Genomic DNA, 57,671 nt, shown 5'->3' with positions numbered 1-57,671 from the left:
CTGGGGCCTTTGCAGGCAGGTATTTTCTATCATTACCTGTCAGCCGGTGAGGATGACCCTTATCGCCTGCAAGCGCGCTTTGCGTTTGCCGACCGCTCACGGCTGGATGCATTTTGCCAGGCGCTGCAGCAGGTCATCGCGCGTAACGACGTGCTGCGTACTTCGCTGTGCTGGGAAGGCCTGGAAACACCTGTGCAAGTGGTATGGCGTCATGCCGACCTGCCGGTGATCGAATTGCCGCTGGCGGCACTGTCCGCTCCCGAACCGCTGGACCTTGTCCGTGCACCGCTGCTGCGTCTGGTGCACGCCGACGACCCGGACAACCAGCGTATCGTCGCGGTATTGCTGTTCCATCACCTGATCATGGACCACGTAGCCCTCGACCTGCTGAGCCGGGAATTGCAGGCAGTACTGCTGGATCAGCAGGCGCAACTGCCCGCGCCAGTGCCTTACCGCAATTACATCGCGCAGACCTTGCTGTGGGCGGGTGAGCAAGCGCATGAAACGTTCTTCCGCGAGCAATTGGGTGACCTGGACGAACCCACCCTGGCGTATGGCCAGACTTCGCTGCCGGGGCCGGATGTTCCGAGTGTCGCCAGGCTGCGCCTGGATGCGGCGCTGAGCCAGCGGCTGCGCGATCAAGTACGGCAACTGGGAGTCAGCCCTGCCAGCCTGATGCATCTGGCCTGGGCTCAGGTATTGGGCCGGTTGTGCGGACGTGACAAAGTGGTGTTCGGCACCGTACTGCTCGGTCGCCTGAACGGCACCGAGGGGGCAGAGCGCACGCTCGGGGTGTTCATCAACACCTTGCCGCTGCGGATTGACCTCTCCGGTCAGACTGCACGCGACGCGGTTTTGCAGACCCACCTGAGTCTGACCGGATTGCTTGCCCATGAGCATGCCTCGCTGGCAATTGCCCAGCGTTGCAGCGCCTTGCCTGCGGGCGCGCCGTTGTTCAGCGCGTTGTTGAACTACCGCCACAGCACTGCGCCCGGAGAGCACGACGAGGCTGCCGAAAAAGCCTGGCATGGGATCGAACTGTTACAGGCTGGTGAGCGCAGCAGCTACCCGTTGACGCTCAGCGTCGATGACCTGGGCGAGGCGTTCGACCTGTCGGCGCTGACCACGACGGGCATCGATGCCCGGCGCGTCTGCGCGTACCTTTCCTGCGCCGTAGAGAACCTGGTCATTGCCCTTGAGCAAAAACTTACCGCGCCGGTTCAGTCGCTGAACATTCTGCCGGGCGCTGAACGAAACGAACTGTTCGATGGCTTCAATGCCCAAGCGCTCAGCCCAGAGAACCCGCTGACCATTCATCAACGTATTGAGCAACAGGCGCTTGATCAGCCGAACGCTGTGGCTGCTCAGGCAGGTGACCAGCGCTTGAGCTATGCAGAGCTCAATGGTCGTGCCAACACACTGGCCCATCACCTTATCGGCTTGGGCGTACGCCCGGATGACCGTGTGGCGGTAGTGGCGCGGCGCGGGCTTGAAACACTCACCGGCTTGCTGGCGGTATTGAAAGCCGGGGCGAGCTATGTGCCGGTCGATCCGGCACATCCGGACGAGCGAATCGGCTACCTGCTCGAAGACAGCGCGCCTGTGGTGGTGCTGGCTCAGTCCGGCCTGCTGGCGCGTCTGCCCAGTCTGGCTGTACCGGTGGTTGTTCTAGATCGCCCGGACAGGTCGCAACGCACCGACAACCCGCATGTTCCGGATATGACCACGCGTCACCTGGCTTACGTGATTTACACCTCGGGGTCCACCGGGCTGCCCAAAGGTGTGATGGTCGAGCATCGAACGCTGAACAATCTGGTGGACTGGCACTGTCAGGCATTCGATCTGCGTGCGGGCAGTCATACCGCCAGCGTGGCCGGGTTTGGTTTCGACGCCATGGCCTGGGAAGTATGGCCTGCGTTGTGTGCCGGTGCAGTGTTGCATCTGCCGCCTGCGGAGATTGGCAACGAACAGCTTGATGTGTTGCTCGACTGGTGGCTGGCGCGGCCTCTGCAAGTCGCGTTTCTGCCGACACCGGTAGCCGAATATGCGTTCAGCCGCGAGCTGCGTCACCCGACCCTTAAAACCTTGTTGATTGGTGGCGACCGTTTGCGTCACTTCAATCGGAACCCTGGTTTCGCGGTGGTCAACAACTACGGCCCGACTGAAACTACGGTGGTTGCCAGCTCCGGCCTGATGGAGCCGGGCAAGGTCTTGCACATCGGCAAGCCTGTTTCTCATGCGCGGCTTTATGTATTGGATTCGCAGGGCGAGCCAGTGCCGCTCGGGGTGCCCGGCGAGTTGTATATCGGCGGCAAAGGCGTAGCACGTGGCTATCTGAACCGCCCGGACCTGACCGCCGAGCGCTTCCTTGATGATCCTTTCAGCGACAGCAGCGAGGCCAGAATGTACCGCTCCGGCGACCTGGTGCGCTGGCTGGCTGACGGGACCCTTGAATACCTGGGCCGCAACGACGATCAGGTCAAAATCCGTGGGGTGCGCATCGAGCTGGGCGAGATCGAACAGCACCTTGCGCAATGCCCGGGCGTTGGCGAAGCCGTTGTGACTACGCAACATCTGGAAAGTGGCTCGTTGCGCCTGGTGGGCTACTTCACTCGTCGCGACGCTGCGCTCGACAGTGCTGCATTGAGAGCGCACCTGTTAGGGCAATTGCCGGAATACATGGTGCCTGCGGTCTTTGTCGGTCTGGATGCACTGCCGTTGACCCAGAATGGCAAGGTCGACCGCAAGGCCTTGCCAGCCCCGGACATGGCCGTGCTGGCGAACCTTGCTTATCAAGCGCCGACCACGGCATTGGAGGAGCGCCTGGCGCTGCTGTGGGCCGACGTTCTGGAAGTGGGCCGGATCGGCAGACACGACAGTTTCTTTGAGCTGGGTGGCCATTCGCTGTCGGCGATCCGTCTGGTCAGCCTGCTACAAAAAGCAGGCTTGTCACTGTCCCTGGCCGAGTTGTTCCAGCATCCGAGCATCGCAGCGCTGGCCGGATTGCTCGACCAGCGTCCAGCACCCTCGGTCGAAGCTCAGGAGGTCGTCACGGTACGGGCAGGTGGCAGCGAACCGCCTCTGTTCCTGATTCATGACTTCACCGGTCTGGACGCTTACTTTCCGGTCCTCGGACAACACCTGCAGGGCGACTTCCCGATCTATGGCTTGCCGGGGGTTGGCCTGGGCCAGCAGCAATTGCGCACCATGGAATGCCTGGCAGCGCGGCTGGTGGAACGTATTCGGCAGGTCCAGCCACGCGGTCCTTACCGGCTGGCAGGCTGGTCGTTTGGCGGGGTTCTGGCCTATGAAGTGGCAACTCAACTGCTCGGTATGGACGAGCCCGTTGCATTCCTTGGCCTGATCGACAGCTACGTGCCGCGCCTGACTGATCAGGGCAAGGCGCGTTGGCAAGGACCTGACCTGCTTGAGCGGCAATTGCTGTCGCACTGCATCGCGCACTGGAAAACTCAGGGCGGGGCGGGTGCTGCTGCATTGGCGCGCCTGACCTCGTTGAGTGGACAGGCGACCCTGCCGGACTTTGAAACCCTAGTGAAACTTTGCCGCGACGAGGAGCTGCTGTACGAGGAACTGGCGCAGGCCAGCGATCAACAATTGCATCACTACCTGGACCGGGAAGTGGCGCACGGTCACGCCCTGGCGCATTACCAGCTGGAACCGCTCGGTTTGCCAATCCACCTGTTCTGCGCAGAGCAGCGTCCAATGGCACCGACAGGCACCAGTCCTACACTGGGCTGGGGCGAAGTCCTGCCAAAAGGCCAGTTGCGTTGTGTCAGCGTGCCTGGGGATCACATGACAATGATGCAGGCGCCTCACGTGGACACACTCGGTCGGAGTATCAGTGCGGCGTTGCATGGAGTACCCGATACACCGCCGTCGACACAGGCTTATCAATCGCTGCTGGCCATCCAGAGCGGGCGGGATGGGCATGCGCCAATGTTCTGCGTGCCGGGTGCCGGTGACAGCGTCACCAGTTTCATCGGGCTGGCCGAAGCGCTGGGGCCGGACAGGCCTATCTACGGCCTGCAGCCGCGCGGTCTTGATGGTCGCAGTGCTCCGCACAGCAGGGTGGAAGCGGCAGCGCAGAGCCATGTGCAAGCTATCGAAGCAATGTATCCATACGGCCCATTGCATCTGGTCGGGCATTCCTTTGGTGGCTGGGCGGCGCATGCCATGGCCGTCAAGCTTCAGGCCCGTGGTCGTGAGGTTGTCTCACTCACCCTGATCGACAGCGAAGCGCCTGGTGGTGACGGCCTGCGTTGCAAGCCCTATACCGCCACGGCAGTGTTGGAGAGGCTGATCGAAGCGTTGCAGTTGTCCGCTGGCAGAAGCCTGGAAATCGACCCTCAAGTGTTCGCCGACAGCGATGGAGACACTCAACTGCACCTGCTGCAACAGGCCATGGTGCGCGTCGGGTTGTTGCCACCGCGCCTGGCAGCACAGGCACTGCGAGGAATTGTTCGTACGTTTGCCCGCGCCATAAGGATTGTCTATCGGCCAGAGCCCGGAGGCTACAGTGGCAGGGCCAGCCTGGTACTGGTGGATGATCCGCAGCTGGATGCTCTGGACAATCAACTTGAGCAGGCGTCATCTGCAACAGGGTGGCAACACCTGATGCCGCAGCTGACGCTATGGCAGGGACCGGGTAATCACTTCAGCGTCCTCAAGGCACCAGACGTATACAGTCTGGCGGCCTGGTGGTACGACGGATTGGCAATTGGCGTGGGAGAAACGCAATGAACCGTTTGACAGGGCGCAAGCGTCCGGCAGGCGACAAGCCAGGCCAGCGTTACCGGCAATAAGACGCATGGGCGGGGTGATCGATATCACCCCTTCCTATGGCATTGGCTACCTATTCTGTCTGTTACTCAAACAGTCCTCTTGAACGGCGTTCAACAGGCTGAACAAGCGCTTTCCGATGAGCCATACATCCAGCGCATCAGCGAGTGCCGACCGCTGATGCCCAGTTTGATGGCGGCGCGGCGCTGGTAACTGCCTACCGTATTGACCTTGAGCGCAAGCCGTTCGGCCTGCTCGATTGCGGTATGACCGGCGAGCAGACCTATGCACACCTGCATTTCCCGCTCGGACAATGTCATACCTGTTTCGCGCAAACGGTCATGAAAGCGCTCTTCGACGCTTTCGGTTTTTTTCGGTTTGACAGTGATCATTGTCATTTGCAAGGCATTGACATGCCTTTCGAGTATCGAGAACAAAAGCGGTGAGATAGTGCTTAGCTGACGACGTTCATTGTCCGAAAACTCATGCGCTGGCAGCGCCCTGAAGACGGTTATCTTGCAGCTGAAGTTTTCCGAGGCCTGCGCAGGATAAAGATGGATCGAGTCGCTGAGCAGCAAGGTGCCGCGTGAGGACGTCACCGTTTCGTTGAAGACTGTGGGTGCCGACGCGGGCAGCGTTTGCCAGGGCTGTGGCAGTGAGGAAAAGTGGGTGGCATCCACGGCAAGCTGAGTATCAATAAGCTTGTGGAACATGCTGGAAAAATGGCCGCTGCCGATGCTGGCTATGGCCCTGCCTATGTGGGGTAGTAATGTGTGTGGCATTGAGTCATCCATGATTTCAGAAATGCTGACACTAGCTTAGACGTCAAACGCAAACAGCGGTCACATCAACTTGGCCGTGAGTGATGTGCCCGCTAGATGCCTGCGTTAGATGCCTTTTAAAACACGGCTAGTTGAAGTGAGCAAAGAATAACGCTCTGATGTTACATAAATACTGGATCATCACAAACAGTGATTATCATTGGCTGCTTGGAAGGCAGGGCAGGGGCTATATCGTGGCGGGGCGACATCCTGTCACCTGACGCAGTTGCTCGGCAAACGTCTATTTGCCGAGCATGATGCGGGTTACAAGGCGTGTCAGCCGTCCATAAGGTGCCGAGACCTTGTCAGACATGTTGAAGCGGCTCAACTTGAGAACACCGCGAGCATGGGACAGACGAACGAAGCCCTCATAGCCGTGATAGGCCCCGGTCCCACTCTGCCCGACGCCGCCAAACGGCAGATCATCCTGAGTGGCGTGCAGCATGGTGCCATTGATGGTCACACCGCCGGATTGCGTCCGGTTCAGCACCTGGTCCACGGACGTCTGGTCGTTGGAAAAACAGTAAAGGGCCAGAGGCGCGGGGCGATCATTGATAAAGCTTATGGCTTCATCCAGGGAGTCATATGCAAGTATCGGCAGCAGCGGACCAAAAATCTCTTCCTGCATCAGGTCGGCGTCAAGCGGTACATCCGTGAGCACCATGGGCGCAATTTTACGTTCGTGGGTCGACACCGGCGCACCGTGTTGCCATGCCTTCGCCCCTTTTGAGATGGCCTGGTTGGCCATGCTCACGAGCCGGTCGTGGTGGCGCTGGGAGATGATCGAGGTGTAGTCCGGATTACCTTCGAGTGTCGGGTAAAGTTTTTTCGCAGCCGCCAGCCACTCGCCGGCAAAACTGATTACATGTTCGCGCGGGACCATTACGTAGTCGGGTGCCACGCAGGTCTGCCCGGCGTTGAACAGTTTGCCGATAGCAAGCATCCGTGCCGCTTTTTTAATCGAATAGTCGTCGCAGATCACTACCGGCGATTTGCCGCCCAGCTCCAGTGTCACCGGCGTCAGGTTACGCGCTGCCGCCGCCATGACATGGCGACCTACGTGGGTCGACCCGGTGAATACCAGGTGGTCAAAGGGCAACTCACTGAACCGGCTTGCCAGCAGTGCATCTCCCGTGACCACTGTGACCTGCTCGGCAGAGAACGTTTCACCCAGCAATTGCTGGAGCAGCTCAGAGGTTCTGGGGGTCAATTCCGAAGGTTTGATCATCACCCGGTTGCCCGCTGCCAGTGCCTCTATCAAGGGCACCAGTGTCAGCGTCAGCGGATAATTCCAGGGCGCGAGAATACCGACTACGCCCAGCGGCTGATAAATGACCCTGGCAGTGGCAGGCTTGAAAACAATACCCACCTTGCGTCTGGAGGGGCGCATCCACGCCTTGAGATGCGAGCGAATGTGCTTGATGCCGTTGATGACAGGCATCAGCTCGCCGAGCCTGGTTTCAGCGAACGAGCGGTTGCCGAAGTCTGCGCTGACCGCTTCAAGCAACCTGTCCTGATTGTCGCTGACCACTCGCAGAATGGCGTTGAGGTCGGCGACTCGTTGAGCGTAGGAGGGCACCCCTTGCGCGCGAACTGCAGCTTTCTGCGCCTCGAACAGCTCGGTTAGCCCCGGAGCGGGAGACGGCGTAGTGGGCGTGATCCTTGCGGGCTGATTCATGAAGCTGCTCCTGTGGCTGCGTGTTTTTATAAGATAGATGCAGTGTTGCGATTACGTTCTGGCTCACGTAACCGTATAGAACCATCGCCAACCGATGAAGGGGCGATCCGGCCGGTTCAAGTGGCCGAAACGGTCAACCTGTTCTCGCGTATTCATTTGTCAGGTGCAGGTTCGGGATCAAGGCGATCCAGATGGCTGACGATCATTGCCGCTACCATGGCACAGGTCTTTGCCGGGTCGAGAGGCTCATCGAACAGCAATTCGATGGTGGCGTGAATCATCTCGACCGCCACACGGGCAACCATAGCTATCTGCTTGGGATCAGCCTTGGGAATAGCGCTGGCAATGATCGCGGCCTGGGCCTTGGACACCCTGCGGTGAGAGTCGAGCCGCACATGCTCCAGTGCAGGAACTGCCCTTAACGCTTTCAGCGTCCACATGCCGCCCAGCGTGGCGTCGGTAACCCGGTAAGTATCCAGAATCAGTTCGGCAAGCGCCTGCTCCAGTGCCTGCGGCGTACCTGCGATCATCTCGGGAGTGATCCAGTGATCAATCCGCTCGTTCTGCTTCTCCAGCAGACGCTCACCAAGAACCGTCAACAGCGCGTATTTATTGGGGAAATAGCGGTACAGCGCCGGCGGTGTAAGGCCTGCCCGTTCACACACGAGATTGGTCGACAAGCGCTCTATGCCGACCTCGCACAAGGTGTTTGCCGTGGCGACCAGAATGCGTTCGTAGGTTTCAGTGGCGCGTTGCTGCGCAGGCAGCTTCTTGCGCTCGACGGTTTTGCCTGCGACCTGCGCAGGAGAGGGTTCAGTTTTCAGCCTGGCCATAAGTACCTGTCAAAAAGAGTGGGGCGCCAGCAGGGCGGTCGAAAAAAATAGTTGTTTCACGATAAAATGATAGCTATAACTATCGTGTAGCGATGACTATCATAACTGAAGCGTCGTTAGTGTGATGATTTGTTAAAACAAAAAATAAAAAAAGGTGACGCTATGAACGCACGGCAATGTCTTTTCCTCTCTTCTCTTCTGATGTGCTCCACCGGTATTCACGCTGCTGCGGGTCCGCTGGAGGCAAAGGGCCTTTGGTTGACGGCGGAAAAAGACGCCGTGGTCAAGCTTGATGACTGCGCAGACAAGGCAGGCGCCATCTGCGGGCAGGTTGTCTGGGTCAAGGATGTTGCCTCGACGTCGAGTGACTGCGGTGTACAGATTCTACAACTGACCCGCTATGACCAGGATGCCTGGCGCGATGGCTGGGTATATGACCCCCGTGATCAGAAAAAATATAAGGGCGCCGTCCGGGTCAAGGACGGACGCCTGAATGTAAGGGCTTTTGTCGGCACCGAAATTCTCGGCAAGACAGAGCAATTCGAGCGTATCGCAACACTGCCTCCTGCCCCGGTTTGCAAATTGTAAATCCGGCCCTTCAGCGTGGGAGAGAATCATGCGCACTTATACAACTCGCTATGTAATGGCTGCAGCATTGTGCTCCGCAGTAGGCAGCACCCTGGCTATCGCCGATGAAATGTCGAGCTACGCGGTGGATATCACCGCCAAGGCCAGCTCGGACATTCGCACCCGCGGCATTTCCGACTCCCTGAATCGCCCAGGGGCCAAAGTAACCTTTCAGGTTGCTCATGAAACAGGCCTGGTAGCGCTTGCCGAATTTTCTACAGTCAGCAAGAAGCAGTTCCTCGACGGTAATGGTCTGGGAGTGCTGCTCGCAGGGGGTTATCGCTTTGGCGATCCCGATGCCTGGCACTATGGTATAGGGCTGGCGGCGGAGATGTTTCCGGGGGCTCGGTTCAAAGCGCCCAATCGCTTCGACTTCGAGACCTTCACGCCGGGCGATGAGCATACGACCAATTACAACAGTCAGTTTGCCGTGCTGGAAATCGGTTATGGCGCACTTGAAGGCCGAATTGCCCGGGTGCTGTCAAAGAACTACCGGGGCGCCAACAGCGGTGGCGTGTGCGGGGCGCAATTGCAGTTCCGTGAAGACCCGACCAAAGGCCTGGAATGCTATGCCAAGGGTGACCAGAACTCCCGAGGCAGCATGTTGTATGACCTGGATTATAAGTACGCGCTGGGCATCAATACCCACCTCAAACTGCACGCCGGTTATCAGCAGATCGCCAACTTTTCGGAAGCGAACTTCGCTGACTACGGCGTAGGTCTGGTCCATCACTGGTGGGGCTTTGACTGGGGACTCGACTGGGTGACAACCAAGACCCGGGCGCGTGAGCTGTATATGGCCGAAGACGACGGACATGTGCGAACCACGGATGGCAATCGCTGGGTGGCGTCGATTTCCCGCACATTCTGAGTAGACCTTTATGACTTCGCTTTTCATTTCCCGGACGCCTGAGGCGGTTACCGGCCTGGAGCAACTCGTCCTCGCGATTGACCTGGGAACGTCCGGCTGCAAGTGCGCACTGGTCTCCATTGAGGGAGACATCCGTGCCTGGGCGTTTCACGGTGTGCCGTTGCATGTCAGTGGCCTGAGTGCAGAGCAGGAGCCGGAGGACTGGTGGAATGCTTTCATGCTTGGCGCCAACGAGCTGCTGGGAGCCGACCCGCTCAGGCGTCGTCAGGTCGTGGCCATCTGTTGCTCCACGCAAAGCGAAGGCACGGTCTGTGTCGACCGCAATGGGGCCGCGATTGGCCGGGCACTGCTGTGGCTGGACAAGCGCGGCGCCGACTCCATCAAACAGCGAATGGGCGGAGGCTGGTGCAATCTTGGCGGCTACGGGCCACTCAAGCTCTGGCGTTCGTTGCGACTGACAGGCGGGGTGGCGTCTCTGTCCGGGATGGACTCGGCCGGGCACATGGCCTACATCCTTGATCATGACCCTGCACGGTATGAAAAGACCCACAAGTTTCTGAATGTGCTCGACTACATGAACATGCGGTTGTCGGGTCGTTACTGTGCGACAGGCGACTCGATGCTGACCGCCTGGATTACCGACAATCGGGACCCTCATCGCATTCGCTACGATGACGGGCTGATAAAGGCGCTGGGCATCGACGCCGGCAGACTGCCCGAGCTGGTGGGCTCGACCGAAGTCATCGGCACATTGAAACCCGAGCTGGCAGATGTATTGGGGCTACCTCGATCCACGCCCGTGGTTGCAGGTGCCGTAGACACTTCGGCAGTGGCTGTTGGTGCCACGGTGCGGGACTTTGCTCCGCACCTTTACCTGGGCACCTCGTCCTGGGTCGGCGCGCACGTACCGTTCAAGAAATCCAGTGTCCGCCACCATATTGCTGCGGTTCCCAGTGCGGTCAAGGGCCGTTATCTGGCAATGGCCATGCAATCGGCTGCAGGTGCCAACCTGTCGTTTCTGCGTGACAAAGTGCTTTACCACCCGGACGAGCTGTTGAGCGATGAGCAACAGCCGGATGTATATGCCTTGCTTGACCGTATCGCAGCGCGCGTGCCGCCGGGTTCGCGCGGGCTGATCTACACGCCATGGCTGTGTGGCGAACGCTCCCCGGTTGGTGATCCGAGCCTGCGTGCCGGCTTGATCAACCTGAAACTCGAACATTCCAGGGAAGACATTATCCGGGCCTTCATGGAAGGCGTTGCCCATAACACACGCTGGATGCTGGCGCCGTTCTCGCGGTTTATCGGCCAGTCGAGCGGAGTCATCGTCGCCACCGGAGGCGGAGCGCAATCGGATGTGTGGTGCCAGATCATGGCCGATGTCTGCGGGCGTGTCATTCAGCAACCGCACAACCCCATTCAGACCAACGCCCGCGGCGCGGCATTCATCGCTGCGGTAGCGCTCGGGAAGTTGCAGTTCAACGATCTTCCGACACTGCAAAGGCCGCATCGACTGTACGAGCCATCCCGGTCAACCCGAAACCTGTATGACGACCGCTTCGCCACGTTCAAGGAAGTCCGCAAACGCCTGGCACCGCTGTATCGCAGGTTGAACCAACCCCAGGAGACGACACCATGAACAACGTCCAACAACAGATCGTCGACCTGTCGCGGCATCTCTCACGCCGCGGCTTCTTCGCCGCCACCGGCGGCAACCTTGCGCTGCGTATCGACGCGCTGCACATCGCGGTCACGCCGTCGGCCACCGACTATTTCAGCATGCGACCGGAGGATGTCTGCGTCCTGCGGCTCAAGGATCTGCAGCAACTGTCGGGTGAGCGTTCGCCTTCGGTGGAAAGCGAGTTGCACGCCAAAGTCCTGCGCAGTCGCCCGGATGTCAATTGCAGTATCCACACCCACCAACCCCTGGCCAGCGCCTGCACATTGTTCGGCAAAGCGCTGGACGTGCCTTACCCACCGCTATGGAAATCGCTGGGCAAACGCATTCAATTGGTGGGTTACGCGCCGTCCGGCTCCGGCTGGCTGGCCGGCAAGCTCGGCAGGGCCATCCGGCCGGATCACAACGTTTACCTGATGCGCAATCACGGCGTTCTGTGTTGCGGTCCGGATATCGAGACCACCCTGACGCGCCTGGAGGACCTGGAAACATTCTGTCGTGATCATCTTATCAACCAGATCAAAGTCAATACCCGTGGAAAACCTGAGTCACGCGCTGCAATAGCCCGCCTGATCGACGCCCTGACCAGTTCCAGCTCGCACGCACTCAGCCCTCAGACTTTTTCAGAGACTCAATCATGAACGAACATCTTGACCCTGCCAGCATGCCTGCAATTCCCGAATCGGCCGTATCGCAATGGCCGGACGTCGATTCCCTCTATCGCCGGTTCGACGAACTGGTGAAACAGCCCATTCGCCCGATCAAACGTGAAGCAATGAGCAAGGTCATGGGCTATTTCGATGAGCGCTGTCAGGGCTCGAAGCGTCTTTCCGAGGCAGCCAAAAAAGTCATACCGGGAGGTGTGCAACACAACCTCGCGTTCAACTATCCGTTTCCGCTGGCCTTCGCCCAGGCCAAAGGTGCGCACCTGACGGATGTCGACGGCAATCGCTACACCGATTTTCTACAGGCAGGTGGCCCCACATTGTTGGGTTCGAATCACCCGGCCATTCGCGAGCAGGTCAACCGTGTTCTCGATGAATGCGGGCCGGTGACCGGCTTGCTGCATGAATACGAGGTCAAGCTGGCCGAACTGGTCTGTGAAGTGATGCCCGGTGTCGACATGCTGCGCTTGCTGGGCTCGGGCACTGAAGCGGTGATGGCAGCGGTACGCCTGGCACGCGCCTACACCAGCAAGAAGTGGGTGATCAAAATCGGCGGCGCCTATCACGGCTGGAGCGACCAACTGGTCTACGGCATGCGCCTGCCGGGCACCGGACGCATGGAGGCGGTGGGTATTCCGCGAGGCGCTACGGCAAACACGCAGGAGAGCCCGCCCAATAATCTGGATGCATTACGCCGCAGGCTGCAGATCAATCGCCTTCGTGGCGGCACTGCAGCGATTATGGTCGAACCCTTCGGCCCGGAAAGTGGCACACGCCCGGTACACGCGGACTTCAACCGACAGTTGCGTGCGCTGTGCAACGAATTTGGCGCACTGCTTATTTTCGACGAGGTGGTCACCGGGTTTCGTGCGGGCCTGGGCGGCGCGCAAGCTTATTTCAATGTCATGCCGGACATCACGGTACTGGGTAAATGCCTGACGGGAGGCTACCCGATGGCGGGTGCCATTGGCGGACGCAGAGACGTGATGCAACTGCTGGCCGGTGGCATTGGTACATCTTCCCGAAGGGCGTTCGTGGGCGGGACGCTGTCGGCTAACCCGCTGTCGTGCGTCGCCGGTTATTACGCGCTGCTGGAAGCGCGCCGCCTGAACGCGCCGGCGCTGGCGGGCAGGGCGGGCGACCGCATGCGCGCAGGACTTGATGAAATCATCAATCGACGTGGCTTGCCTTATGTTGCCTACAACATGGGCTCTATCGTGCATCTGCAGACTTCCGGTGTGCTGCTGCTTGACACCAGTAATCCGCTCAAGCTGCTCAGGGCACGCAATGAAGCCAAGACCCGCAAGCACATGATGGAGGAGATGGGGGCCGCGTATACCGCTCACGGCCTGATCACCCTCGCGGGCAGCCGTATCTACACCAGCCTGGCAGACACCGACGACGTCATTGATGACGCGCTCGAGCGGTTCGACGCCGTTTTTCAACTGGTGTGAGGTGAGCACCATGCGCGATTTACTTCGAAAGCAGTGGTTTGAGCTGCGCGAACGGATGATGGGTCAGGTGGACTCACACAGCAGTATTTCATTGCGCTTGCCAGGCGAGCAGGGCATGTGGCTAGGGAAACTCGACGACCTGGCACCGCAGGCTGTCGCGTTTTCCTATTCCGCAGAGGATGAGCGCCAGACCCACGCAGCTATCTACAGGGTTCGTGCCGATGTCGGCGCAATCCTGATCGGCGGTGGGGCCTTTGCAAAAAGCCTTGTCGATTTTGGCGGTGTCCTGCCGATTCTATTTGATGAGCAGGCACGTCACATAGGCCACATGGGTTCGCCCGCCAGTGCTGATAGGCCCCTGGCACATGCATTGACGCGTGGCGGGAATGCCGCGGTTATCGATGGAATTCCGGCTGTGATGGGCACCACAGGCCCTCGAATGGTGCTCAACGCAGAATTGTTCGAAAAGTGCGCCAAGGCCTACACCCTGGCCAAGGCGTGCGGTACGCACCTCACGCTATTGCCCTGGTGGGTGGTGCTGGTCGCCAACGGAAGACTGATGAAAGACGAGAAGCGGGCGGCGCAGTGTTTTGCCGAAGGCAAGATCCCACCAGAAACCCGCGGTTACTAAAACTTCTCAAGAGGCGCATGCCATGCAAACGTCGTCCGCTGTAACTCGCAGGCATTTGAGTGCCGCATTGGCACTGGGCTCTGTCGCGGTATTGATGGTGGGACTGCAGCCGCTGCTGTTGGGCGAATTGCTCGCGCAAAACCATGTGTCGCTTGAGGGCGTAGGGCTGGTCGCCATGGGCGAAATCGTGGCGCTGGGGCTGGGCGTGGTACTGGGTGACTTGCTGCGGTCAATGCTCAACCTGCGCCTGCTTACGGTCATCGCCATTCTGTGCGCAGCCGGAATGGACCTGGTTACGGCCAACGTCACTGGCGACGGACCGTTAACGGCGGCCCGCTCGCTGGCGGGACTGGCCGAGGGGCTACTGTTATGGGGGGCCGTGAGCCTGATCGTTCAGGGGCCTGCGCCGGATCGGGTGGCAGGTGTGTTCATGGTGGTTCAGACACTGGCTCAGGCACTGATAGCCGCAGCACTTGCGTATCTGATACTGCCTGATCAAAGTGTCTACGCAGGCTTTGTGTTTCTGGGAATTCTGACAGCAGGCTCCGTGCTGTTCGTTGCCTGGCTACCCAAACGCCTGCCGCAACAGCCTGACAAACAACCGGAAGTATCAGGCTTCAAATGGAACCTGAAGCAGGTGCTGCTATTGATGTTGGTGTTCATGCAGCTCTCGGCGGTAGGCGGGCTTTGGGCGTACCTGGAACCGCTGGGCATTCACGCAGGGCTGGATGCGCACTCGGCTCAATTGCTTGTCTCGGCGATGCTGTTCATGCAGGTCCTGGGCGGCTGTCTGGGCATTTTGCTGGTGCGCCGGGTGCCTGACTATTCCATGCTGGCCGCCGCCGCACTGCTCCTGGCGAGCATTGCGCTGGGCATTTACATAACGGCTGATCAGGGCGTAAATGTATTTCTGGGACTGTGCGGTCTTTTTGCCCTGATCTACCTGATGTTGACGCCGTTTCAGGTGCGCATCGCGCTTCAAATCGACCCCTCGGGACGCATCGCCGGGCTCATTCCGGGCATGCAACTGCTGGGCTGCGCATTCGGACCGCTATTGGCGTCGCAGTGGGTATCAGGCGACAACGCTCAACCGGTGCTGCTGGTCAGTGTCTGGCTGTCGGTCACGGCGCTGTTTCTGGTTGCGCCGTTGCACCGACGGGCAGTCAGTCGAAGGGTTGGCGTTGCACGCAGAGCTTGAACCGTGCGCGAGCAGCAGCGGCGGCATTGAAGTTGAAAGGCACGCCGCCTTCGGAGTTGTTTTGAAACTGGTGGTGTCTGGATCGTTCAGGTGATGCTGCTGACATGCAGACTGCCGCGACGCATTTGGGCACTTGCCGAAAGCGCTATGCCTCTCCAGCGTGTGACATCGAGCGCAGATCCACCGCAGGCGTGAGATGGCACCTCATGATCCGTAATCCACATACCGCGCCATAAGGTTAGGGCGGCTAAACGTATCGATCGCATAAACCCGCTGCCACATGGCATCAACCTCGGCCTTGAACGTGGCGTCATCCATGTCGATCCAGTAGCGAGGGTCGCGACCGCGCTTCTGATCGTAGCTGGCAGTGACCGGGTCCAGGTGCCGGTACGGTTCAAACAACGGGATGTCCGGAATCGGGCCGCTGGTGTCCATGTAGTTTTGCAGGAAGTCCCAGAGTGCGCAGGGGCGTTGCTGGAAATCGTCGGCGTTCATCAGCATATGAAAATTGATCTTACGGTCTTCATAGCGGTGCTGAAGCAATAGCCCGTATGTAGGGCCGTGGCGATTATTGGTGGTGGTCATGTAGGCGTCGAACTCATAAAAAGGCGCAACGAATTCGTCGATCACACCTTCTTTTCGATGGCGTTTATAGTCGAATATCGTGACCAGACCGGTTCTACGATTAAGCTCCCAGTCTGGTCCCTTTGGTGCACGAAACCAAACGCGAGGGAAGTGGTAAATGACGACATGGCTGATGAGCCAGAGGAGTAATGGGATACCTACGAATACAGGATAGACGCTTAGCAAAAGCTCAATGGTTACATTCTGCCAAGATAGATGAGATGCATCGATGGCTACCAGATGCGTGATAAGCAATGGTAGAAAAAGTACGATTAAACTTCCTTTTGAAAATTGCAGCATGATCAGCCAGAACTGTGATGTAGACGGAAGTGGCGCGAATCTGAAACGTTCATTGTCGCACTTACTGTGTAGATTAACGCCTTCAAAGATAGCGGGTACATAGGTACCGTTTGCTTGCTTTTCCTCCTTTTCTTTTGCGACTTTCTCCCAGAATCTCATGCTTTCCGGGGTAGAGTCCTCAAAGAGTTTCATTGACGCTGTCTGTTGTGTGCAGCCCCAAGGCATGCGTATAGAACATACTGAGGAGGAGTTCGCTCGCAACGTTGATATCTGTTCAGGAATAGTGTCAGGCCGGAAGGTCTGCGACCCGTAATAGGCGCTCTTGTTTGAGTCAGTCATTGAAAGAGGTCTTATGAGCTTCTTCATCAGCCCAGAATGGTTGGTTGATTTTGTTGAAATTGGGCGTTGCCCAATCTCGACTGTATTGAGTCGGGTCTTTGACCGGAGGGGCAGGGAAATAGAGTTTTTTTCCTCCGCTGTCCACGATAAACTGTGCCCTCACGGCCCATTGGTAATAGTGTCTGCTGCTGCCTGTAGATGATACTTGATTAGCGGGCGTGGCAAAAAATAGCTCCAATGCGTCCACGTGAAGACGCTGTGCCTTAGGGGTTTCAAGTCTGTCAGCGATTTCAATTTCTGCACGATAAGGTACGCCTTGGATATTCGCTCTTTCGGTAACGCGGCATAACTTGCAGCCCGCCTGAATGCTCAGGCTGCCGAGACTGCCGATAAGCCCTGGCAAGCGACTCTGCAAGCGAATTATCGTGTCTGCGCTGCGTACGGCATGCGGGATGTCTGCATGAGTATCAAATTTGGCGTTCTGTTCGTAAGCCGGATTTTTTTGTATTGAGATACTGATGCCGGCAAGCAGGCTGGTCAGTCGGTAAAAGGACTCCGAAGGGTCCTGTAAATAATGGTCAATCGAACGGCTCTCGCCAAATGGGCCGTTGGCCAACCATGATTCCAGCGCCGTTGAACTCAGCAAGATGACCAGGCCTACGCCCACTCCGACCAACAGTAATGCGGCCCAACCCAAAGCGGTGAGATTAAGAAGAGTTACAGCCGCCCCGAACAAGGTTCCCAGCGAACCTGCTAGACCACCTAGAGATATCAGCAAATATCCGTACAGCGCTTTATCGTTCCATTGCCATGCTTGCCACGCATCTATTGCATTCACTGCGGATAGAGTTACTCCGGAAACAAAAATACCTATTATCCGACCCGTCACTGAATGAATGAGTTTTTTGGCTAGCAACTCACCAAAGAAAATCGCTGTCTTTTTTGAATTGATGTTGAATAAAGTTTTCCGTCCTAAAGAAAATAATATTTTTTGACTGCCCAGCTTGACCGCCAAGGCCTCGGCCGCAATTGCTAAATCCAATAAGGCTCCTCCCAATCCCGCGCCGGCTCTCAGAAATCCTTTTTCGCGTATTGACTGCGCAAATGCCTCACTCTCCGAACTCACATTCCAAACCTCCAGCATCAACACCGCCAGACAAAACGGTGTCGATCCCAGCACCCGATAAGCCGCCTTGTTCTTCTCCGAATCCAGCCCCTCAATGGCCTCACTCAAACCGCTCTTCGCCCGAATATGACCCCGTTCAGCATCACTCACCGCACCGGCCGCTTCACGGGCTTTTTTAAGCGTTCGGTTCATGTCGCCGACCACCTGCGCGGTTTTGTGGCCGCGTGGAATCACCAGCACCAGATGGTCGCCCTTGGGCAGGCGGGTAGAAAAGGGATGCGGAGGGGCGATGTCGCCGAAGGGCGTTCCGTCGGGTCTCAGATATTCGCCATAGCGTGTTTTTGGCAATGACTCCCGGCCGGGCAGGTCTTCCAGACCGAATACATAGTGTTGTGGAGTGACCTGATTACGGCGGATCAGGAAGGCCGCACCGAAATGCTCGGGCATCATGCTGCGCAGTTGTTGTACGCCTCGGCCCTGGCGGTTGACGTTTATCTTGTGGGCGTTGGTGCCGAGGCGTTCTTGTATCTGGGCCAGTCGGTCGTTTGCCGAGCGGACGTTGGCATTGGCGCTGTTTGCATTACCTTTGGCTGACGCAAGAGTCTGGCTGGCTTTGGCGACGGCGTTCGCAGCGCCATCTGCGGCGCTTTGCAGGTTTTCAAAGATCCCGACCAGCGCAGCTGTTGTAGCTTTGCCGTTGTTGATCAGGAAGAAGTTCTGCAGGCTGTCGCCCGCCAGCAGGTTAGCGAGGGTGGTGGCGTCCAGTGTGACTTGGGCGATGGGGTCAGGCGCTGGCTGAGTCTCGAAACGGGCCAGTTCGGTGGCGCGAAAACGGCCGTCGCCTTTGTTCTCGTCATCTGTAACCGGCACGACATAAGGCGCGCAAGCGGTCTGTAGATCGCACTCGGGCCAGAGCATGAGGTGCAGGGGCGATGTGTCATCGCTGGCCGTCTGGTTCAAAAACTTCTGCCCAAGGCTCACGGCCTGATCCCATAGCCCAACACCCGTGACCGCATCCACCATGTCGCCACCGGGTGCCATCGGATCGACGTTGGATGGCAGCAGCGCGAGAGTCGCCAGCGTCCGACTCAACTCATACATCGCCGCCACGTAGTCGAAACCTTCAAGGCTCAGGTGATCCGCCAGCATTTGCTCCGTGGCGCTTTGTTTAAGGCTGGCAACCAGCGCGTCCTGAGCACTGAGCATGTGCCGCCAGACCAACGCGCGCTGGACCGTGGCAGTGCATTGGTTGATCGCTCGTTTGCCCGGCTCATGCAGCTTGGCCATCGCCGCATGCAGCGGGTTTTCCTGACCGCGAATACTGCGCGGCACCACCAGTTGTTGCACCAGCAACGCGCTGGCATGGTGTGGGTGAAGAACGGCGTGTCGGGCGCACAGTGCGAACAGTTGCTGGCACGTATCGACACGTTGCCGCAGATGACGCAGTCGATAACAGGCATCGTCCAGCAGCACGCCGCAGACCTGCCGCTGCCGCGCTTTGTCCAACACATCGACGACACCGGCCTGCGCTTCCCAGAGCACCCCCGCATCGACGGGCTCGGCATCCGCTTCGATCGGCAAACTGGCGAGCAGCGCGTCGGCCATCGCTGTCAGCTCCAGGAGCCTGACATCCTGCACAGCAACACCTCTGCCAGCCTGAGCGAGAAATGCCTTGGCTTCTCTGAAGGACTCGATCGGAAACTGCCCTGACAGATCACACAGATACCGCGCCGGATGATCAAGCAGCCGTTCATAACCGGGCTGGCGGGCGCGCTGCGGTGCAGCCAGGCTGACCGGAAACGCGTTGTATTGCAGATTCAGCCGGGTCGCCTTGATCGGGGCGATGAGTGCCTGGGCGACAGGGTTTTTGGCATCAAAGCCGGAAAACGCATTGAGCATCACCTTGCCATCGGGTTTGCCCTTGTACAGGTCCGTGAAGCGCATTTTCGACCCGCTCAGGTCAGGTCTGTTGCAGCGCTGATCTCTTGAAGCCGCGTCTTTTTCCAGACGCTCAAGGCGTGCCGCGCTGAGCTGTATTTCCGAGAAACACAACTGTAGCGTCTGCACGTGCCGGTTGTTCCAGAGTGCTGGCAGCCAGATGTCCTCAAGCGCCTGGCCAGTGGCCTTGCGCTCGCCCGCTAGAAACCCGCTTTGCTGACGATATCGGGCCACGTCGATGTCGTGATACGTGTTGCCGGTTTCGCTGACGTGGATCTCCAGCTCGCGCCACAGCTTCTCCTGATAAAACACATACACATAACCCGCGCGAGCCAGCACCGGTGTGCCCATGTCGTCCACTGTCTTGGAACCGGGCAAGGCAACGAATGGCAGCACCGGAACGATCTGGTTGAACTGCGCATCGGCCTGTCGCGGCGTGACTTTCGTGCCGCTGAGCAACGGCAGGCGAATCGGCTCGCCTTCAAGGGTCGCGATCTGCAGATGAAGGTGCGTGCCCTCGATGTGATCCCAGACCTTCAGGGTGCTGCTGAACAGCTCCCTTTCCAGCACTTCCGATTTGGGTGAATAGATACGGGTTCCATCAGAACCGAGCAGCAAAACCTGCTGCTGGTCCGAATGCTTCTTGCCCACGATCTGGACGATCAGTTTGTCCATTTCGCAGGATGGTCCAGCGCTAAGGCTGCCGTTGGTCATTGTGTGAATTCCCTGTTCTGGCGTTGGTGATCGATACCGTCGAGGCCCAGACAGAAACGGACAGTTGGGCTAGTTGAATGCCGTGAGAGCTAACAAGAACAGTGCCAAATATTTTTTATTCATATAAATCAAAAGGTTAATTTTAAATGTGATTCGAGAGTGATTTCTCAGTCGAAAATCCAATAAAACCTGCGCGAGATTCTGCGTGCGATTACAAGATGTTGCGCAACGCCGTCAAAGCGCCGCGAGGCGAGGCTCGCAAGCGCCTAACCGATCTAAAACGAGCGCTGATTGCGCAATCTATTGCGCATCACTTCCCAAACTGACAGCTCTCGCCATGGCAATCAAAATAAGCGGTTCAGCCTGGGCTGCGACGCCCCCGGCCAGTCTGATGCCTGCCCTGCAACTGCTGGGCTGCGCATTCGGAACGCTATTGGCGTCGCAGTGGGTGTCTGGCGACAACGCTCAACCGGTGCTGCTGGTCAGTGTCTGGCTGTCGGTCACGGCGCTGTTTCTGGTTGCGCTGTTGCACCGGCGTGCGGTTAATAGAAGGATTGGGTTTGTGGATGGGGTTTGATTGGTCGCTTGGTCCGGTTACAGAGTGAACAAGCCACGGGCCTTACTCAATAGGGGCTTAACCAGGCGACCTGATTTCCCGTCTTCCATGCCAACGCACTTACGACGAGGAGCCCCAGTAACACGGAATACACCCAGTAAGCGCCGACCCAATCGTACGACCAACCTGCCAAAATAACGCCTATCAGCCCTGCAAAACGACTCGTGAAGTCAATGGCGCCGTACCAACTTCCAATGATTTCCTTGGGTAACGTTAGCTGAATGGCGCTAGCCGTACTACGAAAATATACGGTGGTGCCAAACTGGAATAGAAACATACCGACAGCCACCCATAAGAAACTTCCTTGGGAGCAGAGGGTGATTGCGATACCGGTGAACATTAACGCGCGGGCGGACAGTAGGGTGGTTATTAGGCTTCTGTCCTGGAAAGACGACATCGTAAATCCTCCCAGCACTGCGCCAGTGGTTCCGAGCGCATAAAGATAACCTGTTTGCTCGGGAGAAAACGCATGGAAATCTCGGAGAAAAGGAATCCATAAGAGCGCCAGTACGCTTATCACCAGAACGCAGGTAGAGTAAGAAGCAAGGAAATTACGCCACTGCGAGGACTTTAGAAGGCTCACGGTCGCCATCGAAGCGCCGGTCACGCTTTCCTGGAAACGCGCTTTGAATGATGAAGTATCGACATCCTGGCGGGTAACACTCTTGCCTGCGGCCGCTGACCACAGACTGAGCGCAAGAAACAAGGCGCCCATCATGAAGACGATTGAGGCAGTAAGAGCCATGGACAAGCCGACCTGGAAAATCACCAGCGCACCAATGGCAGGCCCTACCGCTCTGGCGACGCCGTTGATGATTGCAAGAAAGCCATTGACCCGTATTATCTCCTCCCTTGAAAAGAGGAAAGGAATAAAGGAAAACATGATAAGCCGGACGTACTGATGTACGAGGTCAACCAGGAAAGCAAATAACCATACCTGTTCGACAGAACTGCCTGGCGTCGAAAGGGTCGTAACAGCCACCGTAAAAATAATGATATTTATGATCTGGGTGGCGATGAACAGCTTCCATTTATCAAATCGATCAATAAACCCCGCCCCCAGCAGGGTGACCAGTATTTCAGCGCTGTAACCTATTGCATAGGTCGTCATGACGGACAGGGTTGAGCCCGTCAATGTGTAGGCCAGGTTGGCAAATGCCAAGTCGTATACCGCTTCGGAGAGCGCAATCAGTACGCCCACCGAAGCAAATATGTACAGTATCTTTTTGTTTGAAAGGGAAGGGCGTACACCGTATGCGTCCATTTTTGATAATCATCCTGTTAATGCGCAATTGTTACGCCCGGCCTCCACTTTCCTGCCGACTGATCTTCTTGATAATCGTCACTCCTCGCGCACTGCGTCAATCGTTTTCGTTTATCTTTTTAACGGCTGGTGCTGCTCTATTTTTGTGCCGGACCGTCCAATGTGGTGCGTGTTGGCTTCATCGAGAATTAGCTCATCTATTTAAATAGCGAGGCAGTGGTTTCTTGAGCTTTAGCGCGCGCGCCTAAATAGGGTGCGTTCAAATTGAATACGCAAACAGCGAGTCATCAAGTACCGTTGTTTTTAGCTGGCGGCCACGTATGAAGGGGCATTCTCAAACTCGGCGCAGCCTGAAAATCTAACGGGTCGGTGGCTGCGATTAGGCCGCAGCGAGCTGCCTGGTTATCGGCCGTAGTCCGACTTTTCGTCACAAAGGTTACAAACAGGACACGCAGGGTGCTTTTTCAGCGCTCATTTATCATCCGGGCGAATCTTCCCGATGCAGCGCAGATCAACGCGTTGCGGGCGAATGACCCCGATTTTACGCAGCGGCGGCGGGCTTTTTGAAAAAAAGAGCGTGGACTCGGGATATAACACTAATTAGAATCAGTCTCATTTGGCGCACCCATCGCTCAAGGCTTTTGACATGACTGAAGCAGCGACGCTATCACAGCAGACCTTGCATTCCCTTTACCGCGATCATCATGGCTGGCTGGAAAGCTGGTTGCGCAGACGCATGGGGAATGCCTGGGATGCTGCGGACCTGAGTCAGGATACGTTCCTGCGTGTACTGTCCAGCTCTCAGCAGATCGCCGATATGCAGGAGCCACGCGCGTACCTGCTGACCGTGGGCAAGCGCCTGCTCAGTAATTTCTATACTCGCCGCAGCCTGGAACAGGCTTACCTCGAAGCGCTGGCGCAGTTGCCTGAAGACAGCGTGCCGTCCCCCGAACAGCGCTGGCTGCTGCTCGAAACCCTGCAGGCACTGGACGAGTTACTCGATGGCCTGTCGGCAGTGGTGCGTCGCGCGTTTCTCTGGAGCCAGCTCGAGGGGCTGGGGTATCGGGAAATCGCAGAGCGCCTGGATGTTTCCGAACGCACCGTCAAACGTTATATGGCGCAAGCCTACGAACACTGCCTGCTGGTGGATTGGTGATTCGCTCAGCACCTTCTAACGAAGAACGCGAGGTAGTACGCAGGGCGGCGCAGTGGCTGGCGCTTCTCGAGTCCGGCGGTGCCAGCGAAGAAGATCACGCCATGCTGCAGCACTGGCGCGATAGCTCTGCCAGTCATGAGCGCGCCTGGCAGAAGGCGCAACAGCTGCGGCAGCGTTTTTTCGGCCTGCCTGCCAATCTGGCCATGGCTACTCTGGATCGTCCCGACAAGGCAAGACGCGCGGCGCTCAAACGGGCGCTGGGCGCTGTCGCACTGGTCCCTACCGCCTGGCTGGTGGGCCGTCAGCTGCCGCTGGATGTCTGGCGTGCCGACCTGCAAACCTCCGTTGGCGAGCACAAGCGTCTGTCCCTGGCCGATGGCAGCACCTTGCAACTGAACACCGACAGCGCGGTGAATGTCGATCTGGGTGCACGTCGAGTCACCCTTGTGCGTGGCGAGATAGCACTCAAGGTGCCGGGCAGGGCAGCACTGACCATCGAGGGCCCCTACGGGCGCGTCGTGGTCAGTCAGAGTGAAGTCTGTGTACGTCTCAACGAGAGCGATTGCCGTGTATCGGTGGTCAGCGGCTCGGTGCAACTCTATCCGCTGCAGGGGCCGGTGCTGGCATTGCATGCGCAACAACAGGTCAGCCTCAAACACGGTGGTGCCGGGCCTGTCAGCGCCTTCGATGCGTTGCTGCCCGGATGGCGCGACGATGTACTGACCGCGCAGAACCAGTCGCTGGGTGATTTTCTGCGCGAGCTGGGTCGCTACCGTCCGGGCCTGCTGCGCTGGGAGCCGGCGCTGGAAAACCTTCGGGTGACCGGCAGTTTCAGGCTCGACAATACCGACCGCGTGCTTTCGTTACTGGCTGCCAGCCTGCCGGTGGACGTGCAGATGCGGACCCGTTACTGGGTCACGCTGGTGCCTCGAAAAAATATCTCGACAAAAAATAATGCGTGAAGCTGTCCCTTTTTTTTGTCTCACTGGTCATTTCAGGTAAGTGCACAAAAAATACGAGAGTCTCCCTCTATGTCCGCAGTGTCTTCCTACCGTTTGCGTCCGCTTTTGCATTTCAGCCTGTTGCTGACGTTGAGTTCCAGTCCGTTGTTTGCCTCGACCAGTTGGGCCGACACCTCGGGCAAACGTGCCTATGAGGTGCCGGCCGGCAGTCTGAGTGCCGCGCTTACCCGCTTTGCCGGTCAGGCCGGGGTCAACCTCTCGGTAGACCCTGCGCTGGTGAACGGTCGAAACAGCTCCGGTCTGTCCGGCGAATTCGCGGTCGAGGAAGGCTTTGCGCGCTTGCTGCAAGGCTCTGGCCTGCAGCTGATGCCCGTCGGGGAGCAGGCTTACACGTTGATCCCGGCACCTGACAGCGCGAGCGCAGGCCTGCAACTCGCACCCACCTCGATTGTCGGTGACAGCGGCTCTACCGATGGCCAGGAATACGCAGGCGGCCAAGTGGCACGCAAAGGCTCGCAAGGCATGCTGGGCTCGCGGGACTTCATGGAAACGCCGTTCAGCATGACCACCTATACCAAGGACGCGGTGAAAAACCAGCAGGCCCGTACCCTTGGCGACCTGATTGCCAGCGACCCGTCGGTGCGTGCCACCAACCCGGCAGGCGGGCGTTACGAACAGTTCACCATTCGCGGCTTCAGCCTGTTCAACAGCGACGTCTCATACAACGGGTTGTACGGCATTCTGCCCACATACACCATCGACATGGAAATGGCCGAGCGGGTAGACATACTCAAGGGCCCAAGCCAGCTGATTAATGGCATTTCGCCGCGTGGCAGTGTCGGTGGGGGGATCAACGTGGTCCCCAAGCGCGCAACGGATAAACCCATCACCGAGCTGACCACCAGCTATGCGTCCAAGGGGCAGGCAGGCGCGGCGGTGGATGTGGCCCGTCGCTTTGGCGAGGACGACAAGTTCGGTATCCGCTTCAATGGCGTGAAGCAATCTGGTGACACCGAATGGGATCATCAAAGCGTTGATCGCGATATGGCCGTGCTGGGCCTGGATTTCCGCGGCGACCGTCTGCGCCTGTCGACGGATATCGGGCACACCGAGCGCGATACCGATGCCCCGCAGGAGCGCGTACAGGTGGGTGCCAATGCGAAGGTACCCAACGCCAACGATGTTCGCGACAACTATGCGCAGTCCTGGAGCAAGGCGCGCACCAAGGATACCTTCGGCGCAGTGAATGCCGAATATGACCTCAGCGACTCGGTGATGCTGTACGGCGGTGTCGGCGCGCGCAAAAGTAACCATGACTTCCTGCGCCATGCGGTATCGGTCACCAACGACGCAGGTGACTTCAGCGTTCAGCCGCGCGACTTCACCCGCGACGAAAATGTTCGCACAGCCACTGCCGGCGCACGCAGCTGGTTCAATACCGGACCGGTCAGCCACGAGGTCAATCTGGCTGCCAGCTATTTCTATATGGACTTTGAAAACGGTGGTGCACGCTACGCGGCCGCGCCGAGCAATCTCTACAATCCGGTCGACACGCCGACACCCTCCAACCCTACGCGAGCCGACTCCAAGGTTTACACCGAGAACCGTTTCAGCGGTGTGGCCCTGACCGACACACTGGGCTTTTTCGATGACCGCCTGTTGCTGACACTCGGTGCCCGCTGGCAACGAGTCAAGGTTGATGACTGGACCGACGACGTCAAGGGCGACACCTCCTATGACGAGGAAAAGGTCTCACCTTCAGGCGGCATTCTGTACAAAGTGACCGACGACTTCTCGGTGTATGCCAACTACATGGAGGGCTTGAGTCAGGGCAAGATCGCGCCGTCGACGTCGGTGAACGAAGACCAGATCTTCCCGCCTTTCGTGAGCCGCCAGATCGAGGTCGGGGCCAAATATGACCTGGGGTCATACGCATTCACTGCCAGCGTATTCCGTATCAAGCAACCGGCCTATGAGACCAACACAACCTCGCGCGTCTTCGGCCCGAACGGCAAGCGCCGCAACGACGGCGTCGAGCTGACCATGTTCGGCGAACCGCTCAAGGGCTTCCGCCTGCTGGGCGGGGTCATGTACATCGACAGCGAGCTGACCAATACCGTCAACGGCACGTTTGATGGCAATCGCGCACCTGCCACCCCCGAGTACAACGTCAATCTGGGCGCAGAATGGGACGTGCCGAGCGTCAAGGGCCTGACTCTGACCGGGCGGGGCATCTACACCAGCTCGCAGTACCTGGACCAGGCCAACGGCAAAAGCATCGATTCTTCCGAGCGCTTCGACGTGGGCGCGCGGTATGCGTTCAAGGTCGATCAGAAGGACATCACACTGCGGGCCAATGTCGAGAACGTCATGAACAAGTATTACTGGAGTTCGGCCGGAGCGTCGGATGACAGCGAGCCGGGCCTGACCCTGTCGACACCTCGGACCTATCTGCTGTCAGCGACTATCGGGTTCTGAGTCGACCGCGCAGCCCAGGGAAGGGCTCACCCGCGTAGTGAACAAACTGGCAGTCCTCATCGAGGAATAACCTGTGCGGCTATTAAATAATTAACCTGAGTATGACCATAGAAGAGTCTGTTATATAAGACTCTCTTTCGGTGTTTTACATAAATAACAAGCGCCCCTCTGAGTGATGGCACTTTGAATGATTCCGACGTGCAGGGCGGCGTATTCGCGTGCCTTGCAACTTTTTAAGTAAGCAATAACGTTCATTTAAATTTCATCTTGTTTTTTTGAAACAACGGGTTGCACTTTTAAGGAAATGATAATAGTTTGCATCCAGCATTTAGCGAGGACTAACCGATGTTGAATAATGGCTTATTGCAGTCTACTACGCCGCAGAAAACCAATGCCAACTATCTGGACAGGCAGAGCAAATTTGAATCCAATGTAAGAAGTTACCCGCGAAAGTTGCCATTGGCCATCGCCAAGGCACACGGCGTATGGGTCACAGATGTTGAAGGCACCACGTATCTGGACTGCCTGGCCGGTGCCGGAACACTGGCTCTGGGTCACAATCACGAAGCCATCATGGCCAGCCTCGACAGCTTCCTGACGTCCGGAATGCCCATGCACACCCTTGACCTGACCACCGCGGTCAAGGATGCCTTCAGCGAGACGCTGCTGAGCCTGCTGCCGGGCCAGGGACGCGATTACTGCCTGCAGTTCTGCGGGCCGTCCGGTGCCGATGCTGTCGAAGCCGCGATCAAGCTGGCCAAGACTGCCACCGGCCGGCACAACATCATCAGCTTTTCCGGCGCTTACCACGGCATGACTCACGGTGCTCTGGCATTGACCGGCAACACCGCGCCGAAAAATGCCGTCACCAACCTGATGCCCGGCGTGCAATTCCTGCCGTACCCTCATGAATACCGGTGCCCGTTGGGTATTGGCGGTGAAGCCGGCACCGAGGCGCTGAGTTACTACTTCACCCAGTTCATCGAAGACGTGGAAAGTGGCGTGTCGCTCCCGGCCGCCGTGATTCTGGAGGCGGTACAGGGCGAAGGGGGTGTCAATCCAGCGCCCGCTGCATGGCTGCGGCAGATTCGCGAAGTGACCCGCAAGCACGGCATTCTGCTGATTCTGGATGAAGTACAGGCTGGCTTTGGCCGTACCGGCAAGATGTTCGCCTTCGAACACGCCGAAATCGAGCCCGACGTCATCGTCATGTCCAAAGCCGTCGGTGGCGGCCTGCCGTTGGCCGTGCTCGGCTTCAAGCGCGAGTTCGACGCCTGGGCTCCGGGCAATCACGCGGGTACTTTCCGCGGCAATCAGATGGCGATGGCCACCGGCCTCGCGACCCTTGAAGTGCTGCAACGGCAAAACCTGGCTGCCCAGGCCGCAAAACGCGGCGACTGGCTCAAGGCACAGCTTGGCCTTTTGCAGCAACGTTATCCGATGATGGGTCAGGTGCGCGGACGCGGGCTGATGCTGGGCATCGAGATTGTCGATGAACGCAAGCCGGCGGACCGCCTCGGTAGCCTGCCAATGGACCCGGAACTGGCAGTTGCCATTCAGCAGCACTGTTTCAAACAGGGGCTGTTACTTGAGCGCGGCGGCCGAAATGGCAACGTGATTCGTTTGCTGCCGCCGCTGATCATTACCGAAGAACAATGCCAACTGGTCATCCAGCGATTCGAGGACGCCCTCAAGGCTGCATTGGCTCAGTTGCGCAAGTAAGCAGCCTGTAAACAGCGCGTAAGCAGTAATAGCAATGACGTTATCACCGCGCTTGAAACAGAACACGCACACAACGTTTGACTGAGCGAACCCATTGCACGTCGTGCAGAGATTATCAATTGGCTTGTTGCAGACAATAAGCCACACCGACAGTTAAGCCGTTGTGCCACAAGCGATAGATCAACGCTTGTTGCGACGTCACTTAAACAGTAAGCGTCAAGGCGACTGTGGAGCAGACATGACTAATACCGATCGCACCGTTTTATCAAACATGGTGAGCGAGCTGGCAACCACTCGTGCATTACTTAATTGCCTGATCAAGGAGTTCGCACTGCCTGAACAGTGCCTTCATTACACCTGGCCCCAGGGCATGCAAGGTATTGCGCCGGGCAGTTTCGTGGATGGCGGACAATGGAAGGGCATTCCACTCACCATCAGCCTGCCCAATGAGCAGCAGTTTTTTGTGCTGGTGGACCGCCGCGACCATCTGGGCAGCCATCGTTACCTGTCCGATGTTTATGCGCGGCAGGGGCAGGGCACCTGGCGCTGCCTGGCCTTTGGCGAATTCGCCCGGCAGTTGCTGGCCGCCTGCGAGCACATGACCCGGGCCAGCAACGACGAACTGCTCGATCAGGTCCTGCAAAGCCAGCACCTGACTGCCGCCATTGTCGCCCACAACATGACCGGCCAGCACCCGGCACCGCTGAGCGGTTATCTGGCCAGCGAACAGGGCTTGTGGTTCGGCCATCCCAATCACCCGGCTCCCAAGGCGCGTCTGTGGCCTGCGCATCTGGCGCAGGAGACCTATGCCCCGGAGTTTCAGGCACAGACCGCGTTGCATCTGTTCGAAGTGCCGCTGGACGGGCTGCGAATCACCTCCAATGGCTTGAGCGAAGCAGAGGTGATGTCCGGGTTCGCGGATCAATCGCGAGCCAGGCCCGGGCATGCGCTGATCTGCATGCATCCGGTACAGGCGCAATTGTTCATGCAGGACCGTCGTGTGCAAAGGCTGCTTGAGCTGGGGGACATCTCGGACCTGGGTGCCAGTGGCCTGCTGGCCAGCCCGACGGCTTCGATGCGCACCTGGTACATCGAAGGGCATGACTACTTCATCAAGGGCTCACTGAATGTGCGCATTACCAACTGCGTCAGGAAAAACGCCTGGTACGAACTGGAAAGCACGCTGATCATCGACGAATTGTTTCAGCGCTTGCAGCAGACACGGCCAGAAACCCTGGGCGGTCTGTCCACCGTGGGCGAGCCCGGCTCCATGAGCTGGGCACCCAAGGGCGCCAGCGAGAGCGACGGCCACTGGTTTCGCGAGCAGACCGGCGCCATTCTGCGCGAGAACTTCTGTCGTCGTTCCGGCGCTGATTCCAGCGTGATGGCGGGCACCTTGTTTGCGCGTGATCTGCGTTCGCGGCCTTTGGTGCACGACTTCCTTGAGCGTTTCAACGGCGGTGAACTTGAGGACCCGCACCTGCTGGACTGGTTCGATGAATACCAGGCCTTGCTGCTGCGCCCGGTGATGGCGCTGTTCTTCAATCATGGCATCGTAATGGAGCCGCATTTGCAGAACGCGGTGCTGATTCACGATAACGGACGCCCTCAGCAGCTGCTGTTACGCGACTTCGAAGGCGTCAAGCTGACCGATGAACTGGGCATCAAGGCGATTCAAGTCGGGCTGCATCCGCGAATTCGGCAGTCATTGCTCTACACCCGCGAACAAGGCTGGAATCGCATCACCTATTGCCTGCTGATCAACAACCTGTCCGAGGCCGTGCTCGCCTTGAGCTGGGAGCGTCCGCACCTGGCGCCGCTGATGTGGCAGCGAGTCGAGCGGCAGTTGCAACGCATCCGCGACGAGTTGGTGCTACCTGCGCCAGAGCTGGACGCGCTGATCGCCGGCCAGTCGATTGCCTGCAAGACCAACCTGAAGGTCCGACTCGCCGCCAAGGCCGACCGTGAGGCCAATTATGTGCGCCTCGCATCACCATGGGCCAAGGAGGCGCGTTATGCGTAAGTTGCCGGAAACCGTACTGGCCGCCATCAAAGAAGCTCAGGCACTGGAAAGCGACCCGCTGGCGGCTTTCGTCTACGATCTGGATGCGTTGCAACAGCATGTCACTGATGTCATGGCCGCACTGCCTGCGGGCGTTGAGCTGTATTACGCGATCAAAGCCAACAGCGAAGCATTGATGCTGGAAACCCTCGCGCCGCTGGTCAGTGGCTTTGAAATCTCTTCGGGGGGCGAGATCGAGCGGGTAATGGCCTGCCCGACACGCAAACCCTACGTGTTTTCCGGCCCTGGCAAGCTGGATTCCGACTTGCGCTCGGCGTTGCTGAACAAGGTTGAAGCCATCCATCTGGAAAGCCTCAACGAAATTGCGCGTTTGCAACGTCTGGCAGAAGAAACCGGGCGCGTGCAGCCGGTGTTTCTGCGCATCAATCCACAGTTACCCGCCGCGCAGTCGAGCAAGCTGGCAATGGCCGGCACCGCCACACCGTTCGGCATTGACGAAGCCGATCTGGCCGAAGCGGTAAGGCGCGTAGACAGCGCCAGCCACCTGACGCTCAAGGGTTTCCATGTACACGCCATGTCGCATCAGATGTCGGTTGAGCGTCATGAGCAGTTGCTGGATTTCTACCTGCAGCGCTGGCAGGAATGGAAAGCACTTTCCAGCTACCCGGAGCAGTTGACCCATTTCAACGTCGGCGGCGGCATTGGCGTCGATTATCTGAACAGTCAGCAGTTTGACTGGCAGCGCCTGTGCCGCTATCTGGAAAAACGCCTGGGCGAGCAGCGTGACGCACCGATCCTGCGCTTTGAGCCAGGGCGTTTCATCAGTGCCTATTGCGGTTATTACGCCATCGAGGTGCTGGACAGCAAAACCAGTCACGGCGAGCATTTTCTGGTCTGCCGCGGCGGCACTCACCAGTTTCGTCTGCCGGTTGCGCAAGGCCATGACCATCCGGTTATTCATGTGCCGAGTGTGCCAGCGACGGCCGTATCTGCGGAGCAGTCCTACACCGTGGTTGGCCAGTTGTGTACGCCAAAGGATGTATTGAGCCGCCGACAGCCACTCAAAGGCGTGAACATCGGTGATCTGCTGGTGTTGCCGCTGGCAGGGGCTTATGGCTACAACATCTCCCATGTCGATTTTCTCTGTCATCCAAGACCGGCACAGCACTTTGTGCGTAACGGCGAACGGGTTCGCACATGAGTCTGAGCGTCCCACGCCGTTGGGTAGTGTTCAATGTGCTGCTCGGTACGCTGACTGTCAGCCTGAGCAACAGCTCGCTCAACCCGGCGCTGCCAACGTTCATGGAGGCGTTTCAGGTCGGTCCGCTGCTGGCCACCTGGATCGTTGCAGGGTTCATGACCAGCATGGGCATGACCATGCCGCTGACCAGCTTTCTCAGTCAGCGCATCGGCCGCAAACGCCTGTACCTGTGGGGCGTGGCGCTGTTCATCGGAGGCTCGCTGCTGGGCGCGCTGGGCAACTCCATCGCGTTGGTGATCGCTGCGCGGGTGGTGCAGGGCATCGCCAGCGGGTTGATGATCCCGTTGTCGCTGGCGATCATTTTCTCTGTGTATGAAAAGCACGAGCGGGGCAGGGTGACCGGGCTCTGGAGCGCAGCGGTAATGCTCGCTCCGGCATTGGGGCCGCTGTGCGGCAGCCTGATGCTGGAGTGGTTCAGTTGGCGCTCGCTGTTCCTGATGAATGTGCCCATCGGCCTGCTGGCCTTGCTGTTGGGTGTCGGCGTGCTGCCAGACTCCGAGCCTGTCGAGCGCAAACCGTTCGACCTGATCGGCTATTTGCTGGTTGCCTCGGGCATCGGCTTGCTGATGATCGCCATCAGCCGCATGCACCGCGCCGAGGCACTGCTCGACCCGTTCAATCAGGGCATGGTGCTGGTCGCCGTGGCCTGTCTGATTGTTTTCGTCAGGGTCGAGTTGAGTCGCAAGGCGCCGCTGCTGAATCTGCGCCTGTTCAACCTGCGCGGTTACCGCCTGAGCGTGATCGTTGCCGTCGTGCAGTCGGTCGGCATGTTCGAATGCCTGGTCCTGTTGCCGCTGCTGGTGCAGACAGTACTGGGCTACAACCCGATCTGGACCGGCCTGGCCCTGCTGTGTACCGCAGCGTTCGCCAGCCTGTTCGGGCAGTGGGGTGGCAAGGCGCTGGACCGGCACGGTCCGCGCACAGTAGTCGCCATCGGCCTGCTGCTGACCGGTGCTTCAACCCTGGCGCTGGGCATGCTCAAGGCGGATACGGCGATCGGCGTGGTGTTCGTGCTGATGATGATTCGTGGCGCGGGCCTCGGGCTTTCCTACATGCCAGTGACGACGGCGGGGCTCAATGCCTTGCCCGAGCCGATGGTCACTCAGGGCGCGGCGATGAACAACATTTCCCGCCGTCTTGTGGCGTCGCTGGCAATTGTCATCGCCTCGCTGTGGCTGGAGTTTCGCCTGAACACTGCGGGACCGACCGCTACCCCATCGGCCATCAGTGAAGTCTTCATTGCCACCGGCCTGCTGATCCTGCTGGCACTGCCGTGTGCCTGGCGTTTCCCCCTTAACGACGAACGCGCCGAGGCACAGCCCGGCGCGGTCGAACCCCGATAATTTTTCGTTCGAGGTATGAACATGGCTACCCCTTTACCGCTGAAACGCAACACCGCTTCACCTTCAACGGCCACCGGTGCCTGGCTGGCTGATATCAACGCTGAGCGCTACCAACAAGTACAGCGCCGGGTGATCGGTCAATTGCTGCAAACCTTGCTGTACGAGGCTGCATTGCCTTATCGATGCGAGCCGCTGGACGATCATCGGCATCGTTTCACCGTCGCTGTCAGTGATGGTGTGGAGTACCACTGCGAAGGCCTGCTGAGTACCAGCTTCGAGCTGATCCGCCTCGATCACGCCACCCTTGAACGCTTGAACAGCACCGGTGAGCGTAGCGTGCCGGATTTGCATCTGGCGTTGACCGAGCTGCTCAGCCCGTTCAAGGACAGTCCGCATCTGGCGCGCTTCATCCAGGAAATAGAGCAGACCCAGCTCAAGGACCTGCAAGCACGCAGTCAGGGTTATCAGCCCGCAAAACCAGCACATGAGCTGGACGTTGACGCTTTGGAACAGCACTTCATGGACGCCCACAGCTACCACCCGTGCTACAAGTCACGGATCGGTTTTTCGTTGGCTGACAACTGTCACTACGGGCCCGAATTTGCCACGCCGTTCGGGGTGGTCTGGCTGGCAGTGGCGAAATCGAGCGCGTCGGTAGGTCATTCGCGCAACATGGATTTCCAGGCGTTTGTCCGCCAGGAACTGGGCAAACAGCGCTGGCAGGAAATTTCCCGGGACCTGGCCGCGCAGGGCAAATCCATTGAAGATTATCAACTGATGCCAGTGCATCCGTGGCAATGGGACAACGTCACGGTGTCGACTTTCTACCCGGAACTGGCCAGCGGAGAGCTGGTTTACCTGGGCACCTCGACCGACGTCTACAAGGCTCAGCAGTCGATTCGTACACTGGCCAATGCCAGCCAGCCCAAACGACCTTACGTCAAACTGGCGATGAGCATGACCAACACCTCCAGCACGCGCATTCTGGCGCGGCATACGGTGCTCAATGGTCCGATCATCACCGACTGGCTGCACCAGTTGATCGCCACCGACAGCACTGCGCGTGCGCTGGGTTTTGTGATTCTCGGCGAAGTTGCCGGTGTCAGCTACGACTATCGCCACCTGCCGGAAGCGCGCTCGGCGCAGACTTACGGCACGCTGGGTGCAATCTGGCGCGAAAGCCTGCATCAGTACCTCAAGGACGATGAGCAGGCCGTACCGTTCAATGGCTTGAGCCATGTGGAAAACCGTTATGGCGACGGCGCGCAGGCACCGTTCATCGACGCGTGGATCCGCCAGTACGGCCTCAAGGAATGGACCCGGCAATTGCTGCAGGTCACGGTGCCTCCGATCATCCATATGCTCTACGCCGAAGGCATCGGTATGGAGTCTCACGGTCAGAATATCGTGCTTATCGTCAAGCAGGGCTGGCCGCAGCGTATCGCCCTCAAGGACTTCCACGACGGTGTGCGTTACTCACCCGCGCATCTGGGCCGCCCTGAACTTTGTCCGGAGCTGGTCCCGCTGCCCGACAGCCACGCGAAACTCAACCGTAACTCGTTCATCATTACCGATGACGTGAATGCGGTACGCGACTTCTCCTGCGACTGCTTCTTCTTCATCTGCCTGGCCGAAATGGCGATCTTCCTGCGCCAGCAATACCAGCTGGATGAGGCGCTGTTCTGGCAGATGACCGCTGACGTCATTCTCGACTACCAGCGTGCACACCCGCAGCATCGCGAGCGCTTCAAGCTGTTTGACGTCTTCGCACCGTCCTATGAAGTGGAAGAACTGACCAAGCGCCGCCTGTTGGGTGACGGTGAGCGTCGCTTCCGCTCGGTGCCTAACCCGCTGCATACCTACAGGCCGCAATGATGCTCAGGACCAATACACTCAAGAGCAGACTTGGCAGCGAACAGCCGGTGTACGGGCTGATCAGTTCGATCCCGGCCCCGGCCGCCATCGAGTTGATCGCCGAGGCCGGTTTCGACTTCGTGATCATCGACATGGAACACGTGCTGATCAACCCGGAAACCGTGGAGAACATGATCCGGGTTGCAGAGAGCTACGACCTCACGCCATTGGTGCGGGTCGCCGATCTCAATCCGAAAACCCTGCTGCGCCTGCTTGATGGCGGTGCGCAGGGCATCGTTTTGCCGATGATCGAGAGCCCCGAGCAACTGGCGGACGCCATCGCCGCCTGCAAGTACCACCCGTTGGGGCACCGCAGCCTCAACGCCGGTCGTCCCGGCTCGTTCGGCAAGCACAGCCTGGCGCAGTACGTGGAAGCTGCCAATCAACAGATCATGGTAGTGGCGATGATCGAAAGCGCCGAAGGCGTGCGCCGCGCCGCCGAGATTGCACGTGTGCCTGGGCTGGACATGATTCTGGAGGGGGCCGCAGACCTGTCGCAGTCATTGGGCATGCCCTGGCAGATCGATCAACCCGATGTACAACAAGCGTTGCTGGCCACCTGGCAAGCCACCAAGGCAGCAGGCGTCGCCTATTGCACCATTCCCCGGAAAGACGGCGACGCTGCCCGCTGGCAGGCTCGCGGCGTCAATGCCTTTGTCCTCGGCGATGAGCGCGGCATTGCCTTTCGCGCACTTCAGGCGCGTCTGGCCCAACATTCAGCAGAAGGAAAATAATCCGATGAACTTCACTTCACTCGCCGCTGACCTGGTCATGCAGGATCTGGTCGATTGCCTGCTGGCTGAAGATTTCTTTGGCCGCGAGCCATTGAGCCTGCAGGACACCGCTCACTGGCAAGCGCGCCACCCGCAAGCCCCAAAACTTGAAGGGCAGAGCAGCACACAACAAATCTGGGAATGGTGCTGCGATGACTCGGAGCAGCGCTTCATCAGCGTCGCGCTGCGCCCAGGCATTACTCAACAATGGGAGAAAGTGCCCGGCACGCCGGTGCTGGGCCGTCAGGCTGAGCGCTGGACGCAGTTGTCCCCGGAAGAGTTCATGAAATGGGTGTTTGCCGGTAAAGCAACGCTGCTTCAGGACAGCGAGCGTCAGGACAATGAAAAGGGTATAGCGCTGTTTCTGGATGTATTGCGCATCAGTGTCTGGCAGACCGCGTTGTCGCTGGACCATAAAGTCGACGAGCACAACCTGATGGCACAGGACGGCGCTACGTTCTTCAGGACGATGGAGCAGTGGGCTTCGCTGCGTGATCGCCCATACCATCCACTGGCCAAAGCCAAGCAAGGGTTGAACGAGCAGGAATACCAACAGTATCAGGCCGAGTTTGCCCGGCCGGTGGCGCTGAACTGGGTCGCCGTCGACAAAACCTTGCTGCAATGCGGTGACGGAGTAGGGGATTTGAACGAATCTTTCCCTGCCCGCCACCTGCTGCCAGAGAATCTGCAAACTGTCCTCGAGCAGGAACTGCAACAGCGCGGCATTGCCAACAGTCACGTTGCGCTGCCGGTTCATCCTTGGCAATTCGAGCATGTTCTGCAGGTCCAGCTGGGCGATGCGTTCGCCAGGGGTGATTGCCAGCGTCTGGCCTTCAGCGAGGCCGCGGTATACGCCACCTCATCGCTGCGTTCGATGACGCCGTGCTTCGACAGCCCCGATTACCTCAAATTGCCCATGGCGATCTATTCGCTCGGCGCGTCCCGCTACCTGCCAGCAGTGAAAATGATCAATGGTGGGCTGAGTGAGAAACTGTTGCGTCAGGTTGTCGACAAGGATGAAACCCTGAGCCGCTCGCTGCACCTGTGCGATGAACGCAAATGGTGGGCGTTCATGCCACCCCAGGCCACTCTGTTCGACGAAGGCCCCCGGCATCTTTCGGCCATGGTGCGAGGCTATCCGGGAGCCTTGCTCGACGATCCGGACTGCCGCCTGCTGCCGATGGCGGCGCTGGGTACACCGTTGCCAGGCAGCAATCGGCACTTCTTCGATGAGTGGATGGACTATCGCGACCTACCGCGCAATCAGGCTTCGGTACTCACGCTGTTCCGCGAGCTGAGCCACAGTTTCTTCGACATCAACCTGCGCATGTTCCGCCTGGGCATGCTCGGCGAGGTGCATGGCCAGAACGCAGTCATGGTCTGGAAAGCCGGCGAAGCACAAGGACTGTTGTTGCGCGACCACGATTCGTTGCGTATTTTCGTGCCCTGGCTGGAGCGTAACGGCATGCGCGACCCGGAATATCGAATCAAAAAAGGCCATGCCAATACGCTTTATCATGACCGTCCTGAAGACCTGTTGTTCTGGCTGCAGACACTGGGCATTCAGGTAAACGTGCGGGCGATCATGGATACTCTGGCCCAGGTGTATGAGGTACCGATAACAGCGCTGTGGACGGTATTGCGCGATGTTCTGGATAATCTCATTACAACCATCGAATTTGACGACGAGGCGCGTGCCATGATCAGGCATCAACTGTTCGAAGCCCCCAACTGGCCTCAGAAACTCTTGCTTACACCCATGATCGAGCGCGCAGGCGGGCCGGGCAGCATGCCGTTCGGCAAGGGCGAGGTGGTCAACCCGTTCCACAGGTTGCGCCGTGCAACCTGACCAACCTTTGCATCCTTCGCGGCGCACGGTATTGCGCCTGTCATTGGGGTTACTGGCGCTGCCCGGCATTGCCTGGGCAGAGCCATTGCGCGCAATGCCACCAAGAGTCGTCACGCTGTTCCAGGGGGCGTCCGACAGCGCCGTGGCCCTGGGCGTGACGCCGTGCGGCGTGGTCGATTCCTGGAGCGAAAAACCGATGTACCGCTACCTGCGCCCGGCGCTGGCGGCGGTGCCGCATGTGGGCCTGGAAACCCAGCCTAGCCTTGAAGATATCGTGCTGCTCAAGCCCGACCTGATCGTCGCATCACGCTTTCGCCATCAACGCATCGCGCCGTTGCTTGAGCAGATCAGCCCCGTGCTGATGCTGGAAGAAGTGTTCGAATTCAAGCGCACCCTGGCAATGATGGGCGCTGCGATGCTGCGTCAACAGCAGGCAATGGACCTGCTTGGCCAATGGCAACAGCGTGTGACGGCGGTGCGCAGCCGGTTGCAGGAGAGGTTTGCCGGGCGCTGGCCGATCACCGTGTCGGTGCTCGACATTCGTGAAGATCATATCCGCAGCTATCTGCCCGCCAGCTTTGCAGGTTCGGTGCTTACCGAACTGGGCTTCGCCTGGACGCCCGCTGCCCGCGAAGCAACGGGCGTTTCCCTTAAACTCAGCAGCAAAGAGAGTTTGCCTGTGGTCGATGCCGACCTGTTTTTCATTTTTCAGCGCGCGGACAGCAAAGCCGCGCAGCAAAACTACGACAAGCTGGTCCGACACCCGTTCTGGCAACAGTTGCGCGCGGCGCAGGATGGCCAGGTATGGCGCGTGGATGCCGTTGCCTGGAGCCTGTCCGGCGGCATTCTGGGTGCCAACCGCATGCTCGATGAAATCGCTCGCGTGGCCATGGCGGATAGTCCCTCATGACGGCTGCGGTAAAACTGGGTCTGGGATTGTTGGTGTTGATAGCGTGCATGGGATTGAGCCTGGCAACCGGAGCCACCTGGATATCGCCCTCTGCGATTGTCCGAAGTGTGTGGCAGCCCGATGCGCTGAGCGCTATCGAGCATGTGCTGCTCGATACGCGCCTGACGCGTACCCTGATGGCCATCGCCGTGGGTTCCAGTCTGGCGGTTTCTGGCGCGCTGATGCAGGCTCTGACGCGTAACCCGCTGGCCTCGCCCGGCCTGTTCGGCATCAATGCCGGAGCGACGTTTTCGATCATTGCCTGTTCGTCGTTGTTTGCGCTTTCATCCATGAGCCAGTGGCTGTGGTGCGCGTTCATTGGCGCGGCGGTAGCAGGGACTATTGTCTGGGTAATCGGCAACCGCGGGCAGGGCAGTCTCAACCCATTGCGAATTGTGTTGGCCGGTGCGGCTATCACCGCGCTGTTTACCGCGTTCAGTCAAGCGTTGCTGGTGGTCAATCAGGACGGTCTGGACACGGTATTGTTCTGGCTGGCCGGTTCCTTGTCGGAACGCGATCGGGCCACCGCCGCGCCATTATTGGTGTGCGTGGTTGTGGCACTGGCCGGGTCGCTGGTGCTGGCCGGGCAGGTCAACGTGCTCAACACCGGAGAAGCCATCGCAACCGCACTAGGCCAGCGTACAGGGTTGATTCGCCTGCTGATGAGCATCGTGATCATTGCCCTGGCGGGTAGTGCCGTGGCGTTGGCCGGAAGCATTGGTTTCATCGGGCTGCTGGTGCCGCACATGGTACGCAAGACACTGTCCATCGATCATCGCTGGCTGCTGCCCGGCTGCGCGTTGCTGGGCGCAACGCTGTTGCTGCTGGCCGATACGCTGGCGCGGGTGGTGATCGTGCCTCAGGAAGTGCCGGTGGGCGTGATGACCGCACTGTTCGGCGCGCCGTTCTTTATTGCGCTGGTTCGCCGGGGGGCACGTTATGGATAGGCATCTGACCCTGCGCTACCGCGGTATTTCCAGGCAGTTCAGCCTGACTGCATTGATACGTCTGTTGATCGGCGCAACGCTGACATTGCTGATCGCTCTGGGCTCGCTGGCCGTGGGCAAAATCAACCTGTCGCCCGCGACCCTTTTGAATGTTTTTACCGGTCAGGCGGATGCAAGTCTGGTTTTCATCGTCGAACAACTGCGCATGCCCCGACTGGTGCTGGCAGCACTCGTCGGCGCGGCACTGGCGGTGTCCGGGCTGATCCTGCAAAGCATCATCCGCAATCCGCTGGCTTCGCCGGACCTGTTGGGTATCACTAGCGGTGCCAGCGCGGCGGCAGTGCTGTATCTGTCATTCTTCTCGGCTGCTTTGGGGGCGCAATTTCTGCCCTTGGCGGCGATCTGCGGTGCAGGCCTTGCCGCACTGGTCATCTATCTGCTGGCGTGGAATCAGGGCGCTTCACCATTGCGCATGGTGTTGATCGGAGTAGGGGTGTCGGCCCTGCTGGCAGCAGTGACGACGTTCGTTCTGGTGTTCAGCCCGCTGACCACTACCTTGTCGGCTTATGTCTGGCTGACCGGGAGCGTGTATGGTGCCAGTTGGCCAGAACCCCGCGCCCTGGCGGGCTGGCTGTTGCTGACTTTACCGCTGCTGGTGCTGCTCGCCCGCCAGGTGCGCATGCAGCAACTCGATGATGATCTGGCTCAAGGCATCGGTGTGCGCGTGCAATGGCTGCGCGCCGGGTTGCTGCTGGTGAGTGTTGCGCTTGCAGGTCTGGCGGTTGCGTGGGGCGGGGCGATTGCCTTTGTCGGCCTGATTGCGCCGCACATTGGCAAACGCCTGATGCCACCGGGGTTTACCGGGCAGGCGCTGATGGCGGCGCTGATCGGTGCCAACCTGGTAATGCTTGCCGACCTGGCCGGGCGCACACTGTTCCTGCCGCTGGACCTGCCCGCAGGGATTTTTGTCGCGGTGCTGGGCACACCGTTTTTTCTCTACTTATTGATCAACCAGCGGCATTAAGGAATTACGGATGGCGTCAATCGCAACCCACGACCTGACCCTGAGTTACCAGCGGCAGGTGATCATCGACAGCCTTGATCTGCAGTTGCCCGCAGGCCAGGTGAGCGTGCTGATCGGCAGTAACGGTTGCGGCAAAAGCACCTTGCTCAAATCCATGGCGCGTTTGCTCAAGCCCCAGCAGGGCACTGTGGTGCTCAACGGGGCCGATATCCACCAGAAATCCACTGCTACGGTCGCGCGTGAACTGGCGATTCTGCCGCAAATGCCAAGCGCGCCGGAAGGCATCAGCGTACGTCAGCTGGTGGCGCTGGGCCGTTATCCCTATCAGAACTGGATGCAGCAATGGTCCGTTCAGGATGAAGCCATGGTCGAACGGGCGCTGGCGCAGACCGGTATGCAGGAACTGGCCGAGCGGCCCGTTGATGCCCTGTCAGGCGGCCAGCGTCAGCGCGCGTGGATCGCCATGACGCTGGCCCAGGATACGGACATCGTATTGCTGGATGAGCCGACGACCTTTCTCGATCTGGCTCATCAGATCGAAGTGCTGGACTTGTTACGCGACCTCAATCGCCAGGAAGGCAAGACCATCGTCATGGTCCTGCATGATCTGAACCTGGCTTGTCGTTATGCCGATCATATGGTCGCCGTCCACGAGCGTACCGCCTTCGCCCAGGGGCGTCCGGCCGACATTCTCAGTGAAGCACTGGTCAAGCAGGTCTTCGGCCTTAATTGCCGGATCATCGCCGACCCGTTCTTTGGTACGCCGCTGTGCATTCCCTTTGGCCGGGAACTGCCGCAATGAGCCTGGCACAGGCTTTCAGCGAACCCGAATGGGCACTGCTGTCCGGGGCGTTGCGCCTTAAACACGCAGTTGACCGCGATACCCGCTCGTTGCCAGCCCGTGCGTTGCTGGACTACAACGTGTGCGAACAATTGCTTGCAGCATTGGGGCCGGTCATCGGCTCTCCGACGCAGGCGATCACTGCGTCGCTGCTGGCCAAGCGCTTTTCCTTCCTGAGCACCGGTGCCTGCCTTTACGCCATGTCGGTCTACGACAAGGGCTTGATCCTGTCACTGGACAACAGCGTGATCGAATACGCACACGATGAGGGCCTGTGGACCTCTTCAATGCCCTTGGACGACGTAACACCTGTGGGTTATGAATCGGGTACTCGCGAGGCGTGGCGGGAGGTGATTGTCGGAAACTTGTTCCGCGACCTGCTGCAGCCTCTATGGGAGACCTTCAACCGTATCACTGGCATTTCCCGGCGCATCCTCTGGGAAAACACTGCCGTACGTGTCTATTCGCTGTACGACAAACGTATGGAAAAGGTTGAAGACCCGGCGATTCGACAGCGCTATGAAGCCGATTTCGACTGGCTGCTGAATCAGGCCGACCCGGCGCTGTTCGGCCTGAACTACAACCCGTTGAAACACTTCCGCCGCCCACCGGTTTTGCTGGAGGCCGAAGGCAAAAGCATCCGTTTTCGGCGCACTTGCTGCTTCTATTACGACGCCAGCAACCCCGTCGAGTATTGCTCGACCTGCCCGTTATTGAGGCCAAAAAAATGTCGATGAACAAGCACATTGCACACCGCCAGCAACAGCTCAGCGACGCCGTGATAGAGCAATACCGGGGCATTGCCGCCTCTACCATCGGCCACCTGACCGACAGCGGCTATCTGCCAGGGATCAGACCGCTGTTCGACGGCGCGCGACTGGTCGGCAACGTGGTTACAGTCAAAGTAGAGCTGCCCGATGGCAGCATCCTGCGCAATGCATTGCTTAACAGCCTGCCTGGCGATGTTCTGGTCATTGAATGCGTCGGTGACGATCATTGCGCCTGCTGGGGCGAATTGCGTACCTTGGCCGCGCTCATCAAGGGCCTGGCTGGCGTAGTCATCTCAGGTGCGGTCACCGACGTCGCCGCCTTACGCGAACATCGTCTGCCGGTATTCAGTCGAGGTATCAGTGCGGTGACCACGCGAAGTCTGGGGGAACGTGGCGAACTCAATGGGCCAATCAATATCGGTGGGGTTGTCGTTAATCCGGGAGACATTGCCATTGGCGATGACGACGGAGTGTTTATCCTGAGTGCGCAGCAGGCGGGTGAGTTGTTGCCTGGGTTGCTGGCCAAGGAACAAGCGGACCATGAGAGACGCGAGGAGTTTTTGCGACGACTGGACAGGGATAAAGCACCTGCTGCCGGTCAGCACATTAATCCAGCAGAGACGCATTCTTGAGTAGATCAAATAGCCCTTCAGGTACAAGCGTAGATTCACGGGTAAAACTGGAACCAGAATGCCACGTGGCCTTGAAAGTTGCCCCGTCGCTTTCAAGGCCATCCAGCCAAGGCTTCTTATAGATTTCTGCGTCGTCAAATCTTGCATCGTAGACCTGGACGATCTCGTGCCCTCGCTTGCCCGCGCAGGTAAAAATGCTCTCCAACGTGCCAATCAACCGAACGTTGCTGATCGAAAAGCCCAGTTCCTCATACACTTCCCGGACGACGGCATCGATACTCCGTTCGCCAAATTCGATGCCTCCGCCAATAGGGCGAAAAAGCGTTTGCTTTGCAACGACGTCGTGGAATTCGTTGACCAGTATTTTTCCCTGGTGGTGAAAAACGCAAAGAGCGAGGGCCCGAATGCGCGATTCTGACATAAATAGGTCTCCTTGCCAGCGTTTTGCATGAGTCATACGCAGACGTTATCAGCTGGTTGTTCAGCTATTATTCAGGTGGAATAGCTGGCCGACAGCCAGCTTACAACTTAATTCCGTGCAAACTTAAAATTAATCGTCCTGTATTAACCGTTATCGTACGACTAAACCGGCAATCTGGATCCCAAATCAGACTTCGGAATTCATATCAGGATTTTCCGGCGTTTAGTTGGCGGGGGCGCTAAAGGTTTCGCTTCTATGACCGATGAAGGTGGCAAGCCCAAACTGTCCCGGATAGCCGCAATGTTTAACTCTCAGTTGAAAAAAACCAACAAGGCATTGGAGCGCCGCCTCGCCATGCTTGAACAAGCAGGGCAAATTCTGAATCTGGAGACAGTTGCCGCCGTTCTGGACGGGGCGGGTAAAGTGCAGTCAGTCAATGCCTTGTTCGAGACAGAGCTGAGCTATGCACAAGCCGAGATTGCCGGGCGCAGTCTTTCTGAATTGAGCCCGCCAGAGCTGAGCGGTGATGTTCACCAGAAGCGCGCCCTGGCGGCGATTCGGGACGGCAAACATTTCAGCGGCACCTTGCGCCTGGTCAGCAAAACAGGGGCCAGAGTGTGGCTGAGAACCGTGGTCGTTCCCTTTAAAAATGAAACCGGCGGTGTGGAGCAGATCACGCTTTACTCAAGCGTTTTGACGCGCACCATTGAAGCCTCTCGCGAGAACGAAGCCCTTGTAAACGCGCTGCAACGGTCCACCGCCGTTATTGACTTCACCCTCGATGGAATAGTTATCGCAGCCAATGACAACTTTCTGAAAGCAATGGGTTACGAGTTGCATCAGATAAAGGGAAAACATCACAAGATGTTTTGTTTGCCTGAAGAGTCTGCCTCTGACGCCTATACGCTGTTTTGGGAAAGGCTGCGTCGGGGTGAATTTATCGTTGATCGTTTCCGACGCGTCGACAAGTCCGGTCGTGATGTATGGCTGGAAGCGTCCTATAACCCGATTACCGACGCCAATGGCAAGCTCTATAAAATCGCCAAGTTTGCAACGGTCATTACTGAACAGGTTGAGCGTGAGAAAGCGGTCGCTGAAGCGTCGGAGATGGCCTATCAAACATCTATCGATACCGACGGCAGTGCACAGCAAGGCCGAAAAGTCATCAAGGACACCCTGCAGATGCTGGGCCAACTGACAATTTCGATGCAAGAGGCCACGCGCGGCATCGAGGCGCTGGACTCTCAAAGTCAGGTCATTGGAACGATCATAAAAACCATCAGTGGAATCGCCGAGCAAACCAACCTGCTTGCGTTGAACGCAGCTATTGAAGCCGCGAGGGCGGGCGAACAGGGCAGGGGGTTCGCGGTGGTGGCCGATGAGGTACGCCAGTTGGCCTCCCGCACGACCAAAGCGGCAGAAGAAATCGTAAACGTCGTGAAGACCAATCAGAGCCTTGCTTCAGATGCCGTGGGCGTGATTGTGCGCAGTACCGAGCAGGCTTCCGAGGCGCTGGTGCTGGCTAACGATGCAGATCGTGTCATGCAGGAGATCCAGCAAGGCGCCAACACAGTAGTTCGGGCCGTCAGTCGATTTGTCGATCAGCGCTCGAGTTAGTTGCAAACGGCGGAACACTATCGAGCCCGGTAGTGTTCCCGGTCATCATCCTGGCAAGGGACAATAGGGCGTAGCGAATGCCGGTAAGCGTGAAGTCTGGCGACCGCTGAACTGCTTGCAGTCGTACACCTGCCGTCATTCGAGCGTAGCGTTCATGTCATTCATCAGCAGTCCGCACATGGTTCGTAAATACCTTTACACCCTGTTGTGGCTTTACCTGTTTTCTATTTTTTTGTTGGCCATAGCGTGGGAATTCAAGCTTGAGTCCTTCGCCATGTACGCCATGAACTTACCGTATGATCAGGACTTCGAAGATGCCGAGCGTTGGCGTTTTGTATTGACGTCGACCGGGTTTGCGTTGCTGTCGATGGTCGTACCGTTCATTCTTTTGAAGCGCCTGATGCAACGCTTGCAAGACAGCTACAACGACTTGCTGAAGTCGCAGGCGCTCAGCGACTCTCTGGCCCGTCACGATCCCTTGTCCGGCCTGCTCAATCGGCGCGTGTTTCACGAGCAGCTGGTTGCGCGCCTGGAGCAGCCATCTTCGCAAACCGCCGTTTTCCTGATCGATCTGGATAAATTCAAGCAGATCAACGACACCCACGGGCATGCAGTAGGAGACGCGGCGATTTGCGCCGTTGCGGAAAGTCTGCGAGAGGCCACTGCAGGCTGGCAGGCTTCAGTGGGGCGACTGGGCGGGGACGAGTTCGGCCTGGCGGTCAGTGGTGACTTCAGTCAGGTTGAGCTGGCAACGCTGGCTGAAAGTGTGTTGGCTAAAATCGCAACGTCCAATGCGAATTTTCCGCGTTTAGCGCTTAGTGCGACCCTGGGCATTGCAATTGCGCCGTTGGACGGTTCGGATGCCGACGTCCTGCTGCAGCATGCCGACGGCGCCATGTACAGAGGCAAGAACGGCGGCCGCGCTACGTTTAACTTTTATGAAGTGAGTTTCGAGCGCGAACAACGCCAACAGGAGTTGTTCGCGCAGGAATTGAGGCAGGCTATTGAGGAAAAGCAGATCCAGCCGTTCTATCAGCCTATTGTCAATCTTCCGGAACAACGCCTCGCGGGGTTCGAACTATTGGCGCGATGGCTGCACCCCGAGCGCGGAATTATCATGCCGCTTGACTTCATACCCGTGGCAGAACAGCTGGGTCTAATCAAGCAACTCACTGAAAGTCTCCTGCTTCAGGCCTTCGATCAGGCGCGTGACTGGCCGAGCGACTTTACGCTGGCCATAAACGTCACTTCATTGATGATCGAAGACGCGGATTTTCCCGACTGGTTGGCACACGTGGCCAGCGAAGGTAACTTTCCACTGAGTCGGCTGGAAGTGGAGGTGACGGAAAATGCTCTTGTGGCCAATGTCGACAGTGCACGCCTGAACCTGGAGCGCTTGCGCGCTATGGGTGTGAGCGTAGCGCTGGACGATTTCGGTACTGGCTATTCAGGGCTTTATCATTTGACCAAACTGGCCATCGACAAGATAAAAATCGACAGATCGTTCTTTGACACAACCCTGGAGAACCAGAACGAGATGGTCAAGGCCATCCTTGCTCTGGGGAAAAGTCTGCGCATGAAAATCACCGCTGAGGGAGTGGAGCACGAGCAACTGGCAGACTGGTTAGCCTCCCATGAGTGCGATTTTGCTCAAGGTTACTTGTTCGGACGGCCCTTGCCTCTGGCGCAGGTGACTGCGCTGCTGGCAATGGCCGAGCCCTACGGGCCGGTAAGGGCGCGAGCCGCCAGTGCCGGGTAGCACGAACGTTGGGCGCACAGCATGTGGCGCCCCACTGATGGCAAGCTACGGCGCCCGCCGAAGCGTAATTTGGGTCAGCTCCGAAGACTGGCCAAGACGAATGGCAAATCCGGGCCAGAGTGCGGTGCCGTTGTTGACGTACAGCTGCATACCGCCGACATCATAAAACCCCGACACAAATCCCCCGTTGGCCATGGCCAGCAGGCGGTGAAGACCGAAGATCATTCCACCATGGGTATGGCCGGAAAGTTGTACAGCCACCCCTTTAGTCGCGGTTTCCCGCGCGTTTCTGGGTTGATGGTCGAGCAGGATGATCGGCGTGTCTTTTGCGATGCCTGCTATGGCTTTTTCAACGTCTGGCGCGGGGAAGCCGGTTTTGGGTGCGGTCACATCGGTGACCCCGGCCAGAGCGATCCTTGCGCCGTCGCGCTCGATCAGGGTGTGGCTGTTTGCGAGAGGCACCATCCCCAGCGAGACGAAGTGCTGCATCCACGCCTGGTTGTCGAAAAAGTATTCATGATTACCGGGTATGACATACACGCCATCCGGCGCCCGTAAATCGCGTAAAGCTTCGATATCCTGCTTCCTGTCGTTGAGCGAGCCGTCGATCAGGTCGCCGGTGATGACGATCAGATCCACTCCCAGCGCATTCGACTGCTGCACCACCGCCTGCGTCCACGGCGCGTCAAACAGGCGACTGATGTGCATGTCCGTCAGTTGCAATACCTTGTAGCCCTCGAATTGCACAGGCAGGTTTTTGATCGCGATCTGGATGTCTTTCACAGGCGGCACGCGCACGGCCTGCTGCACGCCGATTGCCGCCAGCACCAGGGACGCTACACCGATGACGTAGCGCAGATTGGCCGGAATGGTCAGTGTTTGTCGGCGCACCAGCATCGTCAGTAATGTGCCGATGTCGACGATGATTTGCAGTACCGCAAGCAACAGGATCGCGCCGAATGCCCAGTTGAACAGCATCACGATGTAGCGTGGAAATTCCGGCGAGAACACGCTGCCGGAGGAAAAACGGCAATACAGATGGTATTGCGAGGCAAGGACAAGCAGCACCGCAACGGCGATTTTCGCCGATAACGCCCAGGGCATCGGCCATAGGAATCGGGCGATGACGTACAGGCAGGGCATGCTGAACATGACATGAAACATTAACGTGCTCCGTTGGCGATATCGATGAAGTGGATAACTGCGTCAACGGCACGGGCAGTAATGAGGTCGATCTGGTCCTGCCGAACGCCGCCCGTTGCAGCGTATTGGGGAGCAGGGATGCTGGAGGTCATGGTGCCGAGGCGCAATGCCGATACGAGCAGACCGTGCCGCCAAGTTTCTTGCAACGCGCGCCAATTGTCGAGCTGACGTGCTTTTGCCAGCACTGCACGGCTCGAAACCGATATGAAACCATCGCTTGATTGCAACGCGACAGGCGTCGTTGCCAGATATATTCACTGACCGTACAACCCTGTTCCACCTGGAATGTCCTGTGCAGGCTGCGCACCGAACACTGTTCGACGCTGGCGATGCGCTCCACAGTCAGGTCCCGGTCGGCAAGGTGACGTTCAATATAGGCTTTGAGGCGATTCTGCTTGAACAGACGGAAGTCATCAGGCAGATGGCAGCCAGGGATTGTTTGCTGTCTATCGAGTCGAGTGCGTTCATCAAGCATCACCTTTACAAGAGTATCGCCCACCAAATATGGGCGGACACGGACATCGGTCAGAACGTGTGAACGTAACGAACCTGCACCATGTAATCCGCGCGCGAGCGGTTCTCGACGCCGGTCTCTTTGTAGGTATTCAGCCAGAACGCCTGCGGTTCGCTTATCTTCCAGAACAAGCCAGGTCCGATGCCGAGTACTTTTTCCCGGGAGTCACTCAAGCGGCTGCCGTTGACCTGATCATCCGATATCTGCCTGAAGTAGTAGCCGTTGATGCCGACGGAAACCTTGGGGAACACTTCATACGACGCGGTGAAGTTGGCCCACGCCGACTGGCCTGATTGCGTGTTGCGAACTGCCTGCCCGTCGAAAAACTGCTGCGAACTGCTCGCCGGGTCGTCGTTCTTGAAGTTGTACAGGTAGTTGAGACGCCAACTCATTTCCCAGCGCGGCGCAGGCATCCAGGTGGCTGCCCAGTAGGGGGTCAGCGAGAAATGGCATGAAGCTAAGCACCAGGCAGGCTGGCAAGGATATTTTCAGTGTCATCGGCGCGGCACTATTTTTGGAGTTGTGAGCAGAAGACTTCGCTTGGCACCTCGACTGTAATAACCGGGTTATCGCAATACTTGAGTGGAGCGGCCAGAGTTGACTGAGAGCGCCAGGATGGCGGAGAGAGTGCCCATAAATAAATATATGTATGGATGTATTACGCATCTTAATCGCAAAAAGCTATCTCTCAATTGACGCTGCAGCAGCGGCTCATGGTTACTGGACATCGCCCGCCAGATGGGCGCGGAAATTACCATCAATTATCGAACACACCCTGACTGGGCTGCGCAAGTCATGGCGCTCACCGATAATACTGGTGCGGACATCATCCTCGAAACCGGAGGCCAGGACACCCTGGGGCAATCCATCGCTGCCGCTGCCGTCAACGGACGTATCGCGGTCATTGGTGTGACTCCGGGGCAGCACTCTCCGATTCCCGATTATCTGTCCCTCATCCTGAAAATTGTAACCATCAGGGGCATTGCCGATGGTAGTCGCGCCATGTTTGTCGACCTCATACGCGCAATCGAGGCAAATGGGGTTGAAACCGTCGTTGCCAGGACGTTCAAATTCGCTGATGCACCCCAGGCCTATGCTTATTTTGCTGCGGCAAAGCATATTGGAAAGGTGTTGATCGAGTTTGAGCGCGACTGAGGGCAGGGCACAGGATCATCCGGAGAGTAGCAAAAGGCTTACACGATCTGGAGTGGATCCACTCTGTACGGCGCCATGGCGAAGGAGCAATCTACACCCATCAACTGCAAGCGCAGGAAGCGCTTCACAGGTCACGGATGATCACCATTGCCGGGATGGCTACCGACAGGATGTCGGAATGGTATTGATGGAAAAAACAACCCGCTTCGGCGGGTTTTTTTATTTCACGATGACTCCAACACCGAAATTCGCTGGACTATGCCGCAGCCCGATACAGCAGGTTTATCAATAACTTAGGCGAGTTCAACATATGCCGGTGCTTTCCGAAACCTGACCTGACTTCCGATCGCCTGACTCCTATCCGGCTCTTGGAATCGGGTCTTTCCGAGGAGTCATCATGGCTAAGATCAAACTCACCAAGTCCGCAGTCGATGCGGCACAACCCCAGGCGCAAGCCATCGAGCTGCGCGACACCCTCGTTCCCGGCTTCCTGTGCAAGATTACGCCGGCCGGTCGCAAGGTGTTCATGCTCCAGTACCGGACGAACGCGGGCGAGCGACGCAAGCCGGCCTTGGGCCTGTTCGGCGAATTGACCGTCGAACAGGCCCGCTCATTGGCACAGGAATGGCTGGCTCAGGTGCGCCGGGGCGGCGATCCTGCAGCGGACAAGGCCGAGGCGCGCCAGGCACCCACCGTTGAGGAGTTATGCAAGAAGTTCATGGAGGACTACTCCAGGAAGCGCAACAAGCCCAGCACCCGAGTCGGCTATCAAGGCGTCATCAACCGCTGCATCATCCCGTTGCTGGGCCGCAAAAAGGTTCACGACGTGAAGCGGCCGGACGTTGCCGGGCTGATGGAAAAGCTTTCATACAAGCAGACCGAGGCCAACAAGGCGTTCAGCATCCTGCGCAAGATGTTCAACATGGCGGAGGTGTGGGGCTATCGGCCAGACGGCACCAATCCTTGCCGCCACGTCCCGATGTTCCCTGCCGGTAAGTCCACCCACCTCATTAGCGACGAGGACATGGGCAAGCTGTTCCGGCAGCTCGACAAGATAGAGGCCGAAGGGCTTGAGAACTACGTCATCCCGCTGGCGATTCGCCTGCAATTCGAGTTCGCCGCCCGCCGGTCCGAAATCGTCACGCTCGAATGGGAATGGGTCGATCTGGAGAATCGGCGCGTCGTCTGGCCCGACAGCAAGACCGGCGGCATGTCCAAGCCCATGAGCGAGGAAGCCTACCGGCTGCTTTCGACGGCACCGAGGCAGGAAGGCAATCCCTATGTGCTGCCGTCGCCACGCCATCCGGGGCAGCATCTGACCACGGGCGAGTATTACGGCGGCTGGTGCCGCGCTCTCAAGGCGGGGGGCGCGACGCATGTGGGTACGCACGGCATCCGCCATCGTTCGGCGACCGACATTGCCAATTCAGGTATCCCGGTCAAGGTCGGCATGGCGTTGACGGCGCACAAGACCGTCGTGATGTTCATGCGCTATGTCCATACCGAGGACGATCCGGTGCGCGAGGCGGCCGAACTGGTGGCGAACCGGCGCAAGACGATCACCGGTGCCAAGCAACCGCCTGCGGAAGCGACAGCATGACCAGGCGCAGGGTATCCGCGCCTTCGCCCGCAGCGCCGGCGGTACTGTTGGGCGAGATTCGAGTGCTGATCGAGGCGGCGCGGCAGCGCGCCGCCTCGGCTGTGAATAGCGAACTGACGATGCTCTACTGGCGCATCGGCCAGCGCATCCACACGCAGGTCTTGGAGGGCCGGCGGGCCGATTACGGTGAGGAGGTTGTGTTGACGTTGGCGGCGCAGTTAGTGAAGGAGTATGGCAGCAGCTTTGCGGTCAAGAACCTGCGACGCATGATGCAGTTCGCCGCCACCTTTCCCGACGAGCAGATTGTCGTATCACTGATACGACAATTGAGCTGGACGCACTTCATCGCGCTGATCCCGCTGAAGGACCCGCTCCAGCGTGACTACTACGCGCAGATGGCGAGTGCCGAACGCTGGAGCGTGCGGACGTTGCGCGAGCGCATCGACTCTATGCTGTACGAGCGTACGGCATTGTCCCAAAAGCCGGGCGAGACGATCGTGCAAGAACTGGCGACGATTCGCAATGCGCAGCGCATGTCGCCCGCCCTGGTCATGCGCGACCCTTACATCCTCGACTTCCTGGGGCTGCGGGACACTTGGCAGGAAGGCGACTTAGAGGCGGCGATCATCCGCGAAATGGAGTCGTTCTTGCTGGAGCTTGGCGCGGGTTTCAGTTTCGTGGCCCGGCAGAAGCGCATCCAAATTGATGGCGACTACTTCCACCTCGACCTGCTGTTTTACAACCGCAAGCTGCGGCGGCTCGTGGCGGTGGAGTTGAAGGTCGGCGAGTTCAAGGCGGCCTACAAAGGGCAGATGGAGCTTTACCTTCGGTGGCTCGACAAGCACGAACGGGAGCCGGAGGAAGCCTCGCCGCTGGGGATCATCCTTTGCACCGGCAAGAAACGCGAGCAGATCGAATTGCTGGAACTGGACAAGTCAGGAATCCACGTTGCCGAGTACCTGACAGCCTTGCCGCCGAGGGGCGTGCTGGTGGAGCGGCTACAACAGGCAACTCAGCGGGCGCAGCTGCAGATGGAACAGCGAGAAACGGGCAACGATTAGCCCTGTCTCAAACAGCCCGGTTTCCCAGCGTGCCGCTCAAGCTATCTCGGCATCTCGCCTCCAATCTCCCACAACCATCCTAGCGGGATTCCTGATCTTTAGCAGGCCGATCATCTGCTGATGCAGCGGCTCAAGGTAGCTCTGGTACTGGTGGCGAAGTGCTCGTTGGGCTACTCAGGGCTGGAGAATCTACCGTTTGCCGAGCGTTGCCTGGCGTAAATCTGAAAAAGGAGGGGGACGGTGGAGCCCCCCTAATTACTACAAAATCATTCGATAACAATGATCGGATGACCTCGATCACGCGGCGACCCCGGAAAATTCGAGTAGCACACTCTCTTTCCAGGCGTGGCTGATGATTTTGACCGGCGAATTCAACTCTGGTTCGCAACGCTGTTTTTAAATTCCTCGGAGAAGACTTCGAGGGGCGTTTTGAATGCGAGTATCTTGCGTGGTCGATTGTAGAGACGTTGTTCGATGCATCGTAGGTGCTCGTCGGTGATGGTGCTGAAGTCGGTGTGTCGTGGCAAGTACTGCCGTGTGAGTCCATTGGCATTTTCGTTGCTGCCGCGTTGCCAGGGCGAGTACGGATCGGCAAAGTACACATCGGCCTGCAGCGCGGTGGCGATGAGCCGATGGTCGGCAAATTCCTTGCCGTTGTCTGCGGTCAGGGTATGCACGTGCTGGCGCAGCTTACCCAGGCGTTGGACGATGGCGTTACGCACGTTCTCGGCCGTGCCATCGGGCGAGTAGGCAAGCAGATGCAGGCGACTGCGGCGCTCGGTCATGCTGACCACCACTGCCTTGCCGTGCGAGGCGCGCAGGGTGTCCAACTCCCAATCGCCAATGCGGCGGCGCTGCTCCACAACGGCCGGACGTTCCTTCCAGCTGCGCCGATCCTTCAGTTGGCCACGGCCATCGCGGACGCCACGCCGACGCCGCTTGCGGCGGCGTTGGCGCAAGTGCCCGAACAGCTGACCACCACATCGCTGATCGGCATAAATGTGCCGATAGATCCATTCGTGACTGGCAAGGCCGGTGCGGCCGGCGATCTGTGCAGGACTGAAGTCTTCGGCCAACAAGGCCTCGATCTGCGCGATGCGCTCGGCACCGATGCGCGGACGCTGACTGGCCTGCGTGCGTCGCTGTTGGCTGGCGCGCTGCGCTTGCTCAGGGGTATACCGACCGCCATGCCGGTTGCGACGCAGTTCGCGGCTGATCGTGCTCGGCGCACGTCCCAACGTATCGGCGATCGCACGCAGCGACAGACTGGTTTCGTGCAGGGCGTGGAGACGGTATCGTTCCGACAGGTCCAGGCGACTGGATGACATGGGCAACTCCACTTGGCGGTGAAGTGGTTCAGGTCATGTCGCCTGGACCGCTTCACAACCCTTGGTGTTGCGATTGAGAGTTGAATTCGCCACCCATAAACGCTTTCTCGACTAAAAAAGGTCGTTACACCGTCGTCGCCGTCTATGAAGCCTCTATATCCATTTTGAATTAGGTTGGCCACACTTCCAACCTTTCTATCAACGCCGATAAAGCAAAGATTAGAAATTCTCGCGACAACATCATCAGCGGTAGGACGGTCCGCAATGTTGTACTGAAGGCAGTCTTCCACGAGGGCCTGTAACTGCTGCGCAAGAATCTTATATTGCGGGTTTGACGTCATGAAGTCCGGCCAAGGCTCTCTATTTTTATTCTGCACATTGACAGCAGCCTGGAGATAAACGCCGAAAGGAACTTTTCCGGTCATTATCTGGAACACATCGACGGCGCATCGGTGTATCCGCGCGAGCTGGTCAAGGAGGCGCTGCGGCTCAACGCGGCGGCAGTCATCGTTTCGCACAACCACCCGAGCGGCAATCCCGAGCCGAGCGGTGCCGACGGGGCACTGACCCAGCGACTCAAGGAGGCGCTGGGGCTGGTGGACGTGCGCGTGCTGGATCACATCATCGTTGCTGGCAACGCAACGGCATCGTTCGCAGAGCGTGGGCTGATCTAGCTCATGGGGCTTCGGCCCCTTTTTCTGCGCCTGCCGGCACAACTCTCGCCCTCGCTGGCTTGATGCTCAGGCCGTCGCAACCTGAATCATCTCATCGTAGTGTTTCTTGTCCACTTCCTCCAACCACTGAAAGATTTGACCGATGACGCTATGGCTCTCTCCAGCCAAGTTTTCTGTGGACTCCTCGGTTATCTCGATTACGTCGCTATGCGAATATTTGTTGATAAAGCGGTAGATTTTTTCCTTAAGCTCCGGTGTTGTGATGGTGCAGTCTTTCAGGCCCGCATCCATCAATTGACTGATGTCGCTTCTCCGCTTTGGATATTTGAAAGTGAAAAACGATTCAACGAGCTTGCGGGCAAGATTCGCCGTTAAGAATGCTTCATCTCGGTTAAGAGTCGTATGCGCCCTGTATTCATAGAGCTTCTTGAAGATATAGTGGTACTCCGAACCGTAGTTCTTCAGAGAGTCGTCGGCATCCACAAGTAGCGAGTGGCGAGGGGAGCCAGGTGGCGCATCCAGGCGATAAAAGAAGCAATTCTCGGGCTTGCCCTTGTTAGCACGGTTCCTATTTGTTCCAGTGAACCAGTCTCTCACTAGCTTGAAGTACGTGAAGTTGTGAGTCAGCACAAAAAGTTGCTTGGCTTCAGTGCACTGAGTTCTCAGGAACGAATAGGCATGAAACAGGTGATTTGAATCAAAGCTTGAGACCGGATCATCAACGACGACAATCGTGTCCTTGATGTTGTTTCCGTTTTCTTTGAGCTTTGTAATGAAGTAGACGAAGGCAATCGCAGTCTTCTCACCTTCGCTCAAATTCCCATCATGCTCACCCACGCCGTTTCTTATGATCTCATAGCCTTTCTTCTTCTGATTAAAGTTCAGGCAAAGCTCAGAGCGGCCGATGAAGCGATGCAAGATGTCATTGAACTCCTTCGCCCCAACCGTTTCATTTGAGAGCAGCGCCTCTATGGCTCCGACCTCTTGACCAAGTTTTTCAATTTCCTTGTGGTCATTCTTTGCTTCGGCCTCAAGGTCATTGCACTTCTTTTCGCTTCCAGCATAGTCAAACTCTTGCACCTCGGCCGCAGCAAAGTGAAGCTCCAGTGCGACCTTGCTTTTCGAGGTCTCAGATTTGAAGTTTGAAGTCTTATTATTGTGCTTTCCGACGAGCGCAGTAATCGACTTCAGGATGTCATTGAAATTTGTGACATCGTCTTCAATCACATCCGAGATCTGAATGTCTGTCTTTGCTGGGTCTGTGATCTTGGCCTTCAGAGCTTCCCGCCATCCTTCCATTTGCTGGTCGATCTTCTCAGCAGCAGATACGTATTCCTTCTGGATCTTCTCTGCCTCGACCGATAGTTCTTTATAAAACTCCGTCGCTGCGGGCAACTGATTGGCCGGAGCGCCTTGAGACTCAATCCAAGTTGCGGCGTTCTGAAGTCGGCTTTGAAACTCTGTGAACTCTTTACTGAAGTGGGCAGCAAGTGCCTCGGCACGAAGCTGGGTGAACGGAGAGCCGCAGAACTCGCAGGATTGAGAGTCGTGGTGTTTATGGATTTCCAAGCCTGTTTGAACCCAGTCACGGATGTCCGGGTTATCAGTCAGCCGCTGGACAGCTTGATTGACCGCCGTAGTCCCAATCAAATCTCTGATGCGGCCTGCCGCCTTCTTAAAGTAGTCAGGCTCAACGGCCGTTGAGGCGAAAGTGATGCTTGGAAGCTGATCTGGCTTGGCGGCATTCGTAAGGTCGATAACCTTCTCATCTGGAAGAACCGACTCAGCCTTGATAATGGTCTCGCCGTTACTCTGAATGAAGTTAGAGAGCTTACGGCGGTCGTAATTTAGGTAGTAGCTGTCGCTCGTATCAATCGCCTGAAGTCCTAGCTTCATTTTTCTAGCAGCATTGGTCAGAAATTTCTCAAGTGCCTCACGCTGCTTCTTGATATCGCTTTGCTTGTCGTCGTGAGCCTTCTTTTTAGACTGAAGTTCGCCCTTTAGCTTCTCCAGCTTCTGCAAGTCATCAATCTTCTCTTTCGCAATGAGAAGGATGCTTTTTACAGATTTGTCCCAATCAATATTCTCATGCACAAAGTGCTGATTGAAAACATGAATATTCAATTGGGATGACGGGAGTGTGGCTTCCGTAATTGTTGAGCCGTCCTCCAAAACGACTGAAAACTGGCCCGAACTGAATCGAGAAACCATCGAGCGAAGCTCAAAGCAAGAGAATAGATTCGATAGGGTAGATTTTCCTGTTCCGTTCCAGCCATAGACAAGGTTGTACCGGCCGAACTTCTGGATCTTCGTTCCATTGAAGTCGCTGAAGATACCGAATTGCTTGAGACGGTTAATGCAGACGATCATTTCGAGGACCTCCATGTTCTTGCTTTGGCAGCGTTTGCTTGCGAAACAAATGGTAAACGAAGAGTCCTCTTGCGTCTCCGCTTCGCGGATCGCGCTGCTCCAGGTTCGCTAGTCGCTCATCCCTAGTGGGACTGGCTTTGCCAGCCTTCCGCATCGTTGACGCCTACGGCCCGGCTTCCAGCTTCGGGCCTGCGCGCTTCGCTTGCGTGCGGTCGGCACACAGGGATGGCCGTTGCCTTGTCCAGCCGTCTCCCCTGACTTCATCACCTTACCCGCGACCGTAGCCCGCTCCCGTGTGTCGTCAAGGCGCGCAGGGCCGTGTCCTCGGCTGCGCCTGCGGGCCGCACCAACCCTGCGCTTGTTTCCTTGACGGCACACGTTCGCGCGCTCCTGACCGTCGCGGGCGATGAACTCAGGAAAGACGGTGGCAACAGGGCCAACCGGGTTCCTCGTGCCAACCGCACCAAACAGCCGAAAGGCTGGGCCTCCGAATCTAGGAATCCGGTGTGCGGTTTGAACAGCAAACCCTTTTCGTCAGGAGAAATGCCATGCACCTCACATCCCGATTCGCTTCCCGTTCCCCGTCGCTGCGCAGCGATTACCCGCTGTCCGACGATCAAATCCGCAAGGTCGCGCCGTCCATCTTCGCGGACGCCCCGCACGAAAGCCGTTCCGAGCGGTACGCCTATATCCCCACCGCCGCCGTGCTGACGGAGCTTCGCAAGGAAGGGTTCCAGCCCTTCATGGTGGCGCAGACCCGCGTGCGCAACGAAGACCGCCGCGACTTCACCAAGCACATGATCCGGCTGCGCCATGCCAACCAGATCAACGATGCAGAAGCCAATGAAATCGTCCTGCTGAACTCGCACGACGGCACCAGCAGCTATCAATTGCTGGCTGGCCTGCTGCGCTTTGTCTGCCAGAACGGATTGGTATTCGGCGACACCATGGCCGATGTACGCGTACCCCACAAGGGCGACGTGGCCGGGCACGTCATCGAAGGCGCTTATGAAGTGTTGAGCGGCTTCGACCGAGTGAAGGAATCCCGCGATGCCATGCGCGCCATCACCTTGAACGATGGCGAATCCGAAGTGTTCGCCCGTGCCGCGCTGACCCTCAAGTACGACGCCCACGACAAGCCCGCGCCC

The 57,671-nt window shown here is 58.1% G+C and carries 43 protein-coding genes and 3 pseudogenes (2 of these 46 running past the window's edge); 33 read left to right on the top strand and 13 right to left on the bottom strand.

Annotated elements, in window-relative coordinates:
• Positions 1-4,761: pseudogene (locus tag RGM3321_RS24715) on the top strand (amino acid adenylation domain-containing protein); it begins 13,026 nt to the left of the window's first position.
• Between the two features lie 152 nt (positions 4,762-4,913).
• Here RGM3321_RS24715 and RGM3321_RS24705 read toward each other — a convergent pair.
• From RGM3321_RS24705 to RGM3321_RS24695, 3 genes are all read right to left on the bottom strand, one after another.
• Positions 4,914-5,582, bottom strand: coding sequence for a LuxR C-terminal-related transcriptional regulator (locus RGM3321_RS24705; RefSeq protein ID WP_244395220.1), 669 nt, complete (start codon positions 5,580-5,582; stop codon positions 4,914-4,916).
• Positions 5,583-5,862: 280 nt separating this feature from the next.
• Positions 5,863-7,299 carry a coniferyl aldehyde dehydrogenase gene (locus RGM3321_RS24700; RefSeq protein WP_244395219.1) on the bottom strand — a complete coding sequence of 479 codons (1,437 nt, stop codon included), beginning with the start codon at positions 7,297-7,299 and terminating at the stop codon, positions 5,863-5,865.
• A 152-nt stretch (positions 7,300-7,451) separates the two neighbouring features.
• Complete coding sequence (locus tag RGM3321_RS24695) at positions 7,452-8,132, bottom strand: TetR/AcrR family transcriptional regulator (RefSeq protein ID WP_244395218.1); 681 nt, start codon at positions 8,130-8,132, stop codon at positions 7,452-7,454.
• Positions 8,133-8,294: 162 nt separating this feature from the next.
• On the opposite strand from RGM3321_RS24695, the gene RGM3321_RS24690 reads away from it, so the two are divergent.
• From RGM3321_RS24690 to RGM3321_RS24660, 7 genes are read left to right on the top strand one after another with little or no spacing between them, the layout of a single operon-like run.
• Positions 8,295-8,720, top strand: coding sequence for a DUF2147 domain-containing protein (locus RGM3321_RS24690; protein ID WP_244395357.1), 426 nt, complete (start codon positions 8,295-8,297; stop codon positions 8,718-8,720).
• A gap of 28 nt (positions 8,721-8,748) precedes the next feature.
• The gene (locus tag RGM3321_RS24685) at positions 8,749-9,630 is read left to right on the top strand and encodes a TorF family putative porin (RefSeq protein ID WP_244395217.1); all 882 of its coding nucleotides are present in this window, start codon (positions 8,749-8,751) and stop codon (positions 9,628-9,630) included.
• Positions 9,631-9,640: 10 nt separating this feature from the next.
• Complete coding sequence (locus RGM3321_RS24680; RefSeq protein WP_244395216.1) at positions 9,641-11,269, top strand: FGGY-family carbohydrate kinase; 1,629 nt, start codon at positions 9,641-9,643, stop codon at positions 11,267-11,269.
• Complete coding sequence (locus RGM3321_RS24675) at positions 11,266-11,949, top strand: class II aldolase/adducin family protein (protein WP_244395215.1); 684 nt, start codon at positions 11,266-11,268, stop codon at positions 11,947-11,949. The genes RGM3321_RS24680 and RGM3321_RS24675 overlap by 4 nt, the downstream gene beginning before the upstream one ends.
• Positions 11,946-13,427 carry an aminotransferase class III-fold pyridoxal phosphate-dependent enzyme gene (locus RGM3321_RS24670; RefSeq protein WP_244395214.1) on the top strand — a complete coding sequence of 494 codons (1,482 nt, stop codon included), beginning with the start codon at positions 11,946-11,948 and terminating at the stop codon, positions 13,425-13,427. Before RGM3321_RS24675 ends, RGM3321_RS24670 begins: the two co-directional genes overlap by 4 nt.
• A 10-nt stretch (positions 13,428-13,437) precedes the next feature.
• Entirely contained in the window at positions 13,438-14,058 is a 621-nt protein-coding gene (locus RGM3321_RS24665; protein WP_244395213.1) for a class II aldolase/adducin family protein, read from the top strand.
• A gap of 22 nt (positions 14,059-14,080) precedes the next feature.
• Complete coding sequence (locus RGM3321_RS24660; protein ID WP_244395212.1) at positions 14,081-15,256, top strand: MFS transporter; 1,176 nt, start codon at positions 14,081-14,083, stop codon at positions 15,254-15,256.
• Positions 15,257-15,460: 204 nt separating this feature from the next.
• Here the strand turns inward: RGM3321_RS24660 and RGM3321_RS24655 are convergent, their stop codons facing one another.
• Complete coding sequence (locus RGM3321_RS24655; RefSeq protein WP_244395211.1) at positions 15,461-16,372, bottom strand: hypothetical protein; 912 nt, start codon at positions 16,370-16,372, stop codon at positions 15,461-15,463.
• A gap of 139 nt (positions 16,373-16,511) precedes the next feature.
• On the bottom strand, positions 16,512-19,901 hold the full coding sequence (locus tag RGM3321_RS24650; RefSeq protein ID WP_244395356.1) for a hypothetical protein: 3,390 nt from the start codon (positions 19,899-19,901) through the stop codon (positions 16,512-16,514).
• Between RGM3321_RS24650 and RGM3321_RS24645 the strand changes: the two genes are divergently transcribed.
• Both RGM3321_RS24645 and RGM3321_RS24640 read left to right on the top strand, forming a co-directional pair.
• Positions 19,797-20,168 carry a hypothetical protein gene (locus RGM3321_RS24645; protein WP_244395365.1) on the top strand — a complete coding sequence of 124 codons (372 nt, stop codon included), beginning with the start codon at positions 19,797-19,799 and terminating at the stop codon, positions 20,166-20,168. The two genes, RGM3321_RS24650 and RGM3321_RS24645, sit on opposite strands and share 105 nt — an antisense overlap.
• 466 nt (positions 20,169-20,634) lie before the next feature.
• Positions 20,635-20,874 carry a hypothetical protein gene (locus RGM3321_RS24640; protein ID WP_244395210.1) on the top strand — a complete coding sequence of 80 codons (240 nt, stop codon included), beginning with the start codon at positions 20,635-20,637 and terminating at the stop codon, positions 20,872-20,874.
• A gap of 46 nt (positions 20,875-20,920) precedes the next feature.
• Here the strand turns inward: RGM3321_RS24640 and RGM3321_RS24635 are convergent, their stop codons facing one another.
• Entirely contained in the window at positions 20,921-22,177 is a 1,257-nt protein-coding gene (locus RGM3321_RS24635; RefSeq protein WP_244395209.1) for an MFS transporter, read from the bottom strand.
• 646 nt (positions 22,178-22,823) lie between these two features.
• On the opposite strand from RGM3321_RS24635, the gene RGM3321_RS24630 reads away from it, so the two are divergent.
• From RGM3321_RS24630 to RGM3321_RS24555, 16 genes are all read left to right on the top strand, one after another.
• Complete coding sequence (locus tag RGM3321_RS24630) at positions 22,824-23,333, top strand: sigma-70 family RNA polymerase sigma factor (RefSeq protein ID WP_005757773.1); 510 nt, start codon at positions 22,824-22,826, stop codon at positions 23,331-23,333.
• On the top strand, positions 23,330-24,295 hold the full coding sequence (locus tag RGM3321_RS24625) for a FecR domain-containing protein (RefSeq protein WP_244395208.1): 966 nt from the start codon (positions 23,330-23,332) through the stop codon (positions 24,293-24,295). The genes RGM3321_RS24630 and RGM3321_RS24625 overlap by 4 nt, the downstream gene beginning before the upstream one ends.
• Positions 24,296-24,364: 69 nt before the next feature.
• Entirely contained in the window at positions 24,365-26,773 is a 2,409-nt protein-coding gene (locus tag RGM3321_RS24620; protein WP_244395207.1) for a TonB-dependent receptor, read from the top strand.
• A gap of 345 nt (positions 26,774-27,118) precedes the next feature.
• Positions 27,119-28,495: a diaminobutyrate--2-oxoglutarate transaminase gene (locus RGM3321_RS24615; RefSeq protein WP_244395206.1), complete on the top strand. Its 1,377-nt coding sequence runs from the start codon at positions 27,119-27,121 to the stop codon at positions 28,493-28,495.
• Between the two features lie 238 nt (positions 28,496-28,733).
• Positions 28,734-30,518, top strand: coding sequence for an IucA/IucC family protein (locus RGM3321_RS24610; protein ID WP_244395205.1), 1,785 nt, complete (start codon positions 28,734-28,736; stop codon positions 30,516-30,518).
• A complete protein-coding gene (locus tag RGM3321_RS24605) occupies positions 30,511-31,719 on the top strand; it encodes a type III PLP-dependent enzyme (RefSeq protein ID WP_244395204.1) in 1,209 nt (402 codons plus the stop codon). The genes RGM3321_RS24610 and RGM3321_RS24605 overlap by 8 nt, the downstream gene beginning before the upstream one ends.
• On the top strand, positions 31,716-33,122 hold the full coding sequence (locus RGM3321_RS24600; protein WP_244395203.1) for a DHA2 family efflux MFS transporter permease subunit: 1,407 nt from the start codon (positions 31,716-31,718) through the stop codon (positions 33,120-33,122). Before RGM3321_RS24605 ends, RGM3321_RS24600 begins: the two co-directional genes overlap by 4 nt.
• A gap of 21 nt (positions 33,123-33,143) precedes the next feature.
• Positions 33,144-34,997 (top strand): IucA/IucC family protein, encoded by a 1,854-nt coding sequence (locus RGM3321_RS24595; RefSeq protein ID WP_244395202.1) that lies wholly within the window; start codon positions 33,144-33,146, stop codon positions 34,995-34,997.
• The gene (locus RGM3321_RS24590; RefSeq protein WP_244395201.1) at positions 34,997-35,770 is read left to right on the top strand and encodes an aldolase/citrate lyase family protein; all 774 of its coding nucleotides are present in this window, start codon (positions 34,997-34,999) and stop codon (positions 35,768-35,770) included. Before RGM3321_RS24595 ends, RGM3321_RS24590 begins: the two co-directional genes overlap by 1 nt.
• Before the next feature lie 4 nt (positions 35,771-35,774).
• Positions 35,775-37,658: an IucA/IucC family protein gene (locus tag RGM3321_RS24585; RefSeq protein WP_244395200.1), complete on the top strand. Its 1,884-nt coding sequence runs from the start codon at positions 35,775-35,777 to the stop codon at positions 37,656-37,658.
• A complete protein-coding gene (locus RGM3321_RS24580; protein WP_244395199.1) occupies positions 37,648-38,568 on the top strand; it encodes an iron-siderophore ABC transporter substrate-binding protein in 921 nt (306 codons plus the stop codon). Before RGM3321_RS24585 ends, RGM3321_RS24580 begins: the two co-directional genes overlap by 11 nt.
• Positions 38,565-39,554, top strand: coding sequence for an iron ABC transporter permease (locus RGM3321_RS24575; protein ID WP_244395198.1), 990 nt, complete (start codon positions 38,565-38,567; stop codon positions 39,552-39,554). Before RGM3321_RS24580 ends, RGM3321_RS24575 begins: the two co-directional genes overlap by 4 nt.
• Complete coding sequence (locus RGM3321_RS24570) at positions 39,547-40,578, top strand: iron ABC transporter permease (protein ID WP_244395197.1); 1,032 nt, start codon at positions 39,547-39,549, stop codon at positions 40,576-40,578. The genes RGM3321_RS24575 and RGM3321_RS24570 overlap by 8 nt, the downstream gene beginning before the upstream one ends.
• 10 nt (positions 40,579-40,588) lie before the next feature.
• Positions 40,589-41,380 (top strand): ABC transporter ATP-binding protein, encoded by a 792-nt coding sequence (locus RGM3321_RS24565; protein ID WP_244395196.1) that lies wholly within the window; start codon positions 40,589-40,591, stop codon positions 41,378-41,380.
• Complete coding sequence (locus RGM3321_RS24560) at positions 41,377-42,156, top strand: IucA/IucC family C-terminal-domain containing protein (RefSeq protein ID WP_244395195.1); 780 nt, start codon at positions 41,377-41,379, stop codon at positions 42,154-42,156. The genes RGM3321_RS24565 and RGM3321_RS24560 overlap by 4 nt, the downstream gene beginning before the upstream one ends.
• Positions 42,153-42,821 (top strand): RraA family protein, encoded by a 669-nt coding sequence (locus RGM3321_RS24555; protein ID WP_244395194.1) that lies wholly within the window; start codon positions 42,153-42,155, stop codon positions 42,819-42,821. The genes RGM3321_RS24560 and RGM3321_RS24555 overlap by 4 nt, the downstream gene beginning before the upstream one ends.
• On the opposite strand, the gene RGM3321_RS24550 is transcribed toward RGM3321_RS24555, so the two are convergent.
• Positions 42,796-43,242: an NUDIX hydrolase gene (locus RGM3321_RS24550; protein ID WP_244395193.1), complete on the bottom strand. Its 447-nt coding sequence runs from the start codon at positions 43,240-43,242 to the stop codon at positions 42,796-42,798. The genes RGM3321_RS24555 and RGM3321_RS24550 overlap by 26 nt on opposite strands.
• Positions 43,243-43,497: 255 nt before the next feature.
• On the opposite strand from RGM3321_RS24550, the gene RGM3321_RS28420 reads away from it, so the two are divergent.
• Positions 43,498-44,859 (top strand): PAS domain-containing methyl-accepting chemotaxis protein, encoded by a 1,362-nt coding sequence (locus RGM3321_RS28420; protein ID WP_279614117.1) that lies wholly within the window; start codon positions 43,498-43,500, stop codon positions 44,857-44,859.
• A gap of 154 nt (positions 44,860-45,013) precedes the next feature.
• Positions 45,014-46,618: an EAL domain-containing protein gene (locus RGM3321_RS24535; RefSeq protein ID WP_244395192.1), complete on the top strand. Its 1,605-nt coding sequence runs from the start codon at positions 45,014-45,016 to the stop codon at positions 46,616-46,618.
• Between the two features lie 45 nt (positions 46,619-46,663).
• Here RGM3321_RS24535 and RGM3321_RS24530 read toward each other — a convergent pair whose 3' ends face one another.
• The 4 genes and pseudogenes from RGM3321_RS24530 to RGM3321_RS24515 form a co-directional block, all read right to left on the bottom strand.
• Positions 46,664-47,782 (bottom strand): metallophosphoesterase, encoded by a 1,119-nt coding sequence (locus RGM3321_RS24530; protein ID WP_244395191.1) that lies wholly within the window; start codon positions 47,780-47,782, stop codon positions 46,664-46,666.
• Complete coding sequence (locus RGM3321_RS24525; RefSeq protein WP_244395190.1) at positions 47,782-48,006, bottom strand: hypothetical protein; 225 nt, start codon at positions 48,004-48,006, stop codon at positions 47,782-47,784. The genes RGM3321_RS24530 and RGM3321_RS24525 overlap by 1 nt, the downstream gene beginning before the upstream one ends.
• Before the next feature lie 38 nt (positions 48,007-48,044).
• Positions 48,045-48,386 (bottom strand): annotated as a pseudogene (locus RGM3321_RS24520) (AraC family transcriptional regulator); the annotation flags it as partial.
• Positions 48,347-48,784: pseudogene (locus RGM3321_RS24515) on the bottom strand (transporter); the annotation flags it as partial. The pseudogenes RGM3321_RS24520 and RGM3321_RS24515, both read right to left, overlap by 40 nt.
• 271 nt (positions 48,785-49,055) lie before the next feature.
• On the opposite strand from RGM3321_RS24515, the gene RGM3321_RS24510 reads away from it, so the two are divergent.
• The 3 genes from RGM3321_RS24510 to RGM3321_RS24500 all read left to right on the top strand — a co-directional run bounded on the left by RGM3321_RS24510 (position 49,056) and on the right by RGM3321_RS24500 (position 52,151).
• Positions 49,056-49,490: a zinc-binding dehydrogenase gene (locus tag RGM3321_RS24510; protein ID WP_279614126.1), complete on the top strand. Its 435-nt coding sequence runs from the start codon at positions 49,056-49,058 to the stop codon at positions 49,488-49,490.
• 397 nt (positions 49,491-49,887) lie between these two features.
• Positions 49,888-51,090 carry a site-specific integrase gene (locus RGM3321_RS24505; protein WP_203320840.1) on the top strand — a complete coding sequence of 401 codons (1,203 nt, stop codon included), beginning with the start codon at positions 49,888-49,890 and terminating at the stop codon, positions 51,088-51,090.
• Positions 51,087-52,151 carry a PDDEXK nuclease domain-containing protein gene (locus RGM3321_RS24500; RefSeq protein WP_244395188.1) on the top strand — a complete coding sequence of 355 codons (1,065 nt, stop codon included), beginning with the start codon at positions 51,087-51,089 and terminating at the stop codon, positions 52,149-52,151. The genes RGM3321_RS24505 and RGM3321_RS24500 overlap by 4 nt, the downstream gene beginning before the upstream one ends.
• 371 nt (positions 52,152-52,522) lie before the next feature.
• Here the strand turns inward: RGM3321_RS24500 and RGM3321_RS24495 are convergent, their stop codons facing one another.
• Positions 52,523-53,479 carry an IS30 family transposase gene (locus RGM3321_RS24495; RefSeq protein WP_244395187.1) on the bottom strand — a complete coding sequence of 319 codons (957 nt, stop codon included), beginning with the start codon at positions 53,477-53,479 and terminating at the stop codon, positions 52,523-52,525.
• Positions 53,480-53,856: 377 nt separating this feature from the next.
• On the opposite strand from RGM3321_RS24495, the gene RGM3321_RS24490 reads away from it, so the two are divergent.
• Positions 53,857-54,153, top strand: a complete 297-nt coding sequence (locus tag RGM3321_RS24490; RefSeq protein ID WP_347880983.1) for a JAB domain-containing protein — start codon at positions 53,857-53,859, stop codon at positions 54,151-54,153.
• 66 nt (positions 54,154-54,219) lie between these two features.
• On the opposite strand, the gene RGM3321_RS24485 is transcribed toward RGM3321_RS24490, so the two are convergent.
• Positions 54,220-56,523: an AAA family ATPase gene (locus RGM3321_RS24485; RefSeq protein WP_244395186.1), complete on the bottom strand. Its 2,304-nt coding sequence runs from the start codon at positions 56,521-56,523 to the stop codon at positions 54,220-54,222.
• A 548-nt stretch (positions 56,524-57,071) separates the two neighbouring features.
• On the opposite strand from RGM3321_RS24485, the gene RGM3321_RS24480 reads away from it, so the two are divergent.
• On the top strand, positions 57,072-57,671 hold the 5' portion of the coding sequence (locus RGM3321_RS24480; RefSeq protein WP_244395185.1) for a DUF932 domain-containing protein. It continues 228 nt past the right edge of the window; the window shows 600 of its 828 coding nt (coding positions 1-600); its start codon is at positions 57,072-57,074; its stop codon lies beyond the right edge, outside the window.

It is taken from the genome of Pseudomonas sp. RGM 3321, assembly GCF_022836805.1.
Lineage (GTDB): Bacteria > Pseudomonadota > Gammaproteobacteria > Pseudomonadales > Pseudomonadaceae > Aquipseudomonas.
The sequence above is the reverse complement of the archived record's forward strand: the minus strand, read 5'-3'. Positions and strand labels throughout refer to the sequence as shown.

Excerpts from the sequence above, each read along its gene's own strand:
- RGM3321_RS24695 (WP_244395218.1), bottom strand. The coding sequence starts at position 8,132 with ATGGCCAGGCTGAAAACTGAACCCTCTCCTGCGCAGGTCGCAGGCAAA.
- RGM3321_RS24630 (WP_005757773.1), top strand. The coding sequence starts at position 22,824 with ATGACTGAAGCAGCGACGCTATCACAGCAGACCTTGCATTCCCTTTAC.
- RGM3321_RS28420 (WP_279614117.1), top strand. The coding sequence starts at position 43,498 with ATGACCGATGAAGGTGGCAAGCCCAAACTGTCCCGGATAGCCGCAATG.
- RGM3321_RS24665 (WP_244395213.1), top strand. The coding sequence starts at position 13,438 with ATGCGCGATTTACTTCGAAAGCAGTGGTTTGAGCTGCGCGAACGGATG.
- RGM3321_RS24530 (WP_244395191.1), bottom strand. The coding sequence starts at position 47,782 with ATGTTTCATGTCATGTTCAGCATGCCCTGCCTGTACGTCATCGCCCGA.
- RGM3321_RS24615 (WP_244395206.1), top strand. The coding sequence starts at position 27,119 with ATGTTGAATAATGGCTTATTGCAGTCTACTACGCCGCAGAAAACCAAT.
- RGM3321_RS24485 (WP_244395186.1), bottom strand. The coding sequence starts at position 56,523 with ATGATCGTCTGCATTAACCGTCTCAAGCAATTCGGTATCTTCAGCGAC.
- RGM3321_RS24565 (WP_244395196.1), top strand. The coding sequence starts at position 40,589 with ATGGCGTCAATCGCAACCCACGACCTGACCCTGAGTTACCAGCGGCAG.
- RGM3321_RS24670 (WP_244395214.1), top strand. The coding sequence starts at position 11,946 with ATGAACGAACATCTTGACCCTGCCAGCATGCCTGCAATTCCCGAATCG.
- RGM3321_RS24560 (WP_244395195.1), top strand. The coding sequence starts at position 41,377 with ATGAGCCTGGCACAGGCTTTCAGCGAACCCGAATGGGCACTGCTGTCC.
- RGM3321_RS24700 (WP_244395219.1), bottom strand. The coding sequence starts at position 7,299 with ATGAATCAGCCCGCAAGGATCACGCCCACTACGCCGTCTCCCGCTCCG.
- RGM3321_RS24660 (WP_244395212.1), top strand. The coding sequence starts at position 14,081 with ATGCAAACGTCGTCCGCTGTAACTCGCAGGCATTTGAGTGCCGCATTG.
- RGM3321_RS24685 (WP_244395217.1), top strand. The coding sequence starts at position 8,749 with ATGCGCACTTATACAACTCGCTATGTAATGGCTGCAGCATTGTGCTCC.
- RGM3321_RS24500 (WP_244395188.1), top strand. The coding sequence starts at position 51,087 with ATGACCAGGCGCAGGGTATCCGCGCCTTCGCCCGCAGCGCCGGCGGTA.
- RGM3321_RS24585 (WP_244395200.1), top strand. The coding sequence starts at position 35,775 with ATGAACTTCACTTCACTCGCCGCTGACCTGGTCATGCAGGATCTGGTC.
- RGM3321_RS24575 (WP_244395198.1), top strand. The coding sequence starts at position 38,565 with ATGACGGCTGCGGTAAAACTGGGTCTGGGATTGTTGGTGTTGATAGCG.
- RGM3321_RS24495 (WP_244395187.1), bottom strand. The coding sequence starts at position 53,479 with ATGTCATCCAGTCGCCTGGACCTGTCGGAACGATACCGTCTCCACGCC.
- RGM3321_RS24675 (WP_244395215.1), top strand. The coding sequence starts at position 11,266 with ATGAACAACGTCCAACAACAGATCGTCGACCTGTCGCGGCATCTCTCA.
- RGM3321_RS24640 (WP_244395210.1), top strand. The coding sequence starts at position 20,635 with ATGGCAATCAAAATAAGCGGTTCAGCCTGGGCTGCGACGCCCCCGGCC.
- RGM3321_RS24705 (WP_244395220.1), bottom strand. The coding sequence starts at position 5,582 with ATGCCACACACATTACTACCCCACATAGGCAGGGCCATAGCCAGCATC.
- RGM3321_RS24535 (WP_244395192.1), top strand. The coding sequence starts at position 45,014 with ATGTCATTCATCAGCAGTCCGCACATGGTTCGTAAATACCTTTACACC.
- RGM3321_RS24620 (WP_244395207.1), top strand. The coding sequence starts at position 24,365 with ATGTCCGCAGTGTCTTCCTACCGTTTGCGTCCGCTTTTGCATTTCAGC.
- RGM3321_RS24600 (WP_244395203.1), top strand. The coding sequence starts at position 31,716 with ATGAGTCTGAGCGTCCCACGCCGTTGGGTAGTGTTCAATGTGCTGCTC.
- RGM3321_RS24555 (WP_244395194.1), top strand. The coding sequence starts at position 42,153 with ATGAACAAGCACATTGCACACCGCCAGCAACAGCTCAGCGACGCCGTG.
- RGM3321_RS24680 (WP_244395216.1), top strand. The coding sequence starts at position 9,641 with ATGACTTCGCTTTTCATTTCCCGGACGCCTGAGGCGGTTACCGGCCTG.
- RGM3321_RS24550 (WP_244395193.1), bottom strand. The coding sequence starts at position 43,242 with ATGTCAGAATCGCGCATTCGGGCCCTCGCTCTTTGCGTTTTTCACCAC.
- RGM3321_RS24655 (WP_244395211.1), bottom strand. The coding sequence starts at position 16,372 with ATGAAACTCTTTGAGGACTCTACCCCGGAAAGCATGAGATTCTGGGAG.
- RGM3321_RS24690 (WP_244395357.1), top strand. The coding sequence starts at position 8,295 with ATGAACGCACGGCAATGTCTTTTCCTCTCTTCTCTTCTGATGTGCTCC.
- RGM3321_RS24570 (WP_244395197.1), top strand. The coding sequence starts at position 39,547 with ATGGATAGGCATCTGACCCTGCGCTACCGCGGTATTTCCAGGCAGTTC.
- RGM3321_RS24505 (WP_203320840.1), top strand. The coding sequence starts at position 49,888 with ATGGCTAAGATCAAACTCACCAAGTCCGCAGTCGATGCGGCACAACCC.
- RGM3321_RS24605 (WP_244395204.1), top strand. The coding sequence starts at position 30,511 with ATGCGTAAGTTGCCGGAAACCGTACTGGCCGCCATCAAAGAAGCTCAG.
- RGM3321_RS24635 (WP_244395209.1), bottom strand. The coding sequence starts at position 22,177 with ATGGACGCATACGGTGTACGCCCTTCCCTTTCAAACAAAAAGATACTG.
- RGM3321_RS24595 (WP_244395202.1), top strand. The coding sequence starts at position 33,144 with ATGGCTACCCCTTTACCGCTGAAACGCAACACCGCTTCACCTTCAACG.
- RGM3321_RS24610 (WP_244395205.1), top strand. The coding sequence starts at position 28,734 with ATGACTAATACCGATCGCACCGTTTTATCAAACATGGTGAGCGAGCTG.
- RGM3321_RS24590 (WP_244395201.1), top strand. The coding sequence starts at position 34,997 with ATGCTCAGGACCAATACACTCAAGAGCAGACTTGGCAGCGAACAGCCG.